The organism is Afipia sp. GAS231 (assembly GCF_900103365.1).
GTDB lineage: Bacteria > Pseudomonadota > Alphaproteobacteria > Rhizobiales > Xanthobacteraceae > Bradyrhizobium.
Genome location: NZ_LT629703.1, coordinates 57,672 through 114,208, shown reverse-complemented (window position 1 = coordinate 114,208; position 56,537 = coordinate 57,672). Strand labels below are relative to the sequence as shown.

Here is a 56,537-nt window from a genome sequence, read left to right as displayed (position 1 = left end):
CGCGAATGCGATTGGTGCGCATGGATCAATTCCTTGAAATGTGTGTGATAGCGCGCCTTATCCGGGCACAATGTGTTCAAACTTTGGTGCGTCGCACCAATGTAAAAAGTTCCTGTGGAGTCAAACACATCAAGGTGAATTTGGTTCCGGTCCGGGAACGCGGAAATTAACCCCGTTCCGTCCGATTCGGGGCCCGAATCGGCCGGTTCGGCGCCATTTAGACCTTGGCGTCGACCAGTGCCGGCGCCCGGGTGGCAAATTGCTCGTCCTGGGGCTTGGCCGGCAGGTTTTTGTGGGTTTTGGCGTAGTCGATGACCTCGGCGAGCAGCTTGTAGCCGAGCGGCGCCAGCGCCCGTTCCCACAGCTCCCGGGCGGTTTCGCCCTTCTTGACGAACACCCATTCCTGGGCGGCGATCGCGCCGGCGTCCATGCGGTCGGCGAGGTGATAGACGGTGCCGCCCGCGATCGGGTCGCGTTCCCTGATGGTCCACTCGACCGCGGCGATGCCGCGGTGGCGCGGCAGCAGCGAGGGGTGGTAGCCGATGCCGCCGAGCCTGGCCGCGGCCAGCGCTTCCCGGATGACGCGGGCGTGGCTGTGGGCGGTGACGATCAGGTCGGTATTGGCAGCGATCTCACTGGCGGCCACGAACTTCGGGTCGGCCTGCACCACGACCTCAACACCGGCGGCCTTGGCTGTCGCGGCCAGCCGGTCTTCGCCGTCGTGAACGACCACGCGCACGATATCGACCCCGTGCTGGCGCAGCATATTGAAGGTCGTCACGCCGAAGTGGCGGGAACCGACGAGCGTGATCCGCATGTGTTCTTTCCGTCGTTAGAGCGATTTCCAGTGGAAATCGGTTCAGGCCGATATGCCGATAGCACACCCCGGCCGCCTGTCCCGCCGCGGGGCCGGGGGCCGCGGGGTTATCAACAAGGCGCGCAGGGCGCCCGGTTCAGGGGGGCGGGGTTAGCTCCTGTTGACGCAGCTCGGGTAGGGCGCGGCTTCGCCCGATACGATCGGGCAGAGCCGGATCGGCTGCAACTGGTGCAGCCGCTCCAGCCATTTCGCCTCGTCGATGACGGGCTTGCCGGAGGCGGGCCCGCGTTCGGCCCATTGCAGCGTGTAGTAATCGGCGCTGCCTTTGACGGCGACGACCAGTGCGGTTTCGCTGTGCTTGTCGGGTGCGGAGACGACGCTGCCGCAGCTTGCCAGCGCCACATAGCCGTCCTGATCGCCGAATTTGGCGGAACCCACTCCCTTGGCGACGAACGTGTCAGGGCAGGCGGACTTGAACCCGCCGGCGATCGAGGCGGCAAAGGCCTCGGGTGTTACCTTGGGGTTGGCAACCAGTCCCTTGGCGCCGGTCACCGTAATCATCTGGGTCCAGCTGCTCGCGGTCTCGCCCTTCAGCACGGCTTCGCGGATATAGCTCGGCCCGTTGGTGCTCTCGCCGACCACGACAAAAGCCTGTGGCATCGAGAACATGACGAGCTGGCCGAAGATCGGCGAGATCACCTTGAATGCGGTGGAGGACGGACCTTCGGCCGAAACGGCCGAGGCGAACATGGCACCCAGTGCCGCCAGACAGATGCCCGCTCTCGCCATCGCAAATCCTCGTCTCCCAGCCGCGCGGGTGACCATAAAGCGAGACGGCGCAGCCTGCCAGCGTCAGCCTCCGGCCAGAATGCGCAGATCAGGTCGGGCCAAGGGCCGGTTGGCGTCGCGCGCCGGCTGCTGCTGCGCTTCGAGCCTCATGAGGTGCGCTTTCAGGTCGGCGCTGCACTGCTTCATCTGGTTGCGCAATTCGCGGCGGTCGAAGGTGGTGAGGGAGTGATCGCCGAGCTGCCGCCAGGCGGAGCGCAGCCATTCCTGCAAGGCTCTGATATCGCGATCACGCAAATCGCGATCGAAGATCTCGGGCTGGTTCATTCCGCCAAAATCCCAAAGCGTGATGGTGCACGGAGTAGGTCTGATTCCCGCGCGAACGCCTACACCGTTAAATGACGGAGAGCGGGGTTTGGTTACGGGAACGCGCGCCCTACATTATCGTTGCACCTGGAGCTCATGGAGAGACCCTCAATGTCCCGCATTTCGGCGCTGGTCGGCGCCATCGCCGTTTCGCTAATATCAGCCGGCCCGCTCGCATCCTGTGCCTTCGCGCAGTTGGTCCCGCCGGCCGGTTCGGCCGGCGCCGGCAGTTCGGCGATCTCGGGCATCCCGACCGGCCCCGCCAATCCGAGCGTTCTTTCCGACCCCAGCGGCATCGGCAACGCCAGCAGAATGCCGCCGCTTGGCACCAACGCGCCGGCCCCGCCGACGTCCTACGGCTCGGTAACGTCGTCGTCGCCATCGGCGTCGCGGTCGCGCGTTGTGATGCCGTCTTATGCGAGCGAGTCACCGCGGTTCAGTGCCCGCGGCATCGAGACCAGAAAGCCCGTGCGCCGCCGCGGGCGGGCGCAGACCAGTAGCTTTACGGGGATTTGCCGGGGCTGCTGAGCGCCGCGCATTGAAGGCTCCAGTGTAACTGCAGCTACCTCGTGCATATCATGAAGACGCTTCTTTAAGTCTCTGGTATTTCTATCAAAGCGGCCGCTCCGCCGCGCGGTCGGACAGCCGGGTGCGGCGCCTTTCACCTACCCCAGGGCGACCAGCGCTCGGCTGTTCTCTTAAATTGCAAAGCGCTTTCAAGCCAAGCATGCCCTCGGACTTGATCCGAGGGTGGAACCGGTTGGCGCAGCAATCAGGTTTCCGCAGATTGCGTAGACTTAGACCTCGCGGTCCTCAAACCCGTATTCGCGGTAGATGTCGCCGCGATCCCCGTTCGGAAACAGGCGGCACTTGGCCTGGGCCAGATGCAGGTTGAAGGTTCCCGGTTGGCATTTCGCGGCCAGCATTTTGCGGATGTCGTCCATCTGCTGCTGGGATTGCTGGGTCGGCTCAAGTTGCTCGAGCGCGACCAGCGCCGTCGCCAGCGCTTCGGTGACAACCCACTCGTCGTGGCCGGTGATTCCCTTTTTCGGCATGAGGACCCCGCATCGTGTCAGCTCAGCTTCGGAACAGCCCCTGACGCGCATTATAGGTCGAAATCGCCATTCGTCACGGCCGGACTGCGAGCCCTGGTGCCCATTCGAAAGGCGGTCCAGGCGGCGCCTGTCGCGGGTCAACGCTCGCAACGGGCTCAGAGATCCTTCCGGACCTCGTCAGCAACCATGATCGACGGCGACGGCCGGGCTGCATTCGGCGACGTCGGCGTAATGGTCGCGCCGGCACGATAGGCCGCGTCTGTCGACTTCATGCCGACATTGCCATCGGCAATCTGCTCCGCCGAAACGAACACGAAAATCATTCCGGCCACGCCAATCGCTGCCAGCACTGCGGCGATCGCGGCGGGCAACAAGGCGATGGATGGTTGTTGGTTATCGGGTTTCACGTTGGCTTCCTGGGCTTGTTCGCTTTTGCGAGATAGGTATGCGCTGCGCTGCAAACCAGTTTCAAACCGATCACTCGCGATCAACTGACGGTGACAATGACCGCGAGAGCGACGTCGTACGAAAGCCAGGCGGCCGCTTCCATTCGATGAGCCTTGATTAATTAAATTAACCTTTGCGGGGGCGTACCGCGAGAGTACCGCGCGGCCTTGTCCGGTATGGCCCAATCGCCGCGGGCATCGCCATTGCGATCATCACCGCCGTCACGGGCGTCGGCTCGGCGCTGCGCACGAAATTCACCGTGATCAGCACGTCGCTCAAATAGATCGGTGGAAGTCATGCGGTGGCGGGTTATCGCCCCGCGATCGGCATCAGCCCGCCCTTCGAAATGACCGGCTCCGCCTCCGACGAGCTGAGGAAGCGAAGCAGAGCTGAGGCCGCCTCACGCTGCTGCGTGTTCTGCGTGAGGACGCCCGCAAAGGAAAACCCCGGCTGCACCTCGGCCGGCAGTGCGCCGACAAAGGTAATGCCGGGGACGTGAATCAGTTCGGCGACCTGCTGGAATCCGAGCTCGGCCTCGCCGCGCGCCACCACCGCGGCCACCGGCTCGCCGGACGGGGGCCCGCGTATCTTTCGGCTCTTGCCGGCGATGGCCTCGGCAATGCCGAGCTGGACGAACAGTTTTGTCGAAAGATACGTGCCGCTGCCGCTGTCCGAATAGGCGATCGACTTCGCTGCCTTTAGCGTGCGCTTGAGCGCCTCGACGCTGCCGATGTCGGGTTTTTCGGCGCCGGCCTGCACCACCATTCCGATCAGCGAGCGCGCCAGCTCGGTTTTGGTGGCGGCTTGAACCAGTCCACGCTTGCCGAGTTCATCGGCCGCCCCGCCATCGAGGATCACGACGTCGGCAGCCTCGCCGCGCGCCAGCCGCGACGGAATAGACTCCGGCGAGTCGCCCATTGACGGGCCGCGCGTCGTGACGAGATGGTGGCCGCTGGCGCGTTCGAACGCCGGCGCGAGTTCGGCATAGACGCCGTGGAAGCCGGCCGAGATCATGACACGGATGTCGGTGGCGGAGGCGGGGCTAATTGCGAGCAGGACGGCGACGCCGAGCGCGGTCAGCCATCGGGCGAGCGAATGCACCTGCTACGATCTCGCCGTTCTGACGCGCTTTGCACGGTGGGCCGGCTTCGAGGCTGCTTCCGCTCGGCGTGCCGCACCGGGGTGCTTGTCCGCATATTCCTTTCCGTCGATCGGGCCGACATGGGGCGGATCGTGATCCAGGTACGGGCGTCCGATTCCGTAGTCCTTGCCGTGGGCGTCCACCCATTTCCAGAACGCCTGCGTCGACGTCAGGCGTTGCCCGCGTGTGGCGCCATTGATGCTGATGATATCTGCGGCAAGCCCATGGCCGTAGCCGCCGCGAAAACTGCCGCCGTGATAGGAGCGGTCGCTGGCGGCCTTGAGGCCCGATGCGATCGACTGGCGATAGTCGTCGCGGAAAGCACTGGTGATGCCGGGATACTGACCTGCCTGTTCGGCGGCGAGAAGCAGCCGAAACAACTTCATCTTGAAGTCCCGATCCATGCCGCCGATCACATATTGCGGCATCGACATCCCGGCTTTTTCGGCAGCCTTGGGATCCTTCCAGGCAAAATCCTGATCGGCACGCCGCGTAAAGGTCCGCGTCACCGTCACCGTCTTTCCTTTGCGCTTGATCGTCACCTGACGCCTGTCTTCGACCGCGACGGTGTCTTCCTTGGGCGCGCGCTGATAGAGCGCAAAGAGATAACGGTCGACGCAGGCTTCGATCACGAAGCACTCGTCGAGCACTTCCACGGAACCCACTTCCGAACGCACCGTCGTGCTGGGAGTCGTCGCGTCGGCATTGCCGGCGATGCCGGGCGGTGCGTCAGACGACAGCTTCTCCGATGTATCCGTCAGCGCCGCCGTCACGATCGGTTCCGCCTCGCGTGACGCGGGCACCGGCGTTGCGTCCGGGGTTACCACCACGGTGGCCGGAATGCTGGCGAGCGACGGGCCTGACGGCAGCGACAGATCAGAAGGAGGAGGGAAATCGGGCGCAGCAGATGCGAGCTGCGGCAGTTTCGCTGCGACCGGGGTGTCGGCGAGTTTGACGTCCGAAGTCTTGACATCGGAGGCCTTGACATCGGAGGCCTTGATGTCGAGCGCCGCGACTTCAGGGATTTTGGCGTCGGAGAACTTCGCCTCGTTCTTGATGTCGGCGGATTTGATATCGGCAAACTTGACGTCAGCAGCCAATGACGGCGCGAGACGTTCAGCAACCGGTGTGGCGCGGGTGTTGTCGATCGAGGCAAAACTGGCGGTCCCGATCCACGCCAGCACCAGGGCCGGTATCGCGACCTCACGGCCCAACGTCGCTATCGTTGCCAACCGCGGGTTCATGATCAGATCACCGTCTCCAAGCGGGTCGGAGTGCGTGGCCGAAGCATCGCGGTCGAGAACGTAACGGGTCGCAGCGGTGCTGTGCAACACCTGCGAAGGTAAGCGGGGCCACGAAAGCGCGGGAACTCACCATTTCCGGAGGTTTTAACGCATTGTTCGCTTTTTGTTTATGGCGGATCGCGCCGCGAGCCTACAGACAGAGACCCAGCAGCTTCAACCTGCAGGCTTGTGGCGACCGGGCTTTTGGCTTCGCCGCTGCGGTTTTGGCCTTCGCCCCGGCCGGCTTCGGCTTCTCGTAGCCGCCGGCGATCACCATCGCCCAGTAGGTGCGTCCGTCAGCGCTGCTTCTCGCGCTGGCGACGCCGACCCGCTCCGCCTCATGCATCAAGAGGTTCCTGCGATGGCCCGAGGAGTTGATCCATTGATCCAGCGTCCTCGGAAAGCTGTCGTAGCCGTACGCGATATTCTCCGCAGCCCGTCCCGCATTCGCCGGCGCGACGCGCGAACTGAAAGCTCCGAGCACGTCATGGTCCATCTTGCCTTTTGCAGCCATGGCGTTGGCCTGGTCCTGCGCAATCCGCTTCAGCGTGGCGTCGGATTTGACGCGGCCTTCCTGATGCTGGACGCGGAAACTGGAAATCAGCGCGGCGGGCTCGGTCGTTTGTGCAAGAGCGGGAGCGGAGAGGCAGAGCGCCAGCCCCAGCAGGAGTTTCGTCGTAACCCGCATTTTACCTGCAACTCCTGAACCGCGACGCTCCCAAGGATCTACTGAGGCTCGCTCGGCTTGTCTCTTTCATGGCTTTCCGCGTCAGCCGCCGCGCAGGCGTCCATGCCGTGGCATTTGCTCAGATAGTACCGGGCTCCCATACCAATCCCGCCGCAAACGATCACGGCGATCACCAGCAGTATCCATCGTTGCTTCGACATGTCCGGTACGCCTTCTCGGCAGTGGCGGCGTTTCGATCCGCCGAAATGGCTCAATGAAGCGGTCCTGCCGAAATGATCGACCGTCCCATGAGGACAACGTAGCGGTTGCCACGCGCGGGCATCCTGAATGGCCGGTGAAGCGGGGTACGGTCAACCCTAACCACTAAGTCCAGTTGACGGTTGACCCGAGAAATGGTGCGCTGCACACTTCGTAGGCACGCCCAATCAACGCCCAAAGCCTCCCATGACAGACGTTTTGACCGCCATCGTCAGAGCTTACGGCCGGGACCTCGATTTCGAGTCCAGCTTGAAGATACGCCGCTACCTCCGTACCTTGTCCCAGGCGGGCAGGGCCGATTCACGTGAGTTGACGAAGTACGGCCTGGCCTATCTCAAGGAGCTGGAAAGTCCGGACCGCCGTTATTCCGGCTGCTAGCGTTGCGCGGCCAAGCCTGGACGAGCGGCGGCCGGAAACGCGTTGCGATACCGGATCGCCGCGCGCCCTGATCAGAGAACTCAATGGCATTCAATGCGGATGACATTCTCGGGCACGCCGCGCTCGAACGCTCGGTGCGGCAGCTCGCCCAATCGCTGTTGGGAATCCACGACGCCAGCCCGCGGCTGGCATCGGTGTTTGGCACCCGGCAGCGCTGGCTGATCGCCCATGCCGCATGCGCGCAATATTTCCGCAATGTTGCCGCGGATGGTCCCGGCGCCGGTATGTTGACGGCGCAGTTGCTCGATCTGGTGTCACGCCACAAGGTCGCAAGTCCGAACACGGCGGTGGCGTTTCGCGACGAGATGGTGAAGTACGGCGTCATTCAGCCAGTGCCGGGGAGCGAGAGCAGACGCCACCTCTCGTACGAGCCTTCGCAGGTGACCCTCGCGGCGCTGTTTCAATGGCATATCCTGCATCTCGGGACACTCGACGGCTTCGATGGCGGAGGCCGTTCGACGGCACTTCGCGCCGATCCGCAAGCGCTTCGGCGGCTGCAGCCGTTGATTGCCGATGGCCTCCTGGAGTCGCACACGGTCCGCCAGCCCGATCCGACCTTCGCGCTGTTGGCCTGGGTCGACGAGGGGGGAATCGTGATGGATCGTTTGATGGTCGGTTGCGAACAAGGCGATGGCGGCCTCGATCGTGTCCTGACCGACCTCACATCCGTCACCGGCCTCGCCCAGCGGCTAAAACTGTCGCGGACCCAGCTTGGGCGCAAGCTTGCCGCCGCCGAAGCGATGGGAAGCCTCGGATGGGAGGGATCACGCGGGCGGTCACGCCTGTGGGTCAGCCAAGGCTTTCGCCACGAATATCACAAGGCGCAGGCCAACAAGCTCGCGGTCATCGATGCCGCCTGCGAAGCCTGCTTCATGCCGCGTTCGTGAACCGAGCCTCAGAACTTGGCTCAGAACCTGGCCGCGCACCGATCTAATCCGGAGAGAACCAATTCCCCAACTCATATTCGGCCTGACCTGGCTGCTGATCGCAACTCGCTTCATCTGGCCGCTCGAATTGCCGCTCACGGTCAAGATCGTGATGGCGGTGCTCGTGCTCGTCGCCTTGCAGTTTCACCGGTGGAGCGAGCTCTCGTCGGGCTCGGTATTCTCCCCGGAGTTTCCACGCCCGGTGGTCGCTCTCTTCAATTGGGCGTTCGGCGCCATCGTGTTGCTGATGCTGCTGCAACTGCTGCTCGACGCCGGATTGCTGGTCGGAGCGTTGATCCATGGCCGCTTTGTGGGCGCGCCCGACGGCGTCCGCTACGGAATGGCTGGCCTGGCTGCGGTGGCGGCCGCGATCGGCGTCCAGCAGGCCATGCGGGTTCCGCCATTGAGAGATGTCGAAGTCGGCATCCCCGGACTTCCACGACAGTTCGACGGCTACACCATTCTGCAATTGACCGATCTGCACATCAGCCGGCTGTTTCCCGCTTCATGGGCGCGCGCCGTCGTCGAGCGATCGAACAAACTCGGCGTCGACCTGATCGCGATCACGGGAGATCTGATCGACGGCACGCTCGATGCGCGGCGCGCGGACATCGAGCCGCTGAGGGACTTGCGGGCGACCGATGGCGTGTACGTGATATCGGGCAATCACGAATACATCTTCGGTTACAGTACCTGGATGGCGCACTTCGCCGCGTTGGGACTGCTCTCGCTCGAGAACAGGCTCGTCGTTCTCGAGCGCGACGGCGGCAGACTGGTTATCGCCGGGATGACCGACCAGGCGTCGCGCCGCAGGGGGCATCCCGTCCGGGACCTTGCCGCGGTCCTCGAAGGCGCGCCCCGAGGGGCTCCCGTCGTCCTGCTCGATCACCAGCCGAGCGACGCGCGCCACGCCGCGAAGTCAGGCGTGGCGCTGCAACTGTCCGGACATACGCATGGCGGGCTTATTTGGGGGCTCGACCGGTTGGCCGCGCGCGCCAACGCCGGCTTCGTCTCGGGTCGTTACGACGTCGACGGGATGACGCTTTACGTGAACAACGGCACCGCGCTGTGGCCCGGCTTTGCGCTGCGGCTCGGGCGTCCCTCCGAGTTGACGCGGATCACGCTGCGCCAGGCGGGTCCTGCCTGATCCCGTCAAAAAATATCAAAAGCCCAAAATCCTCAAGAGCATGTCGGGACTGTCGTGGGCCGTTCGTCCTTGGGGCGTGAGACGAACAAACGGACGAGCCATGGCAAAGCTGATCTTCATCAACCTTCCTGTCAGCGACCTCGCGCGCGCCACCGCCTTCTATCAGGCGATCGGCGCCGTCAAGAACGAGCAGTTTTGCGACGACACGGCGTCATGCATGGTATTCTCGGATACGATCCACGCGATGCTGATGACGCACGACAAGTATCGGCAGTTCACCACCAAGAAGATTGCCGACGCCAAAACCACCAGCCAGGTCTTGCTTTGCATATCGGCCGACAGCCGCGCCGAAGTCGACGATGTCGTTCGCAAGGCCGGAAGCGCCGGCGGCGTGATCGATCCGTCACCCCAGGATGACTACGACTTCATGTACGGCCGTAGTTTCGAGGATCTCGATGGCCATCTCTGGGGTGTGAACTGGATGGATTTGGAGGCGATGGTGAAGGGGGCGGATGCGCCGTTGGCGTGAGTTGGCGCCTCGCGCGCGCGATAGCTGCGCTATTTGCATGGTGTCTGCGGGCGCCCGACGAACATATCTGCGCGCTTGCTTATGCGAGAAAATACCTCAAGGTATCGGACCGGATGGTGCCGTAGCCGGCTGGCCCGGTATTCGCTGAAGGCTGAGATCGTTTGAACGCAGCTAGGGAGGCGTAACTGGCGGCTGGAGTTCGACCATACCCGTCGCAATGGGAGCGGCATCTCGTCCTCGGGGATAGTTGGCGAATATTTGTCCGGCCGATCAGACCCGACGACGAGGATTTGATCCGCGATCATCTGGCTCACGTGAGCAAGGAGGATTTGCGGCTTCGCTTCTTCGATTCGATCAAGGAATTCTCGCATCAGTTCATCACCAGGCTGATCGATCTCGACTACGCGCGCGCGATGGCTTTTGTCGCCATCGACGAAACCAGCAAAGAACCGCTGGGGGTGGTGCGGCTCCATGCCGACGAAATCCATGAGAACGGCGAGTACGCTATTCTGCTGCGATCGGACCTCAAGGGCAGGGGGCTGGGCTGGTCCCTGATGCAACTGATCATCGAATACGCCAAATCAGAGGGTCTGAAGCGGATATCCGGACAAATTCTCCAGGAAAATACCGTGATGCTCAAGATGTGCCGGGAACTGGGATTCGACATTGCGACCGATCCGCAGGATCGCGGTTTGCGCGATGTCACGCTGATGCTGGAAAGCCGTTAGCCGGCGAGCGAAACGGTCCGCGTATGACGGGCAATCTGCTCGTCCTCCTGCGAGGCGAGGACCTTCACCCGGACGTTCGGCGCCGAATCAAGGCTGACCCCGGCCCAGGACAGGCCTGCGCAGATCGAACCTCGGACCGCACCGTCATTTTCACCAATTCCTCCGGTAAAGACGATGAGATCGATACCGCCGAGCACGGCGATCATGGCGGCGATCTGCTTGCGCACCGAATAGCAGAACATGTCGATCGCCAATCGTGCGTCGGGATTTTCGGATGAGGCGTCATGGAGGCGCCGCATGTCGCTGCTGGTTGCGGAGATGCCCATCAGCCCGGAGCGATGATCGATCATGTGTTCCAACTTGACTGCGTCGAACGCCAGTTCGCGCATCAGATAGACCAGAACGCCAGGGTCGAGATCGCCACTGCGGGTGCCCATGATGACCCCTCCGCTTGGGGTTAGTCCCATGCTGGTATCGATCGACTTTCCATCCTTGACGGCCGTGACGCTGGCGCCGTTGCCGAGATGAGCAATGATCAGACGGCTCGGGACGTCGTCGCCAAGTTGATGCACGATCGATTCGCAGGAGAGGCCGTGAAAGCCGTAGCGTTGGATGCCCAGCACTTGCAATTCCCGGGGAACCGGAAGCACACGGGCGACATCGGGCATTCCGGCATGAAAGGTGGTGTCGAAGCATGCCACCTGCGGAAGTCGCGGAAAATGTTCTTGCGCGAAGCGGATGACGGATAGGGCGGCCGGGGTATGCAGCGGCGCAAAAGCGGCTGCGGCTTCCAGTTGCCGGGATACGTTTTCGTCGATCAGGCAATGCTGCCGGAGTTTTGGGCCGCCATGCACGACCCGGTGCCCGATCGCTGCGGGCGCTGGCGTTTGTGCCTCTTCGAAAAAGTTGCCGATGCGGATAACCGCGTCCCGCTGGTTTGGGATGGGTGCGGTATCGTGCGTCAGCACATTTCCTTGCGAATCCCGAACCTGAAACTGGCCGCCTGGCTCGCCGATCGATTCCGCAACGCCGGTAAACAGCGCGTCCGTCCCTGAAGCGCCAACGCGGTAAAGGCCGAATTTGAGCGAGGAGGAGCCGCTGTTGAGGGCGAGGGCGACAAATTCAGATGGCGTGTTGCTCATGACATCTCCAGCGTGGAGCGTTTCACGCGCTCCAGCGCCAGTCGCGGACCTCTGGCAGGTCGTCGCCATTCTCGCTGATGTAGAGCTTGTGACGTTCCATGGATGTCCAGTAGCGTTCTGTCGCCTTTTTAACCTGGTCACCGAGCCTGGGGATGCGCCGGATGGCGTCCAGTGCGAGCTGATAGCGGTCGAGGTTGTTCAGCACGACCATGTCGAACGGCGTCGTGGTGGTGCCCTCATCCCGAAAGCCCCTCACGTGAATATTGTCGTGATTGTGCCGCTTGTAGGTCAGCTTGTGAATCAGGGTGGGATACCCGTGAAACGCGAAGATCACGGGCCTGTCGGTGGTGAACAGGTCGTCGAAATCCTTGTCCTCGAGTCCGTGCGGATGTTCGGATTGCGGCTGCAACACCATCAAATCGACGACGTTGACGACCCGAATCCGGATGTCCGGAACATACTCGCGCAAGAGCGTTACCGCCGCCATCGTCTCCAGCGTGGGCACATCTCCGGCACAGGCCATCACGACATCCGGGTCGCCGGCATCGTTGCCGGCCCAATGCCAGATACCCGCGCCGGCCGTGCAGTGGCGCGTCGCCGCGTCAATGTCGAGCCACTGCCACTCCGGCTGCTTTCCGGCGATGATCAGATTGATGTAGTTGCGGCTGCGCAGGCAATGGTCTGCCACCGACAGCAGGCAGTTCGCGTCGGGTGGCAAGTAGATTCGGACAACATCGGCCTTCTTGCTGGCGACATGATCGATGAAGCCGGGGTCCTGATGGGAAAAGCCATTGTGATCCTGCCGCCAGACATGCGACGTCAACAGGTAATTCAGGGACGCTATTGGCGCGCGCCAGGGTATCTGCTTGCTGACCTTCAGCCACTTGGCGTGCTGATTGAACATGGAACCGATGATGTGGATGAAGGCTTCGTAGCACGAGAACAGGCCATGGCGTCCGGTGAGCAGATAACCCTCGAGCCAACCCTCGCACATGTGCTCGCTGAGCATTTCCATCACGCGGCCGTCGGTGCCGAGATTGATATCGACCGGCTCGACATCGGCCATCCACGCCTTGCCCGAGACCTCGTAGACCGCCTCCAGCCGGTTGGACGCCGTCTCGTCCGGGCCGAACAGCCTGAAGTTCTGCTTGCCGAGATTGAGCTTCATCACGTCGCGCAGGAGTGTACCAAGGATCCGCGTCGCTTCCGCCTTGACGCTGCCGGGCGTCGGGACCGCCACGGCGTAATCGCGGAAGTGGGGCATCGATAGCGGCTGAAGCAATTCTCCGCCGTTCGCATGCGGATTGGAGCCCATGCGGCGGTGACCCGTCGGTGCCAGCGCTGCGTACTCCTCGCGGAATTTCCCGCGTTCGTCGAACAGTTCCTCCGGGCGGTAGCTCCGCATCCAGTCTTCGAGCTGCTTCAGATGTTCGGATGTTTTGAAATCCGCGATCGGAACCTGATGCGCCCGCCACGTACCCTCGACCGGTTTGCCGTCGACGAATTTGGGTCCGGTCCAGCCTTTCGGCGTGCGAAAAACGATCATCGGCCAGCGCGGACGCTCAAGCCGTGTTTTCCCAATGCGTGTCCGGGCCGCGCTCTGGATAGTGCGGATCTGAAGCAAGGCTCGGTCGAGTGTCCCGGCAAGACTCTGATGCACCAGGGCCGGATCCTCACCCTCCACGAATTGCGGGGCGTATCCGTAGCCACGCAGCAGGTCGGTCAGTTCCTGACGACTGATGCGGGCCAGAATGGTCGGGTTGGCAATTTTGAACCCGTTGAGATGAAGGATAGGGAGAACGGCTCCATCGCGAGCGGGATTGAGGAATTTGTTGGAATGCCAACTGGTGGCAAGCGCCCCGGTTTCCGCTTCTCCGTCGCCGATAATGCAACTTACGATCAAATCCGGATTGTCAAAGGCGGCGCCATAGGCGTGCGCCAGCGAATAGCCGAGTTCACCGCCCTCATGGATGGAGCCCGGCGTTTCAGGCGATACGTGGCTGGGAATGCCGTATGGCCAGGAAAACTGCCGGAACAACCGCAGCAGTCCGTTCCGGCTGCGCTCGATCGCCGGGTAACGCTCGGTATATGATCCTTCGAGATAGCTATGCGCCACGATGCCAGGACCGCCGTGGCCCGGCCCGATGACATAGATCATGTTCAGATCATTGTCTTTGATCAGGCGGTTCAGATGCACGTAGAGGAAATTCAGCCCGGTGGTCGTTCCCCAATGCCCAAGCAGCCGAGGCTTGATATTTTCGAGCTTAAGGGGTGTTTCAAGCAGCGGGTTGTCTTGCAGGTAGATCTGGCCGACCGAAAGGTAGTTCGCGGCGCGCCAGTAAGCCTGCATCTTGTCGAGAAGATCGGGTGACAATGGATTGGACATAGCTGGCTCCAAACATGGTTCGCGATGTTTTGGACAGCGAATACCGGACCCCGGTAACCGCAGGCGCAGATCTCGCCCATCCCGCGAAAGGACAGGAGCGCGCGCTGAGCCGCAAGCGCGCTCCTGGTCGCTGTTAGAAATCGAAGAACTTCTTGCGCAGTCCGTCCTCGTATTCGCCTTTGGCCGCTTTGACGCGGCCGCGAATCTCGTCTTCCGCAAAGTGCGCAGCCTCCCACTGGTCGATTTCCGTGACCGTGTGATTTCCGGAAGCGAGTGCTTCCTCGTGCCGGATCGCGCCGACCCATTCTTCCACGGCTGCCTTGTATTTAAACTGCAACCGGTCGAGTTCTTGCGTGTCTGCTTCCATCTTTTCGTCCTCCTGTGCTTTGCAGTCTATTGGGATGTCGTGAACGACCCAAGACAGGCTCAACGGCGTACTAAAGTGCGCCCGCGGTCCAGGCGATCAGGTCGGTCGCAGCATTTCCGAAGGCGTCATTAAACGCGGCGACCGCCGACGCCGGATCGGGCTTGTCGAGCCGCCTGCGCTGCTGAAACAACCGCGAGGCCACGACCTGTCCGTCCTTGTTCAATATCCTTGCTGAAAATCCGATCTCGGCGGTCAGTTCATTGTCGGTGTTGATCTGAAAGCTTCTGATGTCGACGAGAAGCTGTGGATTTGTTCCCGGCGTGTCGGTCGTTCGAAGCGGCGCGTGAGAGATGTCGTAGTTTTCGAAGCTCTGAATGAGCTTCACCTGCAGCATCTTCGGAATGCTGTCGGCCCATTGTGCGTTCGCGAAACCCGGAAGGTCCTTGTTCGGCGCCAGCAGAAATCGCTGCGTATCGAGCTGAAGAATCGCCGTCGGCGTCGGCATGACAAGCTGCTCGTTGAGCGCTTTTTTTGGTGAAGCGAAGTCCAGGGGAATTTTGAGGTCGTAGATTGTCTTGGGGCTCTCCGGCTCACTGCCTCCGGTCATCTTGACGAGGCCGGCCACGATGGAGTCGAGGCTGCCGGTATTCTTGGCAAGTCCATCGGTAAAGGTCTTCAGATTGGCGATCGTGTTCCTGAGCGGCTCGGCGTTTTCGGCCAGCACGGAATCGACCCGTCCGAGTGCATTGCGGGCGGCCTGCGTCATGCTTTGACCGGCTGCGGGATCGGCGATCAGGATCTTCGTATCGGTCGACCCACCGACCTCCTTGCCGCCCTCCAGGGTGATCACGGGAACACCCGTGAGCCCCTGGAAGTCCAGACCAACCTTTGTGTCGGAATGAACAGGCGTGCCCGAAGCGACGGCGATGGTCGCATCCACCCGCCGCGGGTTGCCGGCGACCAATCCCAGATTGGTAACCTCGCCAACGCGAATACCATTAAACAGCACGGCTGCACCAACCAGCAGTCCCGAGACGGATCCTTCGAACTGGACGTGATGCACCGTCCGCGCGCCGGTACCGGCGGTGTTGTGCAGCCAGTAGACGAATCCAAAGACGGCACCGATGGCCGCCAGGACGAATGCGCCGACGACGATGAAGGGAGCGCGGGTTTCCATTTGTCAGCTCGATTCCGGTTGCAGCATCAGGGAGCGCTTGCCATGGAAGTACGCTTTGACCCATGGGTGACTTGAGCGAAGCAATTCGCTCATCGGGCCGATCGCAACGATCTTGCCGTCCGCGAGTGCGGCGACGCGGTCACAGACCGTTTTCAGGCTGGCAAGATCATGGGTCACCATGAAGACGGTCAGCCCGAGCGTTTCCTGCAGCGTTCTGATCAGATCATCGAAGTCGCCCGCCGCAATGGGATCGAGTCCCGATGTCGGCTCGTCGAGGAAGACGATGGCGGGGTCCAGTGCGAGTGCGCGTGCCAGGGCAACGCGCTTGGTCATTCCGCCCGATAGCTCGGAGGGAAATTTCTGCCCGTCCTCCGGCGTCAACCCGACCATCTCGAGCTTGGCGGTCGCAATTTCGTTCAAGAGTGGTTCGGAAAGGACGATGTTTTCCCGAAGCGGGAACTGAATGTTCTGTAGCGCGGTCAGCGACGAGAACAGCGCGCCCTGCTGGAACAGAATACCCCACGCCGCTGCCGCGTGAGCGTCACGACTGCGGCCGTTGTCGATATCGTTGCCCATAACCTCGATACGGCCGCTGCGCTTTGGTATCAGCCCGATGATGGTCCGCATCAGCACGGATTTACCGCCGCCGGACGCGCCAACCAGACCGAGGATTTCGCCCTTGCGGACGTCGAGCGACAAATGGTCGATCACGATCTGCTGACGGAATCCCACCACGAGATCGCTCACGCGAATGGCAAACGGCTCTGCGGGTTCCTGCATGGTCACATTCCGATCGATGCAAAGAACACGGCGAAAGCGCCGTCGAGGACGATGACGAGAAAGATCGATTTGACGACCGAGATCGTTGTCTGCTTGCCGAGAGATTCCGCGCTTCCCTTCACCCGCATGCCCTCGCTGCTTGCGACGATGCCGATCACCAGTGCCATAAAGGGCGCCTTGATGATTCCGACTTCGAAATGCGTCACAGAAACGGCGTCGTGAAGCCGCGCCAGAAATATCGCCGGGCTCATCCCGCCGTAGAACCACGCCACGAGGCCGCCGCCATACAGGGCGGCCATCGAGCCGATGAAAGCCAGGATCGGAAGGGCCAGGACCAGCGCAACGATGCGCGGAAGTATCAGGACCTCGACCGGATCGAGGCCCATGGTCGACAGCGCGTCGATTTCCTCGCGCATTTTCATTGAGCCGAGTTCGGCGGTGTATGCGCTTCCGGACCGCCCGGCGACCATGATGGCGACGATCAGGACACCAATTTCGCGGAGAACAAGAATTCCGACCAGGTCGACGACGTAAGATTCCGCACCGAACTTGCGAAAATGAAAGATGCCTTGTTGCGCGATGATGGCGCCGATCAGGAATGTCACCAGCGCAATGATCGGTATGGCCCGCCATCCGACCTGGTACAGGTGATAGACCAGCGATTTCAACCGGAGCGAGCGGGGCCTTCGCAGGACGCCGAAACCGGCGGAGCCCAGCGCGCCCAGCATTTGCAGAAAAACGGATAAATCTTCCACCGCGCCGAACGCGGAGCGGCCAATGGTCTCTAATCGTTCAAGGACGGGATTTTGGATCGCCCGGCTGGCGGGCTTGCGGCGGTTAACCTGTCGAATATCCTCAATAAGGCCCTCGTAGCGCGCCGCGACGCCAACGACAGTGGCGGGATGACCGGCCTCGAACGCGCCGCGAATGATTTTTTCAAGTAGCCATGCGCCAAGCGTGTCGAGTTCACGCACACCGGCCATGTCGATCGTCAGTTTCTGGGTTTTTTGGACGTCAGGCGAGACCAGATTGACGAGGCGTTCCAGGATAGCGGCATGAACAGCTGTCCACGATCCGCTTGGACTAAGCACCAACGTTTGATCTCGGGTTGCCTCACCCAGCAGGGGAAACGTATTCAATCCCGATGCCGGTCAAAAGCACACCGTCGGGATGGATATCCACCGGTGACGCATTCCGACAAGGAACGACAGTCGTGTTGGCCGTTCGCTTCACGACATGATTTGGCGTGCTCGAGGCTTCTGTTTGGCACTTGGTCTCCTGTTCTGCGACTCGGAAACGCGCGCCAATGCCGCGCCGTAGCGCGATCAGGTGACAGACTATCGATTTGCGCGGATGTGGTGCGCCGGTCTCTGTGACCGGCGCTAGAGGTCATGGATAAGCAGCGAAGGAGGATTGTGTTCCCGCCGCGGGAATATTGAAATCGGCCGTCGGCGCAATCGACTGCGCTGCGGCGAAGTAAGATGTTGTAGTTTCAAGGTTTCATGGTGAGCGCGGAGGGACTCGAACCCTCGACCCCATGATTAAAAGTCACGTGCTCTACCACCTGAGCTACGCGCTCACTCGCCGCGCTGTGTAGGGGGCGGACCCCCCTGGGTCAATAGCACCTGTGCGGCAAAACCGCCGATCCGGTGGGCTGAATTCCCTTTGTACCGCTGGCGGTTAGCCCGGTCTCTTCAGGCCGGGACCGCCAATCCGTCCACCGTCAGTTCGCTTCCTGGCGAATCTCCGAGGCCACTGGCTGCGAGGGGGCGGCGACCGTCGGCAGGCGGACCGGGCGGATGCCGATCAGTTCCGCCGTTCGCACCGCGCTGTTACGCCAGAAGGCAAAGGAATTGGTGCGGGAGTTTTCCAGCAGCGCGATTGCGACCGCCGCCAGGAACGGCAGGCTTTGCAGCACCAGCACGCCCGCGAAGATGTAGATTTCGCGCACCTGCTTGTAGCCGTTGGTCACCACCAGCACGGTGGCGCCGATCAGTAGCAGCACGCCGATCACGGCTTCCCAGAACGCCTGGAATTCGATCGACATTCGCGACAGGCCGCCCTTGGAGGTGCGGGCGAAAGCGAGGTGTTCGGTGATCAGGCCCTGCGCCACCGCGCGCGACACCGTCCACTGCACGCTCATCGCCGCGATCATGGCGCCCAGCATCTGGCCGGCCTTGATGTTCACCCGCAGCCGATAGAGCGCGATGAAGTGCGTCAGCGAGACGATGAAGGAGGCGATGATCGGCAGCGTCAAAATCCTGTCGGGAATGGAGATGTCGGCAAACGCCACGATCGGCACCCAGATCAGGTTGAGGATCGCCACCACCACGCCGAGGCTTTCGGCCCCTAACCAGTTCAGCCAGCCCAGCGAGAACTCGCGGCGCTGGTCCGGCGACAGCCGGCTGCCGCCGGGCAGGAAGCGCCGCCAATGCTTCTTGACGATCTGGAAGCCGCCATAGGCCCAGCGGTGACGCTGCTTCTTGAACGCCTCATAGGTGTCGGGCAAGAGGCCCTCGCCATAGCGGACGTTGGTGTAATGCGTCAGCCAGCCCTGCTGCTGGATGGTCAGGCCGAGATCGGTGTCCTCGCAGATAGTGTCGCTCGACCAGCCGCCGGCCATGTCCATCGCGCTGCGGCGGATCAGGCACATCGTGCCGTGCACGATGATGGCGTTGAACTCGTTGCGCTGGACCATGCCGATGTCGAAGAAACCGGCATACTCGCCGTTCATGATGTAGTGCATCAGCGACAGGTCGCCGTCGCGGTGTTCCTGCGGCGCCTGCACGAGCCCGACGCGCGGGTCGGCGAACACAGGCACCAGGTCCTTCAGCCAGTCCGGATGCACGACATAGTCGGCGTCGATAATGCCGATGATCTCGGCGTCAACGGCGGTGCGGTCCATCGCAATCCGCAGCGCGCCGGCCTTGAAACCCTTGACCTTCTCGGCGTTGATGAACACGAAGCGTTCGCCGAGCGCGCGGCAGTGGTCCTGGATCGGACGCCAGAACTCGGGATCGGGCGTGTTGTTGATGATGCAGACGCATTCGAAATTGGGATAGTCGAGCTTTGAGACCGCATCGAGCGTCTGCTTCAGCATCTCGACCGGCTCGAAATAAGCCGGGATGTGGATCGACACCTTCGGGAAGGTGACGCCTTCGCCGATCGTGGCCGGCGCCAGGGTCGCGGTCTTGGTGATCAGCCGGCGCGGGCCGACACCAAACGCGACGGCGGCGATCTCGTCGATCCGCGCCATCGCGATCAGGACCAGCGGCACCAGCAGGATCAGGCCGAGCGTCAGCGCGAAGGCCGAACCGAACACGAAGTAGTGCCCGGACCAGAACGCGAAGACGGTAGCGGCCCAGGCGCCGACGCCGTTGGCCGCCGCCGACAGCACGAAGGCCTGCATCGGGGTCGGCTGTTCCAGCCGCAGGATCGGCAGCGACATCAGGATGCCGACCAGCAGCGCGATGGTCGCGAGCTTCCAGTAGTTCTCGTTGACGATCGGGCCGGTCCACGAAAACTTCGCGTCGCCCGAGTTGTCAAGAATGCCCCAATAGGGACCGACGCCGCCCTCGAACGATTTCCAGGGCCGGTCCATGCCTTCGACAATGTTGTATTCCATGCCCATCGCTTCGGCGCGGGCGACGAAATTGCGCAGCACCGACGCCTGCTCGAATTGGCCGGGCTCGGCGTTCTTCAGGTTATAGCCGGCGCTGGGCCAGCCGAATTCGGCGATCACGATCCGCTTGCCGGGAAATTTCTCGCGCAGCAGGCCGTAGAGATAGACCGCCTGATCCACCGCTTGCTTGTCCGTAAAGTATTCCCAATAGGGCAAGATGTGCGCGGCGATGAAATCGACCGACGAGGCCAGTTCCGGATTGTCGCGCCAGCTATTCCAGATTTCGCCCGTGGTGACGGGAACGCTGACTGACTTCTTGACCCGCTTGATCAGCTCGATCAGGTCTTCGACCTTCTGATCGGCGCGGTAGATCGTCTCGTTGCCGACCACGATGCCGTTGACGTTGCTGTTGCGCTTGGCGAGCGCGATCGCGGATTCGATTTGCGCCAGGTTCGCGTCGTCATTCTTGCTGATCCAGGCGCCCACCATGACCTTCATGCCGAACTCGGCCGCGATCGCCGGCACCAGTTCGTTACCTTCGGTCGAGGAGTAGGAGCGGATCGCCCGGGTCACGGTGGAGAGCCGCTTCAGGTCGGCGCGAATCCGCGCAGGGTCGACCGTGGGGTCGACGACGTGGCCGGGTTCGAACGGGGTGTAGGAGACGCTGGGCAGGATGCCCTTGAAGTCGGGGGCCGCCTGTTTTTCCTGGAACAGGCCCCACAGCGCAGCATGGGCTGCGGTCACAAACAGCAGAACGGCAACGACAGCGCGCATCGGCGGCTAAACCATACGGGGCTTGCGAGGGGGAAAGCGAACCCGTCCCCAAGGTTCGACCGACACGGCGGTACTATCAGGATAATCCTGTCGCGCCGATTAACAACTGATATGACGGCGTGGCGTTTTAAGGGCGCGGCAATTTGAACCATCGAACAATATCGACAGTTCCTAGTCGCGCCGGATCATCAGGCGGATTGTTACTTGGCCGGGGCCGCGGGAGTGGGTGTCGGAGCCGGCGTGGGGGCGGGCGCAGGAGCGGTGTTCCCGGCGGTCGCGGGCGCTGCCGGCGCCGGGCTGGCCGCGACAGCGGCCTGGGGCTGCGCGCCCGGATTGATCCAGCAGGCATGGATCCGGCTGGACAGGGTTTCGGCCACCTTGGGATCGATCTGGCCGCCAAAGCGGGTCAGGCAGCGGAACGCGGCCTGGACGTGGCCGCCGGGGCAGCCGAACCGGTCGTAGAGGTCGAGGTGCCGGAACGCGGTATCGAGGTCGTCGCGCCACATCAGGCTGACCACCCGGCGGCCGAGCCAGACGCATTCGGGATTGCCGGCCGGGCCGTTGATGGCGGTCTGCGCCTCGACGAATTCGTCGGTCTTGCGCTGGTTGTCCTTGGCGGCGTCGGCGGCATTGGCCGCCGGGGGTTTACCTTGATCCTGGGCGGGCTGGCCGCTCTGGGCGAATACGGCGCCCGATCCAATTAAGAATACAAGGCCGGCAGCGGCGAGGTGACGCACAACCGACTTTCCTGGATCAAGCACCCGACGCATACAATCCCCGATATTTTCCGTGTGACAGCTGGTGTGTTGCCGTCCAAATGGGTCCCCAATGCGGCGGAGACTCCTGACGATTCCCATGCCGGTTATTTGGGATTTTGTCCAGCAAACTCACAACTTTATCGCGTCGTGGTAAAATCGCCGCAGGGGAGACGCGCAAATCCCGGTATCGTGTATCTTGCAAATCCCCTAGTCGATCTCTTGGCAGATCGCCGGTGAACCGCTAAGCGACAGGCCCCGCCCGGAGGATGGAACCGATTTCTCTTCGCACGCCGCTGGCGCTTCTCGTTTTATCCCTTGGAATGATTGCGGCCCTGTGGTGGTGGGTAGCCACGCCGATCACGCTGGCGCGCGCGCCGATCGATCCCAATGCCAAGCTGCAATGTGTGTCCTACGCGCCGTTCCGCGATGCGCAGACGCCGCTGGTTCCGACCACCCATATCGCGCCGGAACAGATCGCGCAGGATCTGGCGCAGCTCGCCGGGATCACCGACTGCGTCCGCACCTATTCGATCGAGAACGGGCTCGACCAGGTTCCGGCGCAGGCCGCCAAGGTCGGGCTGAAGGTCATCCAGGGCATCTGGCTCTCCAGCAACAGGCTGAAGAACCTGACCCAGATTGCGACCGCCGTCAGTCTCACCAAGCAATATCCCGGCGTCATTACCGCGCTGGTGGTCGGCAACGAGGTGCTGCTGCGCGGCGAGATGACGACGGCCGATCTCGCCGCCAACATCCGCAGCGTCAAGGCGCAGGTCACCGTGCCGGTGACCTATGCCGACGTCTGGGAATTCTGGCTGCGCAACCGCGAGGTCTATGAAGCGGTCGACTTCGTCACCATTCACATCCTGCCGTATTGGGAAGACATGCCGGTGCGGGCGAAGTTCGCCGCCAGCCATGTCGACGAGATCCGCAAGCGGATGGCGGTGGCGTTTCCGGGCAAGGAGATCCTGATCGGCGAGACCGGCTGGCCCAGCGCCGGGCGGATGCGCGAGGGCGCGCTGCCGTCGCGCACCAACCAGGCCCGCGTGGTCTCCGATATTCTCGCCCTCGCCAAGCGGGAAGGTTTTCGCGTCAACCTGATCGAGGCCTACGACCAGCCGTGGAAGCGCCAGCTCGAAGGCACCGTCGGCGGCTATTGGGGCCTGTTCGATGCGGTCAAGCGCGCGGTGAAATATCCGCCGGGCGAGTTCATCAGCAACTATCCGCTGTGGAAGTGGCAGATGGGTTCGGGGATGGCGCTGAGCTTCATCGTGTTCCTGGCGGGATGGCTGACCGTGCGGCGGCGGCCGTGGCAGCCGCGGCTGATCACCTGGGTCACAGTCGCGATCTCGGCGACGGCATCAGGCATGCTGCTCGGGATCGCCGCCGACAAGATGTTCTATGAAAGCTACGGCATCGGCGGGTGGCTGCAAAACGGGGCGCTGCTGGCCGCGGGCGTTCTCGCGCCGATTCTTTGCGCCTGCGCCACCATGTATGGACGGCCGCTGCCGACGTTCCTCGAACTGCTCGGGCCAGCCGGCTACCGCACCGGATTGAAACTGACGGTGCCCCTGACACTCACGCTGATCGTGACGGCACTGATTGCGGCCGAGACTGCGCTCGGCTTCGCCTTCGACCCCCGCTACAAGGATTTTCCGTTTGCATCGCTGACCATGGCGGTGGTGTCGTTCGCCGGGCTGATGGTGGTGAACCGGCCGCTGGAGGGCGTGCGCCCGATCGCCGAAACCGCCTTTGCCGGCGTGCTGGTCGCATGCGCGATCTTCATGGGATTGAACGAAGGCGGCCAGAACTGGCAGTCGCTGTGGACTTGCGCGGTCTATCTCGGCCTGGCGCTTACGCTGTGGCGGGCGCGGGCCGTGCAAATCCCAAAATAAGCAGCCCGATCGCAAGGCCCGACAGCGCGATATTGTAGAGCACGATGCCGAGGCCGGCTGCGATCAGTCCGCCGGTCAACAGCACGATCGACGGCCGCATCACATGCAGCGTCGCAATGACCAGCGCGACGATGCCGAACACCGAATTCTTGAACAGCACCGTCGCCAGCGAGCGCGCCTTGCACAGCATGGTCTGCAGCCCGGCGTCGCAGGCCAGCGCCGTGGTGGAGAGTTCGACCGCGAGATAGCGCAGATACAGCGCGTAACCGACGGTGACGAAGCCGATCACCAACAGAAATTGCACCTGATAGGGCGTCAGCCGGAACGGAGTTTTTTTCATCGCGGGACTATGCTCGGGAATGCGCCTGCGGACAAGCGGGGCCTGGCCTCGGTAGCGTCAAAAACAGGTGAGGGATTGGCCGTAACGCGTTGTCGGGGAATATATTATTCCGACTTCTTGCGGCCGAACATGGACGAGATCGAGGATGCAATCGACGACGTCGTTTCCGGCTTCTTCGGCTCCTCGGCGGGCGCGGCTGCCGCAGGTGCCGCAGCGCGCTTCGAGGATCCGCGCCGGCTGCGGTTCGCAGGCTTGGAGGGAGTTGCCGGTTCCGGTGTCGCTTCGTCCGCGTTCATTGTCAGGCGCTGGCCTTCGAACACGGTGGTTTCGCAGCTTCGTTTGTTTTCCGTCATGGTCGCGCAAATCTTGGCCGCGGCGCCGGCGTCGTTCAACGGGCCTGCGACCAGATGCAACTGCATGCCGGAGCCGTTGGCGCTTTCCTTGATCTTGATCATCGGGCGCAACGCCTGCAGCGGCGCATTCGACCGCGACTTCAACAGCCCGCGCCACAGCGCGCGCAGGCCGTTGACCGAATTGGCGGTGCCGAGATCGACCCCGAACTCGGTCCGCTGCAAAGCGACTTTCGGCGCGGTGGCTTCATCGGCTTCTTCATCGCTGACCGGCGGCGTTGAGGCCACCACTTCCGGGATCGGGCTCGCGACCACGGCGCTGACGGGCTTGCCCGGCTCGATCAGTTTTGTGGCGGAGGGATCGGGCGGGGCCATGAACGATTTGGCGGCCACCAGCGGTGTCGCCGGTGTCGCGGCAGGGGTCTTGGCGGCATCGGCTTTGGCTACATCAGCCTTGGTAATGTCAGTCTTGGCAATGTCAGCTTTGACGGCATCCGCCTTGGGCGCGTCGCTCTTGGTGGATTCCTTGGCCGGCTCAAGCTTGGCGACGTCGGATTTGGCGGCATCGGATTTGGCGGCTTCGACCTTCTCCACCTTGCCCGGCTCGGTTTTCGGAGGGTCCTTGGCAACCGACGAGATCGTGGCAGGGCTCGGCTCCGGGCCTGTCGCCTTTGTCGCCGACTTTTCGATCGCGGGGGCGGCGGTCGCGACCGGCGCCACGACCGGGGCAGGCGCCTGGGCGGCGGATGGTTCGATGGTTGGAAGCACAGGGGGCGACACGGCCGCATTGGGCGGAAGCTGCCGGATGAACGAGCCGGTGACCGAATCCAGCCCCTGTTCCAGGCTGGTGACGCGGGTATAGAGCCGGTCGCGATCGCCGTTCAGCGTATCGACCGCGCTGGCGAGACGGCGCGTCTCGCTCTGGTTTTCCCGGGCTGCCATCTGGATCTGCTGCGCCTGCCGCGACAGTTCGGCGGCCGCCATCTGCTCGCGCTTCAAGCCGAGCGAGGACTGGTTGGCCATCACGGCGACCACCACGGCCGCGACCGCGCCGACGCCCCACGAGCCGATCCGCCACAGCGCGCGGCGGTCGAGGTCGTCTTCCTCGGCCAACAAACCGCTCAGCAAACCGCCGGTGTTGTCGGTATCGAAGTCCCCAGCGCGATGGTCTGAATCCCTGGCCAAGCGTTCCTGGCCCTCCCTCAGGCCTGCCGAATCATCGGCAAACATTAACAGGAAATGCGCCGTGTTCCTGAATCCGGAGCTTTGCGGACCTGCGAATCGGTTTGATCTGCCACGGAAAACAATTAAAGAGGCCCCGCAATAAAGACCTGCGCTATCCGGTGTGTTCGTTGAGGATCCAAATGACGGCTCGTTCCAGCCTGACAGTCGTGCTTGCGGCCGGTGAGGGCACGCGCATGCGATCGGCGCTGCCGAAGGTGCTGCATCCCATCGCCTCCCAGTCGCTGCTGGCCCATGTGCTGGATGCGGCCCCGCATGGCGCGGGGGCAGCACTTGCGGTCGTGGTCGGGCCGAACCACCAGGCGGTCTCCGACGAAGTCGCCCGCATCCGCCCGGATGCGGCGACGTTCATTCAGGCCGAGCGCCTCGGCACCGCGCATGCGGTGCTGGCGGCCCGCGAGGCGATTGCGCGCGGCGCCGACGATCTCTTGATTGCGTTCGGCGACACACCTTTGATCTCGGCCGAGACCTTTGCGCGGATGCGCGCGCCGCTCGCCAAGGGCGCGGCGCTGACCGTGCTCGGCTTCCGCGCCGCCGACCCGACCGGCTATGGCCGCCTGCTGCTCGAAGGCGACCACCTGGTCGCGATCCGCGAACATGACGACGCTACGCCGGAGGAACGCAAGGTGACGCTGTGCAACGCCGGCGTGATGGCGTTCGACGGCCGCCTGGCGCTCGAAATTATCGACAAGATCGGCAATGCCAACAGCAAGCGCGAATACTATCTTGTGGATGCCGTCGCCATCGTCAGGGAAATGGGACTGGAGGCCGTCGTGATCGAAACCAGCGAAGACGAAGTGCGCGGGATCAACAACAAGGCACAGCTCGCCGAGGCGGAAGCGGTGATGCAGGCGCGGCTGCGCCAGGCCGCCCTCGATGCCGGCGTGACGCTGATTGCGCCGGAGACGGTGTTTCTCTCAGCCGACACAACGTTCGGCAGCGACGTCACCATCGAGCCGTTCGTGGTGATTGGCCCCGGCGTCTCGATCGGCGACGGCACCGTGGTCCATTCCTTCACCCACATCGTGCAGTCCTCGATCGGCAAGAACGTGCAGCTCGGTCCCTATGCGCGGATGCGGCCGGGGACGACGATGGGCGACGGCTCCAAGCTCGGCAATTTCGTCGAGACCAAAGCGGCGACGATCGAGGCCGGCGCCAAGGTCAATCACCTGTCCTATGTCGGCGACGCCCATGTCGGCGCCAAGGCCAACCTCGGCGCCGGCACCATCACCTGCAACTATGACGGCTTTACCAAAAACAAGACCATCATCGGCGCCGGCGCCTTCATCGGCACCAACACCTCGCTGGTGGCGCCGGTGAAGATCGGCATCGGCGCCTATATCGGCTCCGGCTCCGTCATCACCCGCGATGTGCCTGACGATGCGATGGCGGTCGAGCGCAGCCCGCAGAGCATCCGCGAAGGCGGCGCGACGCGGTATCGCGAATTGAAGACCAAGGGCAGGAAGCCGAAGGAAGGCTAGGACATCGCAAGCCAGAGGGGTCCCGGCGTCAGTGGCCGGGATGGATGGCGTCGTTGAGATAGATGCAGGCGAGGATGGCAAAGACGTAGGCCTGCAGGAAGGCGACCAGCAGTTCGAGCGCGGTGAGTGCGACGGTGAGCCCCAGCGGCAGCACGCCGCCGACCCAGCCGATGGCGCCGAATGCGACGCCGAGCATCGCGACAAAGCCCGCGAACACTTTCAGCGCGATGTGGCCGGCCAGCATGTTGGCGAACAGGCGCAGGCTGTGCGAGACCGGCTTCACAAAGAAGAACGACAGGATTTCAATGAACACCACCAGCGGCAGGATGTAGACCGGAACGCCCGACGGTACGAAGATCTTGAAGAATTTCAGGCCGTTCCTGTAGAGGCCGTAAATCAGCACCGTGCACCACACCAGGAGCGCCAGCGCCGCCGTGACGATGATGTGGCTCGAAACCGTGAACGCGTAAGGGATGATCCCGACCAGGTTCGAAACGCAGATGAACATGAACAGCGAGAAGATCAGCGGGAAAAACCACATGCCCTCGGCGCCGGCGTTGCCGCGGATCATGCTGGCGACAAACTCGTAGGTGAGTTCGGCGATCGACTGCAAACGTCCGGGCACCAGCCGCCGTCCCGCCACGCCGCCGATCATCAGGATCGAAATCAGCGCCACCGTCAGAAACATGTAGAGCGACGAGTTGGTAAAGGCGATCGTCTGATGGCCGATATGTCCGATCGTGAAAAGCGGCTCAATCTTGAACTGATGGATCGGGTCGATGGCCATTCGCGGCTCGGACTCTCGCTTTCAGGAAACCAAAGCTTATCTCCAGGCGCCGGAAACACAACCCGTGGTCGACCATTGGTCCGCGCCCCCGTTGTTCGCCGCTCGGCGACACCAGCGGCGCCGATTTATTCACGCGACCTTGCCGCGCGCCTTGTTGGCGGCGGACCATCGACGCTCGATGTCTTTCACCGCCTGCTTCATATCAGGCAGATATCTGCCGGCGGCGACTTCTGGTGTCATCGAAGAGGAAAAGAAGATCAGGTTGAGGCTGCCGAGCACGGGACCTCCGACTTGTATCGGTAGCGCGATGGCGCTGATGCCCGCCTCGGACCCGCCGACCGAGGACGCGTAGCCATCGTTCCTGGTCTGCGAGACGATGCTTTCGATGAAGCGGCGATCCCCTGCCAGGGGCGCGTCTTCCTCGACGAGAGAGGCCATCGTCTCCAGCATCTCCCGGCGCAGCGAAGGCTGCGATGCCGCGAGGATGGCGCGCCCCATGGCGCTGCGGACCAGCGAGCGCCTGCGGCCCACCATCGAGCGGTGAATCGACAAGGGACTGAAAGGATGGGTGCTCTCACGGATCAGCACCGATCCGAGTTCGAACACCCCGAAGTCGCTCGGCCATGACACCTTGTCGAGCAGGCCGAACATCGCCGGCAGCGCGGCCTGGCTTGACAGGTCGCGGGACGAGACACCCTCGCTCAGCGTGCGCACCTGCGCCGTCAGGCCGAACAAGGCGTTGGTTTCGTCGAAGGTCACATAGCCGTCGGCGCGTAGTGTATCGAGCAAACGATAGCAGGTCGTCCGGTTGAGACCGGTTCGCCTGGCGAGTTGCACGACGTTCGATGGACCGCTCGCATTGAGCTCGCCGATCAGCGCCAGCCCTCGGGATAGTGCCCTGACGTTGCGATGCATGGCCCGTCCAGATTTGTTCGCACTGCGAACATTTCACAGACTTCGTTGGAAACCAAGCCGGAAGCGCGGCAATCCCTTCCGGCACGTTCAAAAAGGACGGCCAAAAAAACGGCAACGGGAGGAAACCATGGCCCATTCGAGCTTTCATGTGCCTGCGGCGATCTGGCTGGCCCTCGCGATGTCGGCGGCGCCGGCCGCGGCCCAAACCGCAAACCTCAGCGGCGGCAAGGTAAAGGTCGGCGTTCTGACCGACATCGCCGGACCGACGGCGTTGGCCAACGGCAAAGGCTCGGTGATCGCGGCCGAAATGGCTGCCGAGGATTTTGGCGCCGGCCTCAACGTCGAAGTCATTTCGGCCGATCACAGCGGCAAGCCCGATACCGGATCGCAGATCGCCGCGCGGTGGTTCGACGTCGAAGGTGTCGACGCGATCGCCGACATGCAGGGCTCACCGATCGGTTTTGCCGTGCAGAACCTGGCGGTTCAGAAGAGCAAGATCATGTTGCTGTCGGGCTCGACCTCGTCCGACTTCAACGGCAAGGCCTGCTCGCCGCTGACCGTTCAGTGGACGGTCGATACCTACAACCTGGCGAAGGGCGCGGCCAAAGCCGTGATCGAGGCCGGCGGCACCAGGTGGTATTTCCTGACGGTTGACCAAGCCTACGGCCACGCGCTGTCGCGGGACACGTCGGAGCAGGTCAAGCTCAATGGCGGGCAGGTGGTCGGCAACTCCGTGTTTCCGCCGAACACCTCCGACTTCGCATCGTTCCTGCTGACGGCCTCCAATGCCGGCGCCAATGTCATCGCCATCGCGGCGTCAAGCGGCGATACCGTGACCGCACTGAAGCAGGCCGACGAATTCGGGCTGAGCGCGAAAGCCAAGGTCGTGCCCTTGCAGTCGGTGCTGACGGACATGCGCGCGGTCGGGCTGAAGATCGCGCACGACGCCTACGAGGTGTCGCCGTTCTACTGGGACCGCACTCCGGAGACGCGCGCCTGGGCGGAGCGCTTTTACGCGAAGGCGAAGATCATGCCGACCAGCTTTCATGCCGGCGTCTATTCGTCGGTCGCGCACTATCTCAAGGCGGTGAAAGCGGTGGGCACCGATGAGGCGCCGACCGTGATGAAACAGATGGAGAAGGAGCGGGTCCACGACTTCTTCGCCGCCGACGGCTACATCCGTGCCGACCGCAAGATGATCCACGACATGTACCTGCTGCAGGTCAAGAAGCCCGGTGAGAACAAGGGCGATTGGGATCTCTACAACGTCGTGCAGACGTTACCGGGAGAGTCAGTCAACCGGCCGCTTTCCGAGAGCGCGTGTTCATTGGTCAAGAAATAACCGCGAGGAAACAGCTCATGTCAGTCGCTATCGTCTGCGCGTCCCATACGCCCCTGATGTACCGGGGACCGGCCAGCAACGAAACCGAGCAGCGCGTTCGAACCGCGTTCGAGCAGCTCGGCGCCTTCGTCAAGGCGTTCGAGCCCGACTACGTCATCCAGTTCGCGCCCGACCACTTCAACGGCTTCTTCTACGATCTGATGCCCTCGTTCTGCGTCGGTGCGGGCGCGGTGTCGCTCGGCGACTGGGGAGGCGGCACCGGTCCGCTCGACGTTCCCGAACAGACGGCGCTGGCGCTGGTCGATCACGTACGCTCGGAGGATTTCGACGTCGCGGTATCGTACCGCATGCCGGTCGACCATGGTTTTGTTCAGATGTGGGAAGCGGTCTTGGGTGATTTCAAATCCGTACCCATCTTGCCGATCTTCGTGAACGCCGCCGCACCGCCCATTCCGACCTACCGGCGTGCCCGGCAACTCGGCGAATCCGTCGGCCGCTTCGCGACAAAGTCGGGAAAGCGCGTGCTGTTCGCAGCCTCCGGCGGCCTGTCGCACGACCCGCCGCTGCCATCGATCAAGGACGCGCCGCCGGAGGTTCGCGAGCGCCTCATCAACGGACGCCATCCGTCCCCGGAGGCCAAGCAGGCGCGCGAAAAACGTGTGCTCGAGGCGGCTGCTCTCGCCGAAGCCGGCAAGGGACCTTGCAAGCCGCTCAATCCCAAATGGGATGAAGAGATCATGGAGATCCTGCGCAGCGGCCAGATCTGGCGGGCGGATGCGCTTGATACCGATCACGTGCGCGAGACGGCCGGCCGCGGCGCCAACGAGGTCCTCGCCTGGGTCTCGGCCTTCGCCGCGCTCGGGGCGGGCGGCAAGTTCACCATGGAGCAGGAATTCTACGAAGCCATTCCTGGCTGGATCACCGGCATGGCCATGATGGCCGCCAGCCAGGTCGACACCTCGCACTAACGCTCATTCCGCGCTAAGTCGGTGAGCAACCGCAGAGGCACACATGGCATACGAAACCGACGTGCTGATCATCGGGGCCGGCCCGACCGGTTCGACCACGGCGCTGGCGCTGGCGAATTCAGGCGTGCGCTGTCACATCGTGTCGCGCGGCAACTGGATGGCCGACAGCCCGCGCGCGCACATCACCAACCAGCGCGCCAACGAGGTGTTTCGCGACCTTGGTATCTCGGAGGACGTCGCGCGTTACGCGAGCCCGTGGGAGCTGATGGGCGACACGACCTTCTCGACCAGTCTCGCCGGCCCTGAGCTGATCCGGATGCGGACGTGGGGGACCGGCGACGACCGGCGCGGCGACTACCTCCGTGCCAGCCCGTGCGGCATGGTCGATATCATCCAGCCGCTGCTCGAACCCATTCTGTTTCAAAAGGCGGCCGAGAAAGGGGCGACGTTCGCGTTCAACACCGAATACGTCAGTCACGTGCAGGATGCAGATGGTGTCACCGCTGTCTTGCGCGATCGCCTCGACAAACGCGAATACCCGGTTCGGGCGCGCTACATGGTCGGCGCCGATGGCGCACGATCCTCGGTGGTCGAGCATCTCGACCTTCCCATCGAAGGCCGCATGGCGCGCGCGGGCACGGTCTACACCATCTTCAACGCCGATCTCTCCCGCTACAGCCAGCATCGTCCCAGCATCCTGAACTGGATCGTGACGCCAGACGCGAGTTTTGGCGAGATCGGCATGGGCCTGCTCCGCGCCATCAGGCCGTGGACGCAATGGATCGCCGGCTGGGGTTTCGACATCAATAAGGGCGAGCCTGATCTCTCCGAACACAACGTCCGCGAAAAGATCAAAATCTTGATCGGCGATCCCGCGATCGAACCGGATATCGTGCGGACCTCGGTCTGGTACATCAACCAGGCCTACGCGACGCAATATTCGAAAGGACGGGTATTCTGCGGCGGCGATGCCGTCCATCGCCATCCGCCGTCGAGCGGTCTGGGCAATAACACCTGCGTGCAGGACGGCCACAACCTCGGTTGGAAGCTGGCCTACGCCGTCAAGGGCTGGGCCGGCCCAAAACTGCTGGAGAGCTTTTCGCAGGAGCGGTCGCCGGTCGGAAAACAGGTCGTGCAGCGCGCCAACCAGTCGCGGCTCGACTACGCGCCGTTGAACGCCTGCTTCCGGGTTCAGGGTGCCGAAAATCCGGTAGCCGCAGGCATCGCACGCTTCCGCGATCCCGGTCCCGAAGGCGTTGCCGTCCGCAAGGCGGTTCAGACGGCGCTCGACCTCAAGCAGACCGAGTTCAACGCGCAGGGCGTCGAGATGAACCAGCGCTACCAATCCGCAGCCGTCATTGCGGACGAAGGAGCCGAGCCCGAGGTCTGGCGGCGCGACCGCGATCTCCACCATCAGCCGACCACGCGACCGGGCGCCAAGATCCCGCACGCCTGGCTGGTCGGTTCGGACGGCAGGCGCATCTCAACATTGGACGTGACCGGGAAGGGCCTCTTCACCGTCGTGACCGGTCTCGCCGGAACCGCGTGGAGCGAGGCCGTGCGCCGGCTCGACCTTCCGTTCCTGCGCCCCGTTGTGACCGGTTCGCCCGACGCGCAGGATTTGTACTGGGAGTGGCAACGGCTGCGCGAGATCGAGGAGGCCGGCGCCCTGCTGGTGCGGCCGGACGGCGTGGTGGCGTGGCGGGACAGGGAAGGGGCGGCGGACGTCGGGGAGGCTGAGGAGAGATTGAGCGCAGCGCTGTGTGCGGTTCTCGATCTGCCGAACCTCGCCACGGTTCCGCGGGAGAAGCAGGCCGAACCGTCGAAGCCGAGCGGCGCGCCGCTGTTTGCGTGACAGAACCGATTTGCCCGTCGGGCAGATCACTGAATTGCAGTCATCTGTCGCATGCGACGCCCATGTCAGCGCCAAGGCCTTTAAGCAATCAACGTCTGAAGCTGCACCGCCTGTTCCCGGTTCTGAACGGCTACGGCGGTGTGCGTATACAGGGCGTTCGACTGAAGGGTAGCGAGTCGGTCGAGGAGGCTACTCCCCTTAACGACGTGAAGCCCCATTCCGTCGTTGGATGGGTAAATACCCAGGACGACGTCATAAGCCGCGACAACATCTCTCAATGCGGCGGCTGGGTCTCTGGAACTTTCAATGAATGCGCGAACGTCCGCTGCGAGGTCACGCAGTTCGTCAAAATTGTCCACGGGGTACTCCAACGCAACTAACTGTCGGAATCTGAAGGGATAAGATTACCGAACTATCAACAAATGGCTTTGGTCGTAGCTCGCGCCCGAGCCTCTAAATAAAATTCGCGTTTGGGACGCATCTCGTGTCGGGACTGCGGGTCATGATGATGCCACGATCGCTTGTCGTGTCTGGCAGGCTGGGTTGACCGTCGCGGCCCTCATCTCCGCAACAATCATTTGCGCGCTGTGCGGCGTGCGGGTCTAGTGCAGGCCGGCCTGCATCTACTGCTTCGGCCTTCGACGCAAGCGCAATTGCCGGCGCACGACTGCGACAAATCAACCCGACGGGCAAATCACCAAAAGTCTGTCCAGCCCTTCGCGGAAAAATATTCCGCTGGCCCCGTCGGGCAAATCAGATCTAGGACTCCCGCCATCCTGTCCCACCAGAGCAACTGTGCTGAAGTAAACCGGCGATCGGCCGGGCCTCAAGGCTGGCGCGGGGCGCGCCCCGCCTTCGGCGGCTTACGGCCTTGACCCCGTCCGCTCTCCGGTCTGTTGGCTTGGCATGCGCTCGGTCATCGACCGAGCGCGGTGAGGTGCGCTCGCTCAGTTCAGTGCGTAACGGCTGGGATCCCATTTCTGCCGTCGTGCGATCATGATGTTGAGGATGACGATGAGCTTGCGCATGCAGGCGACAAGCACCACTTTCGGCTTCTTTCCCTTGGCAATCAGGCGGTCGTAGAAGGCCTTGAGCACCGGGTTGTTCTGCGTGGCTGCGCCGAGGCAGGGCATGTAGATGGCGTTGCGGACCCAGCGGCGGCCACCCTTGATATGACGCTCACCGCGCCGATGGCCGCTATCGTCGTCGTACGGGGCGGCGCCTAATAACGCACCGGCGATCTTGTTGCTCACCTGCCCAAGCTCCGGCATCCCCGCAATGAGGTTGGCGGAGGTCGTTTCGGCGAGGCCCGGCACGCTCTCGATGATCTCGGCACGCTCGGCAAGGTGTGGCGAGGCCTTGATCTTGGCCGCAATTGCCGCCTCGAGCTTGGCAATTTCACTGACCAGATTCTTCAAGACGCGGGCATGCGTTTTCTGAACCAGTCCTGGTGCAGCATGCTCGTTTTGGCTTTGCAAGCGCGTCTTGAGATCACCCAGACCGATGCGCGCTTTCACCAGCGCCAGCAACTCCTCGCGTGCGGCATCGTGGGTCTGGCTCGGCGCCTCGGTAAATATCTCGGCGAACCAGGCGATCATCTCCGCGTCGATCACATCGTTCTTTGCCAGCCGGCCGGCCGATAGCGCGAAGCTGCGGACGCGTTTGGGGTCGACGATCCGCACCTCGACACCGGCCTGGCGCAGTAGCTTGGCCCAGTCACGCTCGTAACCGCCGCTCGCCTCCATCACAGCCCTGGTTGCCTTGTACTTGCGAAGCCAGGCCACCAGCTTGCGGTGGCCTTGTCCCGTGTTCGGACAGACCTGACGCAATGACAGCGAGCGAATGCACGCATCGACCTTGTCCTTTGCCACATCGATGCCCACGACAATGCGATCATCTTGTGCCACCATCCACTCCCTTCCTTGCTCGGTACGGGCTCGAAGCCCTTGCAACTGTTCGGGTTGAGGAAGACGCCGGAGCTGTCCCTCGCTCTGGTACAGGCTCTGTCGCCTTTGGGGCGTACGGGCTCAGTTCCAGCAACGGGCGGTTGGTCCGCAACCGCCCGTTCGCTCATTCTGCCAAATTTTTGGGACACAAGGGGCGTCGGCCGTCGTCGCAAACGCGGGGCAGGGAGCGGTGGACGCGATGGTGCGAAAGACGAGCGCATCCGTTGCGTACGGTGAAATCGTTTGGGTCCGACGCCCCGATGCAGGCGTCAAGCTGGCAGATGCGAAAGCAGACCGCTGGCGATGGTGTCACAAAAAGCAGGGTCACCAGGACGATCTCGTATAAGCCGTAAAGCCATTGCGCAGGGAAGGCCGGGTGTTCTCCGCTGAACCTGTATGCTCGTGGGCAGCCTATCTCTTCGCAACAGCCTGCGAGACCGCGGGTGCAGCGCGCACCCGGTCTTCCCCGCGCCCTCTGATTTCGAGGGCCAACGAAAATGCAAAACTTCGGGCACAGTGTGTCGCGAGATCGAGGAGTCGTATTCTGACCTATCCACGTCATTGCGAGGAGCGAAGCGACGCGGCAATCCATTCTTTCTTACTGTGGCGCTATGGATTGCTTCGCTTCGCTCGCAATGACGTGGTTAGGCCGCGGCGTACTGGATCGCCCGGTCCCGGCTCCGCCAAGGCTTCGCCGAGGCTCCCGACGTTGGCTCGCCGGAGCTTTAGCGGAGGCGGCAAGCCGGGCGATGACAGTTCGGGGATATATGACAGGTGAATCCCCCGTCGGGGCCTCCCGTTAAGCTTTCCGTTTAACGCTGTCTCAATCCGCAATAATTATTGAGTATCTGCAAGCCGCGGTTTTTCGTTAAGAGAACCCGGCGCTGATTTGGCGAATTTACGACGATTTGGGGATATTCAACCGCATGTGCGGCATTGTCGGCATTCTCGGACGCAGCCCGGTCGCGGAGCTGCTGGTGGATTCGCTCAAACGCCTGGAATATCGCGGTTACGATTCCGCAGGCGTCGCCACGCTGGAAGGCGATTACCTGGCGCGCCGCCGCGCCGAGGGCAAGCTCAAGAACCTGGAAAAGCGGCTGCAGGCCGAGCCGCTCGCCGGCCATACCGGGATCGGTCACACCCGCTGGGCGACCCACGGCAAGCCGACCGAAAGCAACGCACATCCGCATGCGACCGAAAACGTAGCCGTCGTCCACAACGGCATCATCGAGAATTTTCGCGAACTGCGCACCATGCTTGAGAAGCAGGGCGCCAAATTCTCCAGCGAGACCGATACCGAAGTGGTCGCGCATCTCGTCAATTCCTATCTGCTCAACGGCGATACGCCGCAGGAGGCGGTGAAAAAGTCGCTGCCGCAACTGCGCGGCGCATTCGCGCTGGCGTTCGTCTTCAAGGGCCATAACGATCTGATGATCGGCGCCCGCAAAGGCTCGCCGCTCGCGGTCGGTCATGGCGACGGCGAGATGTATCTGGGCTCGGACGCGATCGCACTGGCGCCGTTCACCGACACCATCAGCTATCTCGAAGATGGCGACTGGGTGGTGCTGTCGCGCGAAGTCAGCGTGATCTACGACGAACATAACGCGGTAGCCAACCGCGAAGTGCTGAAATCCGGCGCGTCGTCGTTCCTGGTCGACAAGGCGAACTATCGCCACTTCATGGCCAAGGAAATCCACGAGCAGCCGGAAGTGGTCGGCCACACGCTGGCCCGCTATATCGACATGGCGAGCGAGCGCGTCATGCTGCCGGTCAAACTGCCGTTCGACTTCAAGGACATTCAGCGCATCTCGATCGTAGCTTGCGGCACCGCGAGCTATGCCGGCTATGTTGCCAAATACTGGTTCGAGCGGCTCGGCCGCGTGCCGGTCGAGATCGACGTCGCGTCCGAATTCCGCTACCGCGAGGCGCCGCTGCGCAAGGGCGATCTCGCGATCTTCATTTCGCAATCCGGTGAGACCGCCGATACGCTGGCAGCACTGCGCTACGCCAAGGCCGAGGGCGTTCACACGCTATCCGTCGTCAACGTCCCGACCTCGACGATCGCGCGCGAGAGCGAGACCATGCTGCAGACGCTGGCCGGTCCCGAAATCGGCGTCGCCTCGACAAAAGCCTTCACCTGCCAGTTGATGGTGCTGGCCTCGCTGGCGGTTGCCGTCGGCAAGGCGAGGGGCGAATTGTCGGATGCCGACGAAGCCAAGCTGGTGCATGGCCTCATCGAAATTCCGCGCCTGATGGCGCAGGCGCTGACGATCGAACCGCAGATCGAAAAGCTGGCGCGCGAGATTTCGAAATCGAAAGACGTGCTCTATCTCGGCCGCGGCACCAGCTATCCGCTGGCGCTGGAAGGCGCGCTGAAGCTGAAGGAAATCTCCTATATCCACGCCGAGGGATATGCCGCCGGCGAACTCAAGCACGGGCCGATCGCGCTGATCGACGAGAACATGCCTGTCGTGGTGATCGCGCCGCATGACCGGGTGTTCGAGAAGACCGTTTCCAACATGCAGGAAGTCGCCGCCCGCGGCGGCAACATCATCCTGATGACCGACGCCAAGGGGGCGGCGGAGGCGACCATGGAATCGCTGGTCACGATCATTTTGCCCGACATGGCTGCGACATTTACGCCGATGGTCTATGCCATCCCGGTGCAGCTATTGGCCTATCATACCGCCGTGGTCATGGGCACCGACGTCGATCAGCCGAGAAATCTCGCGAAATCGGTAACCGTCGAATAGGTAAGCCGATCGGCCGTCACGCTGGCCCTTCAAAAACCTGCTAGGATGGCTTAGCTGGGAGTGTGCCGGCCGCCTCGACCGACCTGGAACCGCAATGAACCGCGAAGAACTGCCCCCGACCGCTCCCCCCGAAGACATGCAGCCGGATCACCCGCGCGGCCTGATGGCCCGGTTTCGGAACTATTTCCTGACCGGCCTGGTGGTCGCGGGCCCGATCGCCATCACCTTTTACCTGACCTGGTGGTTCGTGAACTGGGTCGACAACCTGGTTCGCCCGTTCGTTCCGACCGCCTATCGGCCGGAAACCTACCTGCCGTTCGGACTGCCGGGCTCCGGCCTGATCGTCGCCGTGATCGCGCTGACGCTATTGGGCTTCCTCACCGCGAACCTGATCGGCCGCACCTTGGTCGATCTCGGCGAACGGCTGCTGGGTCGTATTCCGGCCGTGCGGGCGATCTATCGCGGCCTGAAGCAGGTGTTCGAGACGCTGTTCTCCGGCTCGGGCTCGAGCTTCCGCCGCGTCGGCCTGGTCGAGTTTCCGTCGCCCGGGATGTGGTCGATCGTGCTGATCTCGCAGCCGCCGAGCGTCGAAATCGCCAACAAGCTTCCCGGCAATGAGGAGCAGGTCTCGGTATTCCTGCCCTGCGCGCCGAACCCGACCACCGGATTCTTTTTCTACGTGCCGCGCAGCAAGATCATCGAAGTCGACATGAGCGCCGAAGACGCCGCGACCCTGATCATGTCGGCCGGCGTGGTGCAGCCGGGCTCGGATTCACAAAAGAAGGTGGCGGCGCTGGCCGGCATGGCGAACGCGGCGCGTGTCGCGAATTCGGGTTCGCTGGCGCCTGCGAAGGTGGAGTAGGGAGCCGCGGTCCATCCGCCGTCATTGCGAGGAGCGTAGCGACGAAGCAATCCATCTTGCCGCACAAAGAAAGACTGGATTGCTTCGCTACGCTCGCAATGACGTTGAGAGAGCGTCAACCAGCCCCGATCAACGGCACCGCCTCGTCGCGTTCATACAGATACAGCAAGCACCGCAGCGCTTCGCCGCGCTCGCCCTTGAGCTTCGGATCGTCCTTGAGGATGCGGAGCGCCTCGTCGCGCGCTTGCGTGATGAGCTGGCCGTGGACCTCGGAGCGCGCGATGCGGTAGCCGGGCAGGCCGCTCTGGCGGATGCCGAGCACGTCGCCTTCGCCGCGCAGCTTCAGATCCTCCTCGGCGATGCGGAATCCGTCGGTGGTTTCGCGGATCACCTTCAGCCGCGCGGTCGACATCTCGCCGAGTGGCTCTTTGTAGAGCAGGAGACAGGTCGAGGCCTCGGAGCCGCGGCCGATCCGGCCGCGCAACTGGTGCAGTTGCGCAAGCCCAAAGCGCTCGGCGTTCTCGATCACCATGATCGACGCGGCGGGCACGTCGACGCCGACCTCGACCACGGTGGTCGCGACCAAGAGGCCGATCTCGTGGGCGGCGAACTGCGCCATCACGCGGTCCTTGTCGGTGCCCTTCATCTGGCCATGCACCAGGCCGACCTTGTCGCCGAACCGTTCCCGCAAGCGCTCGAAGCGTTCGGTGGCGTTGGTGAGATGCTCGGTGCCTTCGGCCTCGGATTCCTCGACCAGCGGACAGATCCAGTACACCAGCTTGCCGGCCTTCAGCGCGCGGCCGACGCCGTCGACAACCTCCTCGAGGCGGCTGTTCGGAACCGTGCGGGTGTCGATCGGCTGGCGGCCGGCCGGCTTCTCGCGCAATTCGCTGACGTCCATATCGCCGAAATAAGTCAGCACCAGCGTGCGCGGGATCGGCGTCGCGCTGAGCACGAGAACGTCGACGGCTTCGCCCTTGTTGGTGAGCGCGAGCCGCTCGCGGACGCCGAAACGGTGCTGCTCGTCGACCACCGCCAGCGCCAGCGATTTGAACACCACGTCGTCCTGGATCAGCGCATGGGTGCCGACCAGAAAATCGATCTCGCCGGCTTCCAGCCGTTCAAGAATCTCGCGGCGCTCCTTGCCCTTCTCGCGGCCGGTGAGGATGGCCACGCGCAGCCCCGCGCGCTCGGCGAGTGGCGTGATGGTCTTGATATGTTGCCGCGCCAAAATCTCGGTCGGCGCCATCAGCGCCGCCTGCTTGCCGGCCTCGATGACGGCGGCTGCGGCCAAGAGTGCCACCACCGTCTTGCCCGATCCGACATCGCCCTGCAGCAGGCGCAGCATCCGCACCGGTTGGCGCAGGTCCTCGGTGATCGCCGCCACCGCCTCGCGCTGCGACGTTGTCAGCGCGTAGGGCAGCGCGTCGATGATCTTGGCTCGCAGATGGCCGTCGCCGGCGTGGCGGTCGCCGGCCGGGCGCCGCAACTGCGCGCGAACCAGCGCCAGCGCCAATTGGCCTGCGAGCAGTTCGTCGAAGGCCAGCCGCGACCAGAACGGACCGTCGGGTAGGATATCCGTCAGTTCGACCGGGACGTGGACGCGATTCAGCGCTTCGCGGATCGGCGGAAACTTGCAGCGACGCAGCACGTCCGGGCTGATCCATTCCGGCAGGTCCGGCAGCTTGGTCAGCGCCTGCGCGATCGCCCGCCGCAGCGAGCCGAGCGCGAGGCCCTCGGTCAGCGGATAGACGGGATCGATGCCGGTGAGTTTGGCAAATCCGGCCTCGTCGATGACGCGATCGGGATGCACGATCTGCGGGATGCCGTCATACATTTGCAGCGTGCCGGAAACGTAGCGCTTCTCGCCGACCGGCAGCAGCTTTTCGACATAGCCGGGCTTGGCCCGGAAGAACGTCAGCACCACGTCGCCGGTGTCGTCGCTGGCATAGACCAGGAACGGCGCGCGGGCGCTGCGCGGCGGAGGCGGGCGATGCCGATCGACGGTGACCTCCAAGGTCACCACGGTCCGCTGCACGGCGTCGCGAATCTTCGGCCGGGCCCGGCGGTCGATCACGCTGGCCGGCAGATGCAGCAGCAAATCGACCAGCCGCGCGGTCTCGTTACGGCCAAGCAGATATTGCAGCAGCTTGTCCTGCTTCGGCCCGACGCCGGAAAGGGTCGTGACCGGCGCAAACAGGGGATTGAGCAGACTGGGGCGCATACATCCCTCTTCAGGAGGAAGGATTGCCGGGCCTACGCCACGCCGAAGCATCCGGCAACCATTGTGGCTCAGATGGCTTTGGCCGCGCAGGCGGGTCAAGCCCGGCAATGACGATACAGTTGATAAATCGGGGAATAGTAGGGCTGACATCGCCGGTCCCGATGGCTATATCAACCCCGCCCGGCACGTCCGGGCTTTTGGCGTTCGGATGGGATTGACGACATGACGGGATCGACACGATCAAGCAGCGGGCTCGATGACCGCCGCAAGCGGCTGCTGTTTCGCTGCTGGCATCGCGGGACCCGCGAGATGGACCTGATCCTCGGCCGCTTTGCCGATGCCGAGATCGCCGGCCTGTCGGAGGGTGAACTGACGCAGCTTGAACACCTGATCGAGTTGCCCGATCCCGATCTCTATGCTGCGTTGACCGGCGACAAGCCGTTGGCGCCGGACTATGCCAGTGCGCTGTACGACCGCATCAAGGCGTTTCGCGCGGTGGAACACGACGCATGAAATCGCCTGCCAAATCGCCCGCCACGCTGCTCGTCCCCGGCCGCGCGCTGACCTTTGCCAATGTCGCCGAGGGCGCGGAAGGGCTTGTGGTCTCAGATCTCGCGCGAGCGGTCGCGGCCAAACCAAAACCGTCGGCCGTGAGCCTCGCGGTGGTCTGCCGCGACGGTCCGCGCATGCAGCAACTGGCCCGCGCGCTGGAATTTTTCGCGCCCGATTTGCCGGTGATGCAGTTTCCGGCCTGGGACTGCCAGCCCTATGACCGGGTGTCGCCGCATGGCGGCATCCTGGCGCAGCGCCTCACCACGCTGGCACGGCTGGCGCGCCTGAAGGGCAGCGACAAACCGCTGATCGTGCTGACCACGGTCAACGCCGTCGTGCAGCGGGTGCCGGCGCGCGAGGTCGTCGCGGCGCAGGCGCTGTCGGTGGCTCCCGGCCATGTCGTGCCGATGGACTCGATCGTCGCCTGGCTCGAGCACAACGGCTACAACCGCTCGTCGACCGTGCGTGAACCCGGCGAATATGCCGTGCGCGGCGGCATTCTCGACCTGTTTCCGGCCGGGCTCGAACAGCCCGTACGGTTCGATTTTTTCGGCGACAGCCTCGAATCGATCCGCACCTTCGACGCCGAAACCCAGCGCACGCTGCTCGACATGCGCGCGCTCGATCTGGTGCCGATCTCGGAATTCCAGCTCGTCACCGAAACCATTCGCCGCTTTCGCATGGGCTATGTCGCGACCTTCGGCGCGCCGCAGCGCGACGATCTGCTGTACGAAGCGGTTAGCGAAGGCCGCCGTCACCCCGGCATGGAGCATTGGCTGCCGCTGTTCCAGGAGCGGATGGACACGCTGTTCGACTATCTCGACGGCGCCGTGGTCGCGATCGAGCCGCAGGCCGAGGATGCCGCGCGTGAGCGATTCAAGCAGATCGCGGACTACTACGAGGCCCGGCGCCAGGCGCTGGATCATCCTGGCGGCGGCGCGATTTACAAGCCGTTGCCGCCGGACCGGCTCTATCTGACCGATGCGGAATGGACGGAACGGCTGGGCGAAGCGGCACTGGCGCGGCTGACGCCGTTCGCGGTGCCGGACGACGGCGGCGACGTGATAGACGCCGGCGCGCGCGCCGGCCGCAGCTTTGCGCCCGAACGCGCCGACACCGCGGTCAACGTGTTCGAATCCGTGGTGGCGCATGTGCAGGCGTTGCAGGCGCAGCGCAAGAAGGTAGTCATCTCGCTGTGGAGCGAAGGTTCGCGCGACCGCATGGGCAGCATGCTGCGGGACCACAAGCTGCTCAACCTCACCAGCGTCAACACCTGGCGGACGGTTCAGGCGACCCCGCGCAACGAGGCCATGCTGGCCGTGGTCGGCATGGAGAGCGGCTTTGAGACCGATGACGTCGCGGTCATCAGCGAACAGGACATTCTGGGCGACCGCCTGGTGCGGCCGCGCAAATCCAGCCGCAAGCTCGATAACTTCATCTCGGAGGTGACGAGTCTCGCGACCGGCGACCTCGTGGTGCATGTCGAGCACGGTATCGGGCGATTTGTCGGCCTGCAGACCATCGAGGTCGGCGGCGCGCCGCATGACTGCCTGGAACTGCACTACGCCGCCGAAACCAAGCTGTTCCTGCCGGTCGAAAATATCGAGCTGCTGTCGCGTTACGGCTCCGACCACGCCAATGTCGAACTCGACCGGCTGGGTGGCGGCGGCTGGCAGGCGCGCAAGGCCAAGCTGAAGAACCGGATTCGCGAGATCGCCGGCGAACTGATCAAGATCGCGGCGGAACGGCATCTGCATGAAGCGCCGAAAATGCCGGTGCAACCGCATGTCTACGACGAATTCTGTGCGCGCTTCCCCTATGAGGAAACCGAGGACCAGCTCGGCGCGATCACCTCGACGCTGAAGGATCTCGAAAGCGGCCGGCCGATGGATCGCCTGATCTGCGGCGACGTCGGCTTCGGCAAGACCGAGGTGGCGCTACGCGCGGCGTTTGCCGTCGCGCTCGACGGCAAGCAGGTCGCCGTGGTGGTGCCGACGACGCTGTTGGCGCGGCAGCACAGCAAGAATTTCGCTGAGCGGTTCCGGGGTTTTCCGGTCAATGTCGCGCAGGCCTCCCGCCTGATCCCGCCGAAGGAGCTGACACAGGTCAAGAAGGGGCTGACCGATGGCAATATCGACATCGTCGTCGGCACCCATGCGCTGCTCGGCAAGGCCATCAAGTTCCGCGATCTCGGTCTGCTGATCGTCGACGAGGAGCAGCATTTCGGCGTCAGCCACAAGGAACGGCTGAAGCAGTTGCGCGCGCAAGTCCATGTGCTGACGCTGTCGGCGACGCCGATCCCGCGCACGCTGCAACTGGCGCTGACCGGCGTGCGCGATCTCTCTATCATTGCCTCGCCGCCGGTCGACCGGCTCGCGGTGCGCACCTTCGTGGCGCCGCACGATCCCCTGATGATCCGCGAGGCGCTGTTGCGCGAACGCTATCGCGGCGGCCAGGCGTTCTATGTGGTGCCGCGGATCGAGGATCTCGCCAGCGTCAAGGATTTCCTCGACAAGAACGTGCCGGAGATGAAGGTCGCGGTCGCGCACGGCCAGATGGCGCCGACCGTGATCGAGGACATCATGTCGGCGTTCTACGACGGCAAATACGACATCCTGTTGTCGACCACGATCATCGAGTCCGGGCTCGATATTCCGACCGCGAATACCTTGATCGTGCATCGCGCCGACATGTTCGGGCTGGCGCAGCTCTATCAGTTGCGCGGCCGGGTCGGTCGCTCGAAGCTGCGGGCCTATGCGCTGTTCACGCTCCCTGCGCAGCAGAAGATCACGGCCCAGGCTGAACGGCGGCTGAAGGTGCTGCAGTCGCTGGAAACATTGGGCGCGGGTTTCCAACTTGCGTCGCACGACCTCGACATCCGCGGCGCCGGCAATCTGCTCGGCGAGGAACAGTCCGGCCATATCAAGGAAGTCGGCTTCGAGCTCTATCAATCGATGCTGGAGGAGGCGATCCTCAACCTCAAGGCTGGCGTGTCGGAGCCCGCCGCCGACCGCTGGTCGCCGCAGATCACCATCGGCATGCCGGTGCTGATCCCCGAGGAATACGTCGCCGACCTCGCGGTACGGCTGTCGCTGTACCGAAGGCTCGCCGACCTCGAAACCGATGACGAGATCGATAATTTCGCCGCCGAAATGCGCGACCGCTTCGGCGTGCTGCCGGACGAGGTGCGCTATCTGTTCAAGGTCGCCGCGATCAAGGCCTATTGCCGCCGCGCCAATGTCGAGAAGGTCGATGCCGGGCCGAAGGGCGCCGTCATCACCTTCCGCGACAACAAGTTCGCGCAGCCGGATCGATTGGTGTTCTTCATCCGCCAGCACGGCCAGGCCGCAAAGGTGCGCCCGGACATGAAGGTGGTGTTCCTACAGATATGGAAGACTCCGGAAGAGCGTCTGATGGGTACCACCGAGATCTTGCGCCAGCTCGCCAATCTCGCGGAGAACAAGAAGGCGGCGTGAGATTCGTAGGGTGGGTTAGGCGAAGCCGTAACCCACCGCGGTGTCAACCACGCCGCACGAAGTTGGTGGGTTACGCCTTCGGCTAACCCACCCTACGAAGCAAACGCAAACGGCCGCCGGCGTTACCGCCGACGGCCGTTCTCACGTGGCGAAGTTATTTGCTTACTTCGGATACTTAAATTCCGGCGCGGCCTTCAGCGCCTCCTTGGTGGTGTTCATCGACGCCAACCACTTGTCGTTCTTGGCGTCGTGCCTCACGTTCACCGACGACGGCGAGACTGCAACATAGTGCTCGCCCACGCCGAGAAATCCGCCGACCGAAAGGATCAGCGCGTCAACCGCGTTGTTCTTGATCGCGATATCCGTGATTTCGCCGACCGACTCGTCCTTCTGGTTATAGACGTTCAGGCCCTTCAGCTTCGACGAGAACATCTCGTTAGGCGCGACCGTCGAGAATTTCGCTTCCGCCGGCGCGGTGCCGACGGTCTTGGCTTCCTCGGCGAGAACCGGGCTTGCCAGCAAGGCCAGCGACGCAGTGATCAGTGCAATTTTCTTCATGTCGTCCTCCAGTGTAGAATTGATGCTCTACAATGCAGGACATGCATGGTTGTTCCGTCAGATATCGCGGAACATTTACGAGGCGGCGCGTTGCGCGTCTTGCTGAAGTCGCGACAGCAGCGACTTCGCCGAATCATTCGAAAGCAGGGTCGCGACCGTCACCTCGGGTTCCGATCGCGTGTCACGCGGGCCGTGGCTGGTGTGGCGCATCACGCTCGACAGCCGCCGTGCGATGGCGTGCGCCGTTCGCAGATCGGTCTCGGCAAAGGCGACGACGACCGATCCGTCTTCTCCGAGGGCGCCAAAATCCATCTGCCGCATCAGGCGGCTGATAATCCGCGCGCCGTCGACCTGGGCGCGGGGATGCGCGGGATCGAAACCAAAACGCGCCACGGATAATCCGCCGCCCCGTTGCTGCGTCTGATAGATGGCGCTGGCGAAATCGCGGTCGAACGCGGCGGATGTCAAAAGGCCGGTCCTGATATCGATGAGGCCGTCGGCGTCGATCGACTTCAGCGTGCGGCTCAAGCCGGCTTCGAAAGCGTGCTGGCGGATCAACGGCAACACCGCCGCCGCCACCTGTGATGCGTCGCCGGAGACGATCTCCAGGTTCGGCAGATCATAGGACGGCGCCAGATCGCCTGAGGTCACGACGACAGGCAGATGGCGGAAGCGGGCGTCCTCGGCCAATACGGTCAGGAAGGCGTCGACGACGCGCGGGCTAAAACCTTCACCGAGCACGATGCCGTCGATGTCCCTGACGTTGAGATGGTTGGCCGCGGCTTCGATCGAGAGGGCGCCGACGACGCCGGTGCGTTCGCCGAGCGTGACGGACAGCGCGGGATAGGCGTCGCCGCGCCCGATCAGCAGCACCGTTGCCTCGCGCGCGAGATCGATATTTGACAAGGTGATCGGCACCGCCGGCTCCTGCCGGCGCATGACGGTGGCATGCAATGCGCGGACCCGCAGCGCCGCGCGCAAACGCACGATCAGGCGATCGGAGTGCCCCTGGATTTGAAAGAACGGAATGGCGTTGTCTGGAAGCGCCATCTGCGGATCGATCGCGATCAGGGGCAGATAGGGCTGGCGCGCGGCGACGCGTGTCGCCAACGCCGCGAAACCTGTCTCATCGATTCCTGAGCAATCGGTTACAACCGCGGCCGGCTGGACCTGGTCGACCGCGCGTGCGGCGTCCGCCCATTCGGCCTCGATGACCGGAAACAGCCTGGCGACGTCGAGCGCGTCGGCAAACGACGGCCGCGGTGCGGTCGATACGACGAGGATCGGGCCTTGCTGGGACATTTGACAACTCGGATGACGCGTGGAACGCGATCCTAGTTTGCCGGGCTTAATGGCGCGTCAACAGGTGCCCTTTCGGGGCCTCATGCCGAGTTGCTACGATCGCGAAATGCTTCGACCATCAATGGGTTAAGGCCGAGTTCCGCCAACGCGTCGCGGGCGCGGCCATTGTCGTGGGCGCGGCCGGCAAGCCGGTGGCCGCTGAGGCGGTCGGGAAGCGCGGTCAGCAGCGCGCCTTGTCCAAGCCGTCGGGCCCACTCCTGCAGGTCCTGCGCGAGGAAGCGGTAGCCGCCGACGGCCATGATGCCCGAGGGGGGGGCGGTGATGTTGATCGCGCCGGTCGCGCGGTCGAGCCGCGCGGCATAGTCGGTGTCGACGAAATCGCGCGGCGGCGGTGCAATCAGCGAGTCGCTTGGCGGAGGTGGCGGTGCATAGGCTGCGACCGGCACCATCGGACCGCGCAATCCGAGTGTTCCCCGCGGCGTCAGCAGGATCTCGCCCGCAATCGAGGTACCCGGCAGTTCGCGCGGCGCGCCGTGCGGGCCGGGCTTGATCCGGGCGGGTGAACCGTCCTCGGCGATCCGGCGTGCGCCGAACAACCCGGCCTCGCCGAACAGATAGATGTCGGTCAGCGTGGCCTGTTGCGCGGCCCAGTTCGCGCTGGAGGCGACCTGTTCGGGGGCGCGCCACAGCCCGATGACATTGCGCAGGCTCGGCATCCGCGCGGCGAGATCAAGTTCGTCCAGCCGCAACGCCAGTTGCGCCGGCACGATCAGGGTGTCGCAGGCATGCTCGTTGATTTCCTGCTCCAGCACGGCCTCGTCGAACGGGTGATGCAGCACCAGCGTTCCGCCTGACAGCAGCCACACCACCAGCGAGGAGGCGAGGCCGGCAAACGACATCGGCGCGAATGCCGACAGCACGGTGGCGCCCTGCGCCACGTCGCTTTCGAGCGACATCGCAAGGCCGCCCGCGATCAGGCTGAGATGCGCGCGCGGCACCGGACGGAAGCCGTCGGCGGTCACGTCGAAACTGATCAGCGCGGCCTTGCGCCCGTCCTGGATCACGGCGCGCGTGGTGGTGGATTGTCGGGTCATCGCATCGTCGAGCGAGAACATGCCCTCGGGCAGATCGGTGCCGAAGCCGCAGACATGACGGATCGAGAACGCCTCCGCCGCGGCGTTCATGGCGAGATCCGAGTAGAGGATACCGTCGACCCGGCTTGACGTGACGATGGCGCGGGCCGCGGTGCGATTGAGCGCCATGGTCAGTTCCGCTTGCCGCCACAGCAGCGGCAACACCGCGACCACGAGGCCGGCGCGATAGGCGGCGAGCACGGTGAGGGCGAACTCGACCGTGTTCGGCAATTGGACCGCGATCACGGAATTCGCCGGCAGACCGGATTCGATGAAATGGGCCGCCAGCGCCGAGATCATCCGGTCGGCCTGCGCAAAGGTAAGACGCCTCGGCGCTTCGCCGGTGATGCGCGGCTTGTTGGCCGGGTCCACCAGCGCGAGCGCGTGCGGCTGCCGCGACAGAACGCGCTTGAACAGCGTATCGAGGGTTGGCGAAGCGGTGGGCTGGGTCACGGCGTCACTTCAATGCAATCATTTCGGTTGCGGGTCGGGCTTCTGCCACCAGGTTTCCGGCAGATAGCCGGTCAAAGCAGTCTTCTCAGGTCTTTCTATCCGATTCCATCGCGCGATCCATTGCTCACCGGCGTTAAACAGCGGGATAGCGTAGAAGCCCGACATCAAGGTCCGGTCCAGCGCCCGCACCGCAGAGATGAAGGCCGGCCGTTCGCGCGCCTCGAGAAGGGCAGCGATCAGGGCGTCGATGGCCGGCTCCTTTGCGCCCATGTAGTTTCGCGTGCCCGGTATGTCGGCAGCCTGGCTGCCCCAATAGAACGATTGCTCGTTGCCGGGCGACAGCGACTGGTCCCAGCGGTTCTGCAGCATGTCGAACTCGTAGCCGAGCCGGCGCTGGTCGAATTGAACCGGATCGACCGCGCGCACGCCGGCCTCGATGCCGGCGCGCTTGAGGTCGCGGGTGTAGGCCAGCGCGATGCGTTCCTGATCGCGGGTGGTGACCAGGATCTCGAACGTAAGAGGCGCTTTGGTCGAACGCTGGCGCAGCACGGTGCCGTCGAGATCGTAGCCGGCTTTCGACAGCAGGTTGAGCGCGCTGCGCAGGGTCGTGCGATCGCGGCCCGAGCCGTCGGTGACGGGCAGGCGGTAGCTGCCGTCGAGAATGTCAGGCTGGATGTGCGAGGCGAACGGCTTGAGAAGTTCACGCTCGCGTTCGTCGGGGCTGCGGCCATAGGCGGATAGTTCCGAACCGGCAAAGAAGCCGGCCGAACGCGTATAGAGGCCGAAGAAGTAATTGCGGTTGATCCACTCGAAATCGAACAGCAGGGTCAGTGCCTGCCGCACCCGGATGTCTGAAAACACCGGACGCCGCGTGTTGAACACCAGGAATTCCGATGGCTGCGGCATGCCGGTCTTGATGGTGTCGCGGACCAAATCTCCGGTGCGGGCCGCGGGAAAATCATAGCCCTCGTGCCAGCGCAGCGGCTCGGTTTCGACGCGAAAATCATATAGCCCGCGCTTGAACGCCTCGAACTGGCCGTTGGACTCGCGATAGAAATCGAACCTGATCTCGTCGAAATTCCACAGGCCCCGATTGACCGGCAGGTCGCGGCCCCAATAGTCGGGGTTGCGCGTGAATGTGACGCTCGCGCCGGGTCTGACCGCGCTGACGCGGTAGGGGCCGGAGCCGACCGGTCCTGTCATCGTGGTCTCTTCGAAGGTGGCGGGATCGATGGCGTGCTTTGGCAATACCGGCATCAGGCCGAGGATCAGCGGCAGTTCGCGGTCATTGGCGCCGCCGAGCTCGAACCGCACCGTGAGCGGATCCGTCGCTTCGGCCTTGGTCACCTTGGAATAATACTGGCGGTGGTTGGGGCGGCCCTTGTCGCGCAGCAGCGCCCATGAAAACAGCACGTCATCGGCCGTAACGGGCTTGCCATCCGAGAAACGTGCGCGGGGGTCGAGATGGAACGTGACATAGCTTCGCGCATCGTCGGTCTCGACGCTGTTGGCCAGCAGGCCGTAGAGCGTGAAGGCTTCGTCGTTGCCGCGCGCCATCAGGCTCTCGACTACAAAGCCCCGGATCTGTTGAAGCGCGAGACCGCGGACGATCAGCGGGTTGAGGCTGTCGAAGGTGCCCGGCAGGCCCCAGACCAGCCGCCCGCCCTTCGGCGCATCGGGATTGGCGTAGGGCATATGCGTGAAATCCGCTGGCAGGGCCGGCGTGCCGTGCATGGCGATGCCGAAAGCTTCGGCAGCCCGCGCCGCGGGGACGGCGGCGATCGGCGACAGCACGAACACCAGCGCTACGCTGGCCGCAAAAGCTGAGTGGATCGGTCGAAAGTCGATCATCGCCACGCGCGGATATGATTCGGAAATGCACACAGTCAAGCTTTACCATAGCGCCGGCGTCCGCCGTGACGGACACCAAAGATGCCTGTCGGCATTGATCTTTTCGTCGGTCGCTGTATTGAAGGCGTGCAATTGGCGACGGCGGCAGGGCCTGTCACGTATCCGCCTCAATTGACTAGGAGACAGCCGCCCAAACGGCTAGGTGTCGGTGCCTGTGCGGTTTCGGGCGCTCCCGTTCAGAAAGGGTTTTCCGCAATGAATTTCCGTATCTTGGCCGCGTCGGTTCGGCCGCATGGGCGGGTTTTCGCCTTGTTGGCGGCGACGGCACTGTCCGCGACGCTGGTCGCTTCCGCCGTGCAGGCCCAGACGCCGGCCCCCGCGCCTGGCGCGCCCACGGCGGCTCCCAAAGCCAAGGCCGCCCCGAAAGCCGCTCCCAAGGCGCCCGCTCCGGCACCTGCGCCGGCCGCCCAACAGGCGCCGCCGCCGGCCGCTGGCGCGCCTGCCGCTGGTGCACAGCCTGCGGACCAGCAGGTTCAGCTGATTTATGCGCCCTGGACCAAGTTCTGCCTGAAGGGGCAGGATGCCGGCGCCAAGCAGGTTTGCTTTACCGGCAAGGACGGTCGCATCGAGTCCGGCCAGCCGGTCATTGCCGCCGTCATCATCGAGCCCGAAGGCGAGCCGAAGAAGATCCTGCGCGTGACGCTGCCGCTTGGCATGCAGCTCGTGCACGGAACCCGGATCATCGTCGACGCCAACGCGCCGCAGCAGAGCCCCTACGTGATCTGCTTCCAGAACGGTTGCATGTCCGACTATGAAGCAACGCCCGAGCTGATCGCCAACCTGAAGAAGGGCCAGACCCTCGTGGTCCAGGCGATCAATTCCAACGGCGCACCGCTGACGCTGCCGCTGCCGCTGGCCGGCGAATTCGCCAAGGCCTATGACGGCCCGCCGACCGATCCGAAGGTGTTCGAGGAAAACCAGAAGAAGCTGCAGGAAGAACTGCAGAAGCGGGCTGAAGAAGCGCGCAAGAAGCTGGAAGCCAACACGCCCGCGGGTGGGGCTCCTGCAAATCCGGCATCGAAGTAACGCTGGTCGCGAGACAAACAAAAAGGCGCCCGGGTGGGCGCCTTTTTAGTTGAGCCGAATGTTGGTTTTGCCGAACGATCGATTGGCCGGACTCAGTTGAGCGACGGATTGCGCGGGCGGTAGCCGCCCGATTTGTCCTTCACGAAAATCTCGGCGACCTGCGAATGACGGATCGGTTCGCCGGAATCGTCGGGCAGCAAATTCTGCTCGGAGACATAGGCGACGTATTCGGACTCCGAATTCTCGGCGAGCAGGTGATAGAACGGCTGGTCCTTGTGGGGCCGAACCTCCTCCGGGATCGACAACCACCATTCCTCGGTATTGTTGAATTCCGGATCGATGTCGAAAATCACGCCCCGGAACGAAAACACCCGGTGGCGGACGATCTGCCCGATCTGAAATTTGGCGGTGCGCGCTTTAATCATGTCTCGTCGAATAGACCATGATTGTGGCCGATGCTAGGGGCAAAAGGACGATTTAACCCTCACGCATGGTGGCCAGACCCGGCGCCATGGTCCCGGAATGACTGACGAAAAGACGTTTACGCGATGGCCGATATCCTCAACCTTGCGATTCCCTATTTCGGCCTGATCTTCATTGGATTCGCTTGCGGCAAAGGTAAGGGGTTGCCGGAAGCGGGCCTCGCCTGGATGAATTTCTTCCTGCTGTATGTCTCGCTGCCGGCATTGCTGTTTGGCATCATGTCGAAGACGCCGTTTTCGGAATTGAACAACCCGCCGTTCCTGATTGCGACCACGCTCGGCACCGTGACAGCGTTCATGCTGGCCATGGTGACAGGCCGGGTTGTCGGCGAGCTCTCGCTGCGCAAGGCCACGATGGCGGGGCTTGCCGGCGCCTACGGCAATATCGGTTATATGGGACCGGGTCTCGCGCTCGCGGTGCTCGGCGCCAAGGCGGCGGCGCCCACCGCGCTGATCTTCTGCTGCGACAGCATCTTCCTGTTTTCGATCGTGCCGCTGCTGATTGCGCTCACCGACCGCGATCATCCGTCGCCGTGGCACGCGATCGGCGTGGCGGCGCGGCAGATCGTGCTCAACCCGTTGATCATGTCGGCTGCCGCCGGCGCGCTGGCGGCAGCGCTGCACCTTGAATTGCCGGTCGCGATCGACAAGACGCTGCAGTTCCTGCAGAACGCCGCGGCGCCGACCGCATTGTTCGTGTTGGGAGTCACCGTCGCGTTGCGCCCGTTCGACCGCGTGCCCTGGGAAGTGCCCGGCGTGATCGCGATCAAGCTGTTGATCCATCCGTTGCTGGTGTTCGGATTGATGCTGCTGTTTGGGCCGTTCGCGCAGCCATGGGCGGCTACCGCCGTGCTGATGGCCTCATTGCCGCCGGCGCTCAACGTGTTCGTGATCGCCCGGCAGAACAACACCTGGATCGAGCCGGCGTCGGTTGCCGTGCTGATCGGAACGTTTGCGTCGGTGGTGACGCTGACCAGCGTGATGTGGTTCATCCAGACCGGACGGCTGGTGTTTCCGTAAACGGCGTGGAGTTTATCGACGCGCTGCCGGTCGGCGCTTGCCGGATTTGGAGATGGCCTCCCGCGGCTCGCTTTTGCGCTTTGGCACGGGGCGTTTTCGCTTCGCCGCGACCCGGTGCGCCGCGCCCATGGCTTCGTGCGCCCAGCTCACCAGCTCTTCGGGTTGATCGAATAGCCGCTCCGGCGCGCGCCAGAACGAGAGATCGATGGTTTCGCCGTTCTTTTCGTAGCTGAGCGGCGAAAACGACTCGGCCTCCCTAAAGGCCTCCCGGTTGTGGTCGTCGACCCGGAAGTAAAGCGTATCGTCGGTGACCATGGCGAACATCAGCCCGTCGCAGAAGACGCCGGTCTTGCCGAACATGCGCCGCATCGCGACGCGGCCCAACGGCGCGAGTTGCTCGCGCAGGAAATCGGCAAAGCTGTCGCTGGCGACCATCTCGCATCCCCAGTCCGGCGTTGCGCCTAGCTCACCCGTTTCCATGAGGGCGCCAGCCCTTCGCGCATCGCCAGTCGCCGCAAGGGGCCGAATGAGCTGAGCAGATGCAGGCCGGCCGCGCGCAGCGACTGCACGGCGATGAAGTCGCTGAGCAACGAGCGGTTGGCGATGTCGATCGCGATCGTGCGGCTGGCGACGTCGGCGCGCCTGGCTGATTGATAGCGTGCCAATACCTGCGGCGAACCGGGATCTTCGCCCAGCGACATCGCATTCCCTGCGATCTCGGCGAGATCGGCGGCGTCGCGCAGTCCCATGTTGAGGCCCTGTGCGCCGATCGGCGGCAGCACATGGGCGGATTCACCGACCAGCGCGACGCGATGGCTGGCGAATTGCTTCGGGCTCTCGATCGTCAGCGGAAAGACATTCCGTCCGGCCTCAACCTGAACGCGGCCGAGGATGGAGTGCGATTGCTTTTCGGCGGCCTCGGACAGTTCGTCGTCGCCGAGTGCCATCAGCCGTTCGGCCTCCTTCGTGGCCTGCACCCACACCACGCTGCAGCGGTTGCCGGGCAGCGGCACGAACACGCACGGGCCCTGCGGCGTGTGGAACTCGGTGGAGATGTTGTTGTGGGGATGCGAATGGGCGATGTTAAACGTCAGCGCCGACTGATGCAGGTCGCGCCTGATAACGTCGATGCCGGCGGCGGCGCGGGAAGGCGACTGCCGACCATCGGCGCCGACCACCAGCCGTGCCGTCAGAACCTGCCCCCGGCTGGTGCGGATCGTAACCGCCGCGTCATCAGGCTCGATCGCTGCGGCCTCGTCGTCGTGGCGTGTCAGGTTGGACAATTCGCCGGCGCGTTCCTCGAGTGCTGCTATCAGCGAACGGTTGTCGATGTTGTAGCCGAACTGTTCGAGCCCGATTTCCTTGGAGGAAAACCGCACCTCCGGCGCACGGATCAGCCGGCCGGTGTCGTCGACCAAGCGCATGGTCTGCAAGGTGGCGGCCTTGTCCCGGCAGCGCGGCCAGACCTCGAGGCGTTCGAGCAGGTCGGCGGACGCGCCAAGCAGCGCGGTGGTGCGATTGTCGGCATAGGGCGTGCGGCGGGCGAGCAGGGCGGTTCGTGCACCGGTCCCGGCCAGCGCAATGGCCGCGGTCAATCCCGCCGGACCGCCGCCGATCACAACGGTGTCATAAATTGGCGATGTATCGTTCATCCCGGGACAATTGACGTTCTCGAATGCATTTTCAAGGCGTTAACCGGCATAATTGTTTCCACTGGTTTGCGCGGCGGAACGCCGCAAGCGCGGATATGCAAATCACGGCGATTCCTGATAGCACTGCCCGGACAATGAACCAGATCAGTCAGCCCATTTCAGCCCCGGGATCGGCCCGGATGCGGCTCGCCGCATTCGGCGTGCATGTCTTCACGGCGCTGGGCGCCGGCTTTGCGCTGATCGCGATGCTGGAAGCCGTGCGCGAGCACTGGGCCAACATGTTCGGCTGGCTTGGCGTGGCACTGATCGTCGACGGCATCGACGGGCCGATCGCGCGCAAGCTCGATGTGGTGCGCTTGCAGCCGAACTGGTCGGGCGAGGTGCTCGACCTCGTCGTCGATTTCGTCACCTACGTCTTCGTTCCGGCCTATGCGATTACGGCGAGCGGGCTGCTGCTGCCGCTGGCGGCGCCGCTGCTCGGTATCGGCGTCGTGGTGTCAGGGGCGCTGTATTTCGCCGACAAGCGCATGAAGGTATCGGACAATCATTTTCGCGGCTTTCCGGCGTTGTGGAATGCGGCGGCGTTCTATCTGTTCCTGCTGCACTGGCCGCCGGTTTGGTCCAGCCTCGGCATCGCGGTCCTGATCGTATTGACGTTCGCGCCGTTTCACACGCTGCATCCGGTTCGCGTGGTGCGGCTGCGCTGGCTGACGCTGTGGCTGCTGGCGGTATGGGCCGGGCTCGCGATCTACACGCTGGCCTGTGATTTCAATGTCGGCGTTCCCATCACAGCCGGGCTCTGTTTCATCGCCGCCTATATCGTCGGCAGCGATGCCGTCATCAGGCGAATCAAGGCGTTCAAGGCATGATGGAATTACTGACCAGCGCGGAAGCGTGGGCGGCGTTGCTGACCCTGACGGCGCTGGAGATCGTGCTCGGGATCGACAACGTCATCTTCCTGTCGGTGATCGTCTCGCGGATTCCGGCAGCCCAGGCCAAGCGCGCCCGTCAGATCGGCCTGCTGCTGGCGCTGGTGTTCCGCATCATCCTGCTCAGCCTGCTGGTCTGGCTGATCGGCCTGACCGAGCCGGTTCTGACCGTGAAGAGCGTGGCGCTATCCTGGCGCGACATCATCCTGATCGGCGGCGGACTGTTCCTGATCGCCAAGGCGACCCACGAAATTCACGCCGAAGTCGAGGCGCGCGACGCGGAGCCCGAAGGCGCCGGCAAGGCCAGCGCGTTCTTCTGGGTGATCGTCCAGATCATCGTCATCGACATGGTGTTCTCGCTGGACTCGATCATCACCGCGATCGGCATGGCGCAGGATCTCGCAATCATGATCGCCGCCGTCGTGATCGCCTGCATCATTATGTATGTCTCGTCCGGCCCGGTGGCGCGGTTCGTGGCTGAACATCCGACCACGAAAATGCTGGCGCTGGCGTTTCTGGTGCTGATCGGCGTGGCGCTGGTGGCGGACGGATTCAAGTTCCACATTCCACGCGGTTACATCTACTTTGCCATCACGTTCTCGGCCACCGTCGAAATGTTCAATGTGCTCGTCAAGCGCAACCGTAAGAGGGCTGCCAATTAGCCGGCTTCGGCCGGCGAGTTGACAACGCAGCGGCGATGGCTTTCGCTTCGAAGGTCGGCGTTCAAGGAAATACCGAGGGAGAGAACCGTCATGACCAAGGCCGTGCGGGTGCACAAGGTGGGGGGCCCGGAAGCGCTCGTGTATGAGGACGTGGTGGTCGCGGCGCCCGGACCGGGCGAGGTTCGCATCCGCCAGCACGCCGTCGGCCTCAACTTCATCGACGTCTATTTCCGCACCGGCCTCTATAAGGCACCCAGCCTGCCGTTCATCGCCGGCAATGAGGCCGCGGGCGAAGTGATTGAGGTTGGACCAGGCGTCACCAATTTCCACCTCGGCGACCGCGTCGCCTACTATTTCAATCTCGGCGGCTACGCGTCCGAGCGGGTGATTCCCGCGGACAAACTCGTAAAGCTGCCCGACCACATCACTTACGAGCAGGGCGCCGTCCTGATGCTCAAGGGACTGACGGTCTGGTATCTCCTGCACAAGACCTTCAAGGTCGAGCCGCACCACCGCGTGCTGATCCATGCGGCGGCCGGCGGCATCGGCCTGCTCGCCTGCCAGTGGGCGCGCGCGATGGGGGCGCATGTCATCGGGACGGTCGGCTCCAAGGCCAAGGCCGATCTCGCGCTCGCCAATGGCTGCGACCATGTCATCCTCTACAACGAGGAAAATTTCGTCGACCGGGTCAAGCAGATCAGCCGCAACGAACTCTGCGACGTCGTCTATGACGGCGTCGGCAAGACCACGTTTCCGGGCTCGCTGTCCTGTCTCAAGCCACGCGGACTGTTCGTGAGTTTTGGCAACGC

At 63.4% G+C, this 56,537-nt stretch carries 52 protein-coding genes, 1 tRNA gene and 1 pseudogene (2 of these 54 cut by a window edge); 21 read left to right on the top strand and 33 right to left on the bottom strand.

Features of this window, described 5'->3' with window-relative positions; genetic code table 11:
- The 4 genes from BLS26_RS00475 to BLS26_RS00460 form a co-directional block, all read right to left on the bottom strand.
- Window positions 1-22, bottom strand: partial view of a hypothetical protein gene (locus BLS26_RS00475; RefSeq protein ID WP_172804515.1) — the 5' end (the start) only. The gene continues 332 nt to the left of window position 1, outside the view; 22 of the gene's 354 nt are visible here — the first part of the coding sequence; it begins with the start codon at window positions 20-22; its stop codon lies off the left edge, out of view.
- 195 nt (window positions 23-217) lie between these two features.
- On the bottom strand, window positions 218-817 hold the full coding sequence (locus BLS26_RS00470; RefSeq protein ID WP_092507460.1) for a formyltransferase family protein: 600 nt from the start codon (window positions 815-817) through the stop codon (window positions 218-220).
- Between the two features lie 150 nt (window positions 818-967).
- Window positions 968-1,606, bottom strand: coding sequence for a hypothetical protein (locus tag BLS26_RS00465; protein ID WP_092507458.1), 639 nt, complete (start codon window positions 1,604-1,606; stop codon window positions 968-970).
- 63 nt (window positions 1,607-1,669) lie between these two features.
- The gene (locus BLS26_RS00460; protein WP_092507456.1) at window positions 1,670-1,930 is read right to left on the bottom strand and encodes a hypothetical protein; all 261 of its coding nucleotides are present in this window, start codon (window positions 1,928-1,930) and stop codon (window positions 1,670-1,672) included.
- Window positions 1,931-2,080: 150 nt separating this feature from the next.
- Between BLS26_RS00460 and BLS26_RS00455 the strand changes: the two genes are divergently transcribed.
- Window positions 2,081-2,497 (top strand): hypothetical protein, encoded by a 417-nt coding sequence (locus BLS26_RS00455; protein ID WP_092507454.1) that lies wholly within the window; start codon window positions 2,081-2,083, stop codon window positions 2,495-2,497.
- Window positions 2,498-2,766: 269 nt separating this feature from the next.
- Here the strand turns inward: BLS26_RS00455 and BLS26_RS00450 are convergent, their stop codons facing one another.
- On the bottom strand, window positions 2,767-3,024 hold the full coding sequence (locus BLS26_RS00450; protein ID WP_092507452.1) for a hypothetical protein: 258 nt from the start codon (window positions 3,022-3,024) through the stop codon (window positions 2,767-2,769).
- Between the two features lie 155 nt (window positions 3,025-3,179).
- The gene (locus BLS26_RS00445; protein WP_157676239.1) at window positions 3,180-3,485 is read right to left on the bottom strand and encodes a hypothetical protein; all 306 of its coding nucleotides are present in this window, start codon (window positions 3,483-3,485) and stop codon (window positions 3,180-3,182) included.
- A gap of 119 nt (window positions 3,486-3,604) precedes the next feature.
- Between BLS26_RS00445 and BLS26_RS36605 the strand changes: the two genes are divergently transcribed.
- Window positions 3,605-3,754, top strand: a complete 150-nt coding sequence (locus tag BLS26_RS36605; RefSeq protein WP_157676238.1) for a Flp family type IVb pilin — start codon at window positions 3,605-3,607, stop codon at window positions 3,752-3,754.
- 26 nt (window positions 3,755-3,780) lie between these two features.
- On the opposite strand, the gene BLS26_RS00440 is transcribed toward BLS26_RS36605, so the two are convergent.
- The 4 genes from BLS26_RS00440 to BLS26_RS35410 all read right to left on the bottom strand — a co-directional run bounded on the left by BLS26_RS00440 (window position 3,781) and on the right by BLS26_RS35410 (window position 6,837).
- Window positions 3,781-4,572: a substrate-binding domain-containing protein gene (locus tag BLS26_RS00440; protein ID WP_244541802.1), complete on the bottom strand. Its 792-nt coding sequence runs from the start codon at window positions 4,570-4,572 to the stop codon at window positions 3,781-3,783.
- Between the two features lie 3 nt (window positions 4,573-4,575).
- Window positions 4,576-5,856, bottom strand: coding sequence for a hypothetical protein (locus tag BLS26_RS36450; protein WP_197681300.1), 1,281 nt, complete (start codon window positions 5,854-5,856; stop codon window positions 4,576-4,578).
- Window positions 5,857-6,046: 190 nt separating this feature from the next.
- Complete coding sequence (locus tag BLS26_RS00430; protein ID WP_092507448.1) at window positions 6,047-6,583, bottom strand: CAP domain-containing protein; 537 nt, start codon at window positions 6,581-6,583, stop codon at window positions 6,047-6,049.
- Between the two features lie 38 nt (window positions 6,584-6,621).
- On the bottom strand, window positions 6,622-6,837 hold the full coding sequence (locus BLS26_RS35410; protein ID WP_157676237.1) for a hypothetical protein: 216 nt from the start codon (window positions 6,835-6,837) through the stop codon (window positions 6,622-6,624).
- Between the two features lie 190 nt (window positions 6,838-7,027).
- Here BLS26_RS35410 and BLS26_RS00425 point away from each other — a divergent pair, with 190 nt between their 5' ends.
- From BLS26_RS00425 to BLS26_RS00405, 5 genes and pseudogenes are all read left to right on the top strand, one after another.
- Window positions 7,028-7,219, top strand: coding sequence for a hypothetical protein (locus BLS26_RS00425; RefSeq protein ID WP_092507446.1), 192 nt, complete (start codon window positions 7,028-7,030; stop codon window positions 7,217-7,219).
- Between the two features lie 83 nt (window positions 7,220-7,302).
- Entirely contained in the window at window positions 7,303-8,166 is an 864-nt protein-coding gene (locus tag BLS26_RS00420; RefSeq protein WP_092507444.1) for a hypothetical protein, read from the top strand.
- Window positions 8,167-8,227: 61 nt separating this feature from the next.
- Complete coding sequence (locus BLS26_RS00415) at window positions 8,228-9,352, top strand: metallophosphoesterase (RefSeq protein ID WP_092517453.1); 1,125 nt, start codon at window positions 8,228-8,230, stop codon at window positions 9,350-9,352.
- A 100-nt stretch (window positions 9,353-9,452) separates the two neighbouring features.
- Window positions 9,453-9,881, top strand: coding sequence for a VOC family protein (locus BLS26_RS00410; protein ID WP_092507442.1), 429 nt, complete (start codon window positions 9,453-9,455; stop codon window positions 9,879-9,881).
- A gap of 197 nt (window positions 9,882-10,078) precedes the next feature.
- A pseudogene (locus tag BLS26_RS00405) lies at window positions 10,079-10,609 on the top strand (N-acetyltransferase family protein); the annotation flags it as partial.
- Here the strand turns inward: BLS26_RS00405 and BLS26_RS00400 are convergent.
- The 9 genes from BLS26_RS00400 to BLS26_RS00360 all read right to left on the bottom strand — a co-directional run bounded on the left by BLS26_RS00400 (window position 10,606) and on the right by BLS26_RS00360 (window position 21,627).
- A complete protein-coding gene (locus tag BLS26_RS00400; protein WP_092507438.1) occupies window positions 10,606-11,751 on the bottom strand; it encodes an acetate/propionate family kinase in 1,146 nt (381 codons plus the stop codon). The pseudogene BLS26_RS00405 and the gene BLS26_RS00400 sit on opposite strands and share 4 nt — an antisense overlap.
- A 22-nt stretch (window positions 11,752-11,773) precedes the next feature.
- Window positions 11,774-14,137 carry a phosphoketolase gene (locus BLS26_RS00395; protein ID WP_092507436.1) on the bottom strand — a complete coding sequence of 788 codons (2,364 nt, stop codon included), beginning with the start codon at window positions 14,135-14,137 and terminating at the stop codon, window positions 11,774-11,776.
- Between the two features lie 133 nt (window positions 14,138-14,270).
- On the bottom strand, window positions 14,271-14,504 hold the full coding sequence (locus tag BLS26_RS00390) for a hypothetical protein (RefSeq protein ID WP_092507434.1): 234 nt from the start codon (window positions 14,502-14,504) through the stop codon (window positions 14,271-14,273).
- A 70-nt stretch (window positions 14,505-14,574) separates the two neighbouring features.
- A complete protein-coding gene (locus BLS26_RS00385; protein ID WP_092507432.1) occupies window positions 14,575-15,681 on the bottom strand; it encodes an MlaD family protein in 1,107 nt (368 codons plus the stop codon).
- Between the two features lie 3 nt (window positions 15,682-15,684).
- A complete protein-coding gene (locus tag BLS26_RS00380; protein ID WP_172804514.1) occupies window positions 15,685-16,461 on the bottom strand; it encodes an ABC transporter ATP-binding protein in 777 nt (258 codons plus the stop codon).
- Between the two features lie 2 nt (window positions 16,462-16,463).
- Window positions 16,464-17,600 carry an ABC transporter permease gene (locus BLS26_RS00375; protein WP_092507428.1) on the bottom strand — a complete coding sequence of 379 codons (1,137 nt, stop codon included), beginning with the start codon at window positions 17,598-17,600 and terminating at the stop codon, window positions 16,464-16,466.
- 364 nt (window positions 17,601-17,964) lie between these two features.
- Window positions 17,965-18,040, bottom strand: a tRNA-Lys gene (locus BLS26_RS00370).
- A gap of 144 nt (window positions 18,041-18,184) precedes the next feature.
- Window positions 18,185-20,857 carry a glycosyltransferase gene (locus tag BLS26_RS00365; protein ID WP_092507426.1) on the bottom strand — a complete coding sequence of 891 codons (2,673 nt, stop codon included), beginning with the start codon at window positions 20,855-20,857 and terminating at the stop codon, window positions 18,185-18,187.
- Window positions 20,858-21,057: 200 nt separating this feature from the next.
- Window positions 21,058-21,627 carry a beta-1-3, beta-1-6-glucan biosynthesis protein gene (locus BLS26_RS00360; protein WP_092507424.1) on the bottom strand — a complete coding sequence of 190 codons (570 nt, stop codon included), beginning with the start codon at window positions 21,625-21,627 and terminating at the stop codon, window positions 21,058-21,060.
- 254 nt (window positions 21,628-21,881) lie between these two features.
- Between BLS26_RS00360 and BLS26_RS00355 the strand changes: the two genes are divergently transcribed.
- Complete coding sequence (locus BLS26_RS00355; RefSeq protein ID WP_092507422.1) at window positions 21,882-23,507, top strand: beta-(1-6) glucans synthase; 1,626 nt, start codon at window positions 21,882-21,884, stop codon at window positions 23,505-23,507.
- On the opposite strand, the gene BLS26_RS00350 is transcribed toward BLS26_RS00355, so the two are convergent.
- Window positions 23,467-23,847 (bottom strand): hypothetical protein, encoded by a 381-nt coding sequence (locus tag BLS26_RS00350; RefSeq protein WP_092507420.1) that lies wholly within the window; start codon window positions 23,845-23,847, stop codon window positions 23,467-23,469. The two genes, BLS26_RS00355 and BLS26_RS00350, sit on opposite strands and share 41 nt — an antisense overlap.
- A gap of 104 nt (window positions 23,848-23,951) precedes the next feature.
- The gene (locus BLS26_RS00345; protein WP_092517451.1) at window positions 23,952-25,382 is read right to left on the bottom strand and encodes a hypothetical protein; all 1,431 of its coding nucleotides are present in this window, start codon (window positions 25,380-25,382) and stop codon (window positions 23,952-23,954) included.
- 179 nt (window positions 25,383-25,561) lie between these two features.
- Here BLS26_RS00345 and glmU point away from each other — a divergent pair, with 179 nt between their 5' ends.
- Window positions 25,562-26,920, top strand: a complete 1,359-nt coding sequence (glmU, locus tag BLS26_RS00340; protein WP_092507418.1) for a bifunctional UDP-N-acetylglucosamine diphosphorylase/glucosamine-1-phosphate N-acetyltransferase GlmU — start codon at window positions 25,562-25,564, stop codon at window positions 26,918-26,920.
- Between the two features lie 28 nt (window positions 26,921-26,948).
- Here the strand turns inward: glmU and BLS26_RS00335 are convergent, their stop codons facing one another.
- On the bottom strand, window positions 26,949-27,707 hold the full coding sequence (locus BLS26_RS00335; protein ID WP_092507416.1) for a F0F1 ATP synthase subunit A: 759 nt from the start codon (window positions 27,705-27,707) through the stop codon (window positions 26,949-26,951).
- A gap of 129 nt (window positions 27,708-27,836) precedes the next feature.
- Window positions 27,837-28,622 (bottom strand): IclR family transcriptional regulator C-terminal domain-containing protein, encoded by a 786-nt coding sequence (locus tag BLS26_RS00330; RefSeq protein ID WP_092507414.1) that lies wholly within the window; start codon window positions 28,620-28,622, stop codon window positions 27,837-27,839.
- A gap of 127 nt (window positions 28,623-28,749) precedes the next feature.
- Between BLS26_RS00330 and BLS26_RS00325 the strand changes: the two genes are divergently transcribed.
- From BLS26_RS00325 to BLS26_RS00315, 3 genes are read left to right on the top strand one after another with little or no spacing between them, the layout of a single operon-like run.
- Window positions 28,750-29,964, top strand: coding sequence for an ABC transporter substrate-binding protein (locus BLS26_RS00325; RefSeq protein WP_244541800.1), 1,215 nt, complete (start codon window positions 28,750-28,752; stop codon window positions 29,962-29,964).
- A 17-nt stretch (window positions 29,965-29,981) separates the two neighbouring features.
- Window positions 29,982-30,932: a 3-carboxyethylcatechol 2,3-dioxygenase gene (locus BLS26_RS00320; RefSeq protein WP_092507412.1), complete on the top strand. Its 951-nt coding sequence runs from the start codon at window positions 29,982-29,984 to the stop codon at window positions 30,930-30,932.
- Window positions 30,933-30,975: 43 nt separating this feature from the next.
- Window positions 30,976-32,787, top strand: a complete 1,812-nt coding sequence (locus tag BLS26_RS00315) for an FAD-dependent monooxygenase (RefSeq protein ID WP_092507410.1) — start codon at window positions 30,976-30,978, stop codon at window positions 32,785-32,787.
- 80 nt (window positions 32,788-32,867) lie between these two features.
- Here BLS26_RS00315 and BLS26_RS00310 read toward each other — a convergent pair whose 3' ends face one another.
- Window positions 32,868-33,146, bottom strand: a complete 279-nt coding sequence (locus BLS26_RS00310; protein WP_092517447.1) for a hypothetical protein — start codon at window positions 33,144-33,146, stop codon at window positions 32,868-32,870.
- 588 nt (window positions 33,147-33,734) lie between these two features.
- A complete protein-coding gene (locus tag BLS26_RS00305) occupies window positions 33,735-34,697 on the bottom strand; it encodes an IS110 family transposase (RefSeq protein WP_092507408.1) in 963 nt (320 codons plus the stop codon).
- Between the two features lie 962 nt (window positions 34,698-35,659).
- Between BLS26_RS00305 and glmS the strand changes: the two genes are divergently transcribed.
- On the top strand, window positions 35,660-37,486 hold the full coding sequence (gene glmS / locus BLS26_RS00300; protein WP_092507406.1) for a glutamine--fructose-6-phosphate transaminase (isomerizing): 1,827 nt from the start codon (window positions 35,660-35,662) through the stop codon (window positions 37,484-37,486).
- A gap of 94 nt (window positions 37,487-37,580) precedes the next feature.
- On the top strand, window positions 37,581-38,348 hold the full coding sequence (locus BLS26_RS00295; RefSeq protein WP_092507404.1) for a DUF502 domain-containing protein: 768 nt from the start codon (window positions 37,581-37,583) through the stop codon (window positions 38,346-38,348).
- Window positions 38,349-38,463: 115 nt separating this feature from the next.
- Here the strand turns inward: BLS26_RS00295 and recG are convergent, their stop codons facing one another.
- A complete protein-coding gene (gene recG / locus BLS26_RS00290; RefSeq protein ID WP_092507402.1) occupies window positions 38,464-40,572 on the bottom strand; it encodes an ATP-dependent DNA helicase RecG in 2,109 nt (702 codons plus the stop codon).
- A 222-nt stretch (window positions 40,573-40,794) separates the two neighbouring features.
- On the opposite strand from recG, the gene BLS26_RS00285 reads away from it, so the two are divergent.
- The gene (locus BLS26_RS00285) at window positions 40,795-41,085 is read left to right on the top strand and encodes a succinate dehydrogenase assembly factor 2 (RefSeq protein ID WP_092507400.1); all 291 of its coding nucleotides are present in this window, start codon (window positions 40,795-40,797) and stop codon (window positions 41,083-41,085) included.
- Window positions 41,082-44,600, top strand: a complete 3,519-nt coding sequence (mfd, locus tag BLS26_RS00280; RefSeq protein ID WP_092507398.1) for a transcription-repair coupling factor — start codon at window positions 41,082-41,084, stop codon at window positions 44,598-44,600. The genes BLS26_RS00285 and mfd overlap by 4 nt, the downstream gene beginning before the upstream one ends.
- Window positions 44,601-44,762: 162 nt before the next feature.
- On the opposite strand, the gene BLS26_RS00275 is transcribed toward mfd, so the two are convergent.
- The 4 genes from BLS26_RS00275 to BLS26_RS00260 all read right to left on the bottom strand — a co-directional run bounded on the left by BLS26_RS00275 (window position 44,763) and on the right by BLS26_RS00260 (window position 49,897).
- On the bottom strand, window positions 44,763-45,158 hold the full coding sequence (locus BLS26_RS00275) for a PRC-barrel domain-containing protein (protein ID WP_092507396.1): 396 nt from the start codon (window positions 45,156-45,158) through the stop codon (window positions 44,763-44,765).
- Window positions 45,159-45,233: 75 nt separating this feature from the next.
- Complete coding sequence (locus BLS26_RS00270) at window positions 45,234-46,460, bottom strand: hypothetical protein (protein ID WP_092507394.1); 1,227 nt, start codon at window positions 46,458-46,460, stop codon at window positions 45,234-45,236.
- Between the two features lie 80 nt (window positions 46,461-46,540).
- Window positions 46,541-48,046 (bottom strand): class I adenylate-forming enzyme family protein, encoded by a 1,506-nt coding sequence (locus tag BLS26_RS00265; RefSeq protein WP_092507392.1) that lies wholly within the window; start codon window positions 48,044-48,046, stop codon window positions 46,541-46,543.
- 18 nt (window positions 48,047-48,064) lie between these two features.
- Window positions 48,065-49,897, bottom strand: a complete 1,833-nt coding sequence (locus tag BLS26_RS00260; protein ID WP_092507390.1) for an extracellular solute-binding protein — start codon at window positions 49,895-49,897, stop codon at window positions 48,065-48,067.
- Window positions 49,898-50,152: 255 nt separating this feature from the next.
- Here BLS26_RS00260 and BLS26_RS00255 point away from each other — a divergent pair, with 255 nt between their 5' ends.
- The gene (locus BLS26_RS00255) at window positions 50,153-50,983 is read left to right on the top strand and encodes an invasion associated locus B family protein (RefSeq protein WP_092507388.1); all 831 of its coding nucleotides are present in this window, start codon (window positions 50,153-50,155) and stop codon (window positions 50,981-50,983) included.
- Window positions 50,984-51,075: 92 nt separating this feature from the next.
- Here the strand turns inward: BLS26_RS00255 and hspQ are convergent, their stop codons facing one another.
- Window positions 51,076-51,408, bottom strand: a complete 333-nt coding sequence (gene hspQ / locus BLS26_RS00250) for a heat shock protein HspQ (protein WP_027537766.1) — start codon at window positions 51,406-51,408, stop codon at window positions 51,076-51,078.
- A 123-nt stretch (window positions 51,409-51,531) separates the two neighbouring features.
- Here hspQ and BLS26_RS00245 point away from each other — a divergent pair, with 123 nt between their 5' ends.
- Window positions 51,532-52,485, top strand: coding sequence for an AEC family transporter (locus tag BLS26_RS00245; protein ID WP_092507385.1), 954 nt, complete (start codon window positions 51,532-51,534; stop codon window positions 52,483-52,485).
- A 12-nt stretch (window positions 52,486-52,497) separates the two neighbouring features.
- Here the strand turns inward: BLS26_RS00245 and BLS26_RS00240 are convergent, their stop codons facing one another.
- Both BLS26_RS00240 and BLS26_RS00235 read right to left on the bottom strand, forming a co-directional pair.
- Window positions 52,498-52,920 (bottom strand): TfoX/Sxy family protein, encoded by a 423-nt coding sequence (locus BLS26_RS00240; RefSeq protein ID WP_092507383.1) that lies wholly within the window; start codon window positions 52,918-52,920, stop codon window positions 52,498-52,500.
- Between the two features lie 26 nt (window positions 52,921-52,946).
- Window positions 52,947-54,137, bottom strand: coding sequence for a UbiH/UbiF family hydroxylase (locus BLS26_RS00235; protein ID WP_092507382.1), 1,191 nt, complete (start codon window positions 54,135-54,137; stop codon window positions 52,947-52,949).
- A 134-nt stretch (window positions 54,138-54,271) separates the two neighbouring features.
- Here BLS26_RS00235 and pcsA point away from each other — a divergent pair, with 134 nt between their 5' ends.
- The 3 genes from pcsA to BLS26_RS00220 form a co-directional block, all read left to right on the top strand.
- Window positions 54,272-55,006 carry a phosphatidylcholine synthase gene (gene pcsA / locus BLS26_RS00230; RefSeq protein WP_092507380.1) on the top strand — a complete coding sequence of 245 codons (735 nt, stop codon included), beginning with the start codon at window positions 54,272-54,274 and terminating at the stop codon, window positions 55,004-55,006.
- The gene (locus tag BLS26_RS00225; RefSeq protein WP_092507379.1) at window positions 55,003-55,728 is read left to right on the top strand and encodes a TerC family protein; all 726 of its coding nucleotides are present in this window, start codon (window positions 55,003-55,005) and stop codon (window positions 55,726-55,728) included. Before pcsA ends, BLS26_RS00225 begins: the two co-directional genes overlap by 4 nt.
- 90 nt (window positions 55,729-55,818) lie before the next feature.
- A protein-coding gene (locus BLS26_RS00220; RefSeq protein WP_092507377.1) for a quinone oxidoreductase crosses the window boundary here: on the top strand, window positions 55,819-56,537 show its 5' portion. 256 nt of this gene lie beyond the right edge of the window; the window shows 719 of its 975 coding nt (coding positions 1-719); the start codon lies at window positions 55,819-55,821; its stop codon lies beyond the right edge, outside the window.

What these genes read in the sequence shown, in the direction of transcription:
- BLS26_RS00425 (WP_092507446.1), top strand. Translation starts at nt 7,028, where the DNA reads ATGACAGACGTTTTGACCGCCATCGTCAGAGCTTACGGCCGGGACCTC.
- glmS (WP_092507406.1), top strand. Translation starts at nt 35,660, where the DNA reads ATGTGCGGCATTGTCGGCATTCTCGGACGCAGCCCGGTCGCGGAGCTG.
- BLS26_RS00325 (WP_244541800.1), top strand. Translation starts at nt 28,750, where the DNA reads ATGGCCCATTCGAGCTTTCATGTGCCTGCGGCGATCTGGCTGGCCCTC.
- BLS26_RS00420 (WP_092507444.1), top strand. Translation starts at nt 7,303, where the DNA reads ATGGCATTCAATGCGGATGACATTCTCGGGCACGCCGCGCTCGAACGC.
- BLS26_RS36450 (WP_197681300.1), bottom strand. Translation starts at nt 5,856, where the DNA reads ATGAACCCGCGGTTGGCAACGATAGCGACGTTGGGCCGTGAGGTCGCG.
- BLS26_RS00330 (WP_092507414.1), bottom strand. Translation starts at nt 28,622, where the DNA reads ATGCATCGCAACGTCAGGGCACTATCCCGAGGGCTGGCGCTGATCGGC.
- BLS26_RS00235 (WP_092507382.1), bottom strand. Translation starts at nt 54,137, where the DNA reads ATGAACGATACATCGCCAATTTATGACACCGTTGTGATCGGCGGCGGT.
- BLS26_RS00365 (WP_092507426.1), bottom strand. Translation starts at nt 20,857, where the DNA reads ATGCGCGCTGTCGTTGCCGTTCTGCTGTTTGTGACCGCAGCCCATGCT.
- BLS26_RS00360 (WP_092507424.1), bottom strand. Translation starts at nt 21,627, where the DNA reads ATGCGTCGGGTGCTTGATCCAGGAAAGTCGGTTGTGCGTCACCTCGCC.
- BLS26_RS00355 (WP_092507422.1), top strand. Translation starts at nt 21,882, where the DNA reads ATGGAACCGATTTCTCTTCGCACGCCGCTGGCGCTTCTCGTTTTATCC.
- BLS26_RS00395 (WP_092507436.1), bottom strand. Translation starts at nt 14,137, where the DNA reads ATGTCCAATCCATTGTCACCCGATCTTCTCGACAAGATGCAGGCTTAC.
- pcsA (WP_092507380.1), top strand. Translation starts at nt 54,272, where the DNA reads ATGAACCAGATCAGTCAGCCCATTTCAGCCCCGGGATCGGCCCGGATG.
- glmU (WP_092507418.1), top strand. Translation starts at nt 25,562, where the DNA reads ATGACGGCTCGTTCCAGCCTGACAGTCGTGCTTGCGGCCGGTGAGGGC.
- BLS26_RS00305 (WP_092507408.1), bottom strand. Translation starts at nt 34,697, where the DNA reads ATGGTGGCACAAGATGATCGCATTGTCGTGGGCATCGATGTGGCAAAG.
- BLS26_RS00460 (WP_092507456.1), bottom strand. Translation starts at nt 1,930, where the DNA reads ATGAACCAGCCCGAGATCTTCGATCGCGATTTGCGTGATCGCGATATC.
- hspQ (WP_027537766.1), bottom strand. Translation starts at nt 51,408, where the DNA reads ATGATTAAAGCGCGCACCGCCAAATTTCAGATCGGGCAGATCGTCCGC.
- BLS26_RS00285 (WP_092507400.1), top strand. Translation starts at nt 40,795, where the DNA reads ATGACGGGATCGACACGATCAAGCAGCGGGCTCGATGACCGCCGCAAG.
- BLS26_RS00450 (WP_092507452.1), bottom strand. Translation starts at nt 3,024, where the DNA reads ATGCCGAAAAAGGGAATCACCGGCCACGACGAGTGGGTTGTCACCGAA.
- BLS26_RS00270 (WP_092507394.1), bottom strand. Translation starts at nt 46,460, where the DNA reads ATGTCCCAGCAAGGCCCGATCCTCGTCGTATCGACCGCACCGCGGCCG.
- BLS26_RS00240 (WP_092507383.1), bottom strand. Translation starts at nt 52,920, where the DNA reads ATGGTCGCCAGCGACAGCTTTGCCGATTTCCTGCGCGAGCAACTCGCG.
- BLS26_RS00410 (WP_092507442.1), top strand. Translation starts at nt 9,453, where the DNA reads ATGGCAAAGCTGATCTTCATCAACCTTCCTGTCAGCGACCTCGCGCGC.
- BLS26_RS00315 (WP_092507410.1), top strand. Translation starts at nt 30,976, where the DNA reads ATGGCATACGAAACCGACGTGCTGATCATCGGGGCCGGCCCGACCGGT.
- BLS26_RS00295 (WP_092507404.1), top strand. Translation starts at nt 37,581, where the DNA reads ATGAACCGCGAAGAACTGCCCCCGACCGCTCCCCCCGAAGACATGCAG.
- BLS26_RS00385 (WP_092507432.1), bottom strand. Translation starts at nt 15,681, where the DNA reads ATGGAAACCCGCGCTCCCTTCATCGTCGTCGGCGCATTCGTCCTGGCG.
- BLS26_RS00470 (WP_092507460.1), bottom strand. Translation starts at nt 817, where the DNA reads ATGCGGATCACGCTCGTCGGTTCCCGCCACTTCGGCGTGACGACCTTC.
- BLS26_RS00225 (WP_092507379.1), top strand. Translation starts at nt 55,003, where the DNA reads ATGATGGAATTACTGACCAGCGCGGAAGCGTGGGCGGCGTTGCTGACC.
- mfd (WP_092507398.1), top strand. Translation starts at nt 41,082, where the DNA reads ATGAAATCGCCTGCCAAATCGCCCGCCACGCTGCTCGTCCCCGGCCGC.
- BLS26_RS00350 (WP_092507420.1), bottom strand. Translation starts at nt 23,847, where the DNA reads ATGAAAAAAACTCCGTTCCGGCTGACGCCCTATCAGGTGCAATTTCTG.
- BLS26_RS00255 (WP_092507388.1), top strand. Translation starts at nt 50,153, where the DNA reads ATGAATTTCCGTATCTTGGCCGCGTCGGTTCGGCCGCATGGGCGGGTT.
- BLS26_RS00260 (WP_092507390.1), bottom strand. Translation starts at nt 49,897, where the DNA reads ATGATCGACTTTCGACCGATCCACTCAGCTTTTGCGGCCAGCGTAGCG.
- BLS26_RS00320 (WP_092507412.1), top strand. Translation starts at nt 29,982, where the DNA reads ATGTCAGTCGCTATCGTCTGCGCGTCCCATACGCCCCTGATGTACCGG.
- BLS26_RS00455 (WP_092507454.1), top strand. Translation starts at nt 2,081, where the DNA reads ATGTCCCGCATTTCGGCGCTGGTCGGCGCCATCGCCGTTTCGCTAATA.
- BLS26_RS00400 (WP_092507438.1), bottom strand. Translation starts at nt 11,751, where the DNA reads ATGAGCAACACGCCATCTGAATTTGTCGCCCTCGCCCTCAACAGCGGC.
- recG (WP_092507402.1), bottom strand. Translation starts at nt 40,572, where the DNA reads ATGCGCCCCAGTCTGCTCAATCCCCTGTTTGCGCCGGTCACGACCCTT.
- BLS26_RS00275 (WP_092507396.1), bottom strand. Translation starts at nt 45,158, where the DNA reads ATGAAGAAAATTGCACTGATCACTGCGTCGCTGGCCTTGCTGGCAAGC.
- BLS26_RS00335 (WP_092507416.1), bottom strand. Translation starts at nt 27,707, where the DNA reads ATGGCCATCGACCCGATCCATCAGTTCAAGATTGAGCCGCTTTTCACG.
- BLS26_RS00390 (WP_092507434.1), bottom strand. Translation starts at nt 14,504, where the DNA reads ATGGAAGCAGACACGCAAGAACTCGACCGGTTGCAGTTTAAATACAAG.
- BLS26_RS00465 (WP_092507458.1), bottom strand. Translation starts at nt 1,606, where the DNA reads ATGGCGAGAGCGGGCATCTGTCTGGCGGCACTGGGTGCCATGTTCGCC.
- BLS26_RS00430 (WP_092507448.1), bottom strand. Translation starts at nt 6,583, where the DNA reads ATGCGGGTTACGACGAAACTCCTGCTGGGGCTGGCGCTCTGCCTCTCC.
- BLS26_RS00245 (WP_092507385.1), top strand. Translation starts at nt 51,532, where the DNA reads ATGGCCGATATCCTCAACCTTGCGATTCCCTATTTCGGCCTGATCTTC.
- BLS26_RS00380 (WP_172804514.1), bottom strand. Translation starts at nt 16,461, where the DNA reads ATGCAGGAACCCGCAGAGCCGTTTGCCATTCGCGTGAGCGATCTCGTG.